The sequence below is a fragment of the Kangiella sediminilitoris genome (assembly GCF_001708405.1).
Lineage (GTDB): Bacteria > Pseudomonadota > Gammaproteobacteria > Enterobacterales > Kangiellaceae > Kangiella > Kangiella sediminilitoris.
The window spans coordinates 1,968,878-2,026,548 of sequence record NZ_CP012418.1 but is presented as its reverse complement, the minus strand read 5'-3'; the positions used below and the strand labels follow the sequence as shown (position 1 = coordinate 2,026,548).

At 44.8% G+C, this 57,671-nt stretch carries 54 protein-coding genes and 2 tRNA genes (2 of these 56 running past the window's edge); 38 read left to right on the top strand and 18 right to left on the bottom strand.

Annotation, left to right across the window (positions count from 1 at the left end):
* Positions 1-423, bottom strand: partial view of a DUF2799 domain-containing protein gene (locus KS2013_RS09395; RefSeq protein WP_068992970.1) — the 5' portion only. 126 nt of this gene lie to the left of the window's left edge; 423 of the gene's 549 nt are visible here — the first part of the coding sequence; it begins with the start codon at positions 421-423; the stop codon falls past the left edge of the window.
* A 156-nt stretch (positions 424-579) separates the two neighbouring features.
* On the opposite strand from KS2013_RS09395, the gene dusA reads away from it, so the two are divergent.
* From dusA to KS2013_RS09360, 7 genes are all read left to right on the top strand, one after another.
* Entirely contained in the window at positions 580-1,551 is a 972-nt protein-coding gene (gene dusA, locus KS2013_RS09390) for a tRNA dihydrouridine(20/20a) synthase DusA (protein WP_156768989.1), read from the top strand.
* A gap of 20 nt (positions 1,552-1,571) precedes the next feature.
* On the top strand, positions 1,572-2,549 hold the full coding sequence (locus tag KS2013_RS09385; protein ID WP_068992964.1) for a hypothetical protein: 978 nt from the start codon (positions 1,572-1,574) through the stop codon (positions 2,547-2,549).
* A 10-nt stretch (positions 2,550-2,559) separates the two neighbouring features.
* The gene (locus tag KS2013_RS09380; protein ID WP_068992960.1) at positions 2,560-3,534 is read left to right on the top strand and encodes a hypothetical protein; all 975 of its coding nucleotides are present in this window, start codon (positions 2,560-2,562) and stop codon (positions 3,532-3,534) included.
* A gap of 1 nt (position 3,535) precedes the next feature.
* Complete coding sequence (locus tag KS2013_RS09375; protein WP_068992956.1) at positions 3,536-4,516, top strand: hypothetical protein; 981 nt, start codon at positions 3,536-3,538, stop codon at positions 4,514-4,516.
* Between the two features lie 77 nt (positions 4,517-4,593).
* A complete protein-coding gene (locus tag KS2013_RS09370; protein ID WP_068992953.1) occupies positions 4,594-5,130 on the top strand; it encodes an SRPBCC family protein in 537 nt (178 codons plus the stop codon).
* 109 nt (positions 5,131-5,239) lie between these two features.
* On the top strand, positions 5,240-6,370 hold the full coding sequence (locus KS2013_RS09365) for a phospholipase A (RefSeq protein ID WP_068992950.1): 1,131 nt from the start codon (positions 5,240-5,242) through the stop codon (positions 6,368-6,370).
* Between the two features lie 94 nt (positions 6,371-6,464).
* Positions 6,465-7,367 carry an MBL fold metallo-hydrolase gene (locus KS2013_RS09360; RefSeq protein WP_068992947.1) on the top strand — a complete coding sequence of 301 codons (903 nt, stop codon included), beginning with the start codon at positions 6,465-6,467 and terminating at the stop codon, positions 7,365-7,367.
* 43 nt (positions 7,368-7,410) lie between these two features.
* On the opposite strand, the gene KS2013_RS09355 is transcribed toward KS2013_RS09360, so the two are convergent.
* Positions 7,411-8,094 carry a fumarylacetoacetate hydrolase family protein gene (locus tag KS2013_RS09355; protein ID WP_068992944.1) on the bottom strand — a complete coding sequence of 228 codons (684 nt, stop codon included), beginning with the start codon at positions 8,092-8,094 and terminating at the stop codon, positions 7,411-7,413.
* 73 nt (positions 8,095-8,167) lie between these two features.
* On the opposite strand from KS2013_RS09355, the gene KS2013_RS09350 reads away from it, so the two are divergent.
* From KS2013_RS09350 to KS2013_RS09335, 4 genes are all read left to right on the top strand, one after another.
* Entirely contained in the window at positions 8,168-8,617 is a 450-nt protein-coding gene (locus tag KS2013_RS09350) for a copper chaperone PCu(A)C (RefSeq protein WP_228703662.1), read from the top strand.
* Between the two features lie 31 nt (positions 8,618-8,648).
* On the top strand, positions 8,649-9,656 hold the full coding sequence (locus tag KS2013_RS09345) for a DUF2333 family protein (protein WP_068992941.1): 1,008 nt from the start codon (positions 8,649-8,651) through the stop codon (positions 9,654-9,656).
* 441 nt (positions 9,657-10,097) lie between these two features.
* Positions 10,098-10,643: an RNA polymerase sigma factor gene (locus KS2013_RS09340; RefSeq protein WP_068992938.1), complete on the top strand. Its 546-nt coding sequence runs from the start codon at positions 10,098-10,100 to the stop codon at positions 10,641-10,643.
* A 3-nt stretch (positions 10,644-10,646) separates the two neighbouring features.
* Positions 10,647-11,156 carry a hypothetical protein gene (locus KS2013_RS09335; protein ID WP_068992935.1) on the top strand — a complete coding sequence of 170 codons (510 nt, stop codon included), beginning with the start codon at positions 10,647-10,649 and terminating at the stop codon, positions 11,154-11,156.
* A 74-nt stretch (positions 11,157-11,230) separates the two neighbouring features.
* Here KS2013_RS09335 and ppa read toward each other — a convergent pair whose 3' ends face one another.
* Positions 11,231-11,761, bottom strand: a complete 531-nt coding sequence (ppa, locus tag KS2013_RS09330) for an inorganic diphosphatase (protein WP_068992932.1) — start codon at positions 11,759-11,761, stop codon at positions 11,231-11,233.
* A 192-nt stretch (positions 11,762-11,953) separates the two neighbouring features.
* Between ppa and KS2013_RS09325 the strand changes: the two genes are divergently transcribed.
* On the top strand, positions 11,954-13,957 hold the full coding sequence (locus KS2013_RS09325; RefSeq protein ID WP_068992929.1) for a sodium-translocating pyrophosphatase: 2,004 nt from the start codon (positions 11,954-11,956) through the stop codon (positions 13,955-13,957).
* Between the two features lie 233 nt (positions 13,958-14,190).
* Positions 14,191-15,543, top strand: a complete 1,353-nt coding sequence (locus tag KS2013_RS09320; RefSeq protein ID WP_228703661.1) for a tetratricopeptide repeat protein — start codon at positions 14,191-14,193, stop codon at positions 15,541-15,543.
* Between the two features lie 22 nt (positions 15,544-15,565).
* Here the strand turns inward: KS2013_RS09320 and KS2013_RS09315 are convergent, their stop codons facing one another.
* On the bottom strand, positions 15,566-17,026 hold the full coding sequence (locus tag KS2013_RS09315) for a rhomboid family protein (protein WP_068992923.1): 1,461 nt from the start codon (positions 17,024-17,026) through the stop codon (positions 15,566-15,568).
* Between the two features lie 145 nt (positions 17,027-17,171).
* Between KS2013_RS09315 and KS2013_RS09310 the strand changes: the two genes are divergently transcribed.
* Positions 17,172-17,789 (top strand): TonB family protein, encoded by a 618-nt coding sequence (locus KS2013_RS09310; RefSeq protein ID WP_068992919.1) that lies wholly within the window; start codon positions 17,172-17,174, stop codon positions 17,787-17,789.
* A 53-nt stretch (positions 17,790-17,842) separates the two neighbouring features.
* Here KS2013_RS09310 and KS2013_RS09305 read toward each other — a convergent pair whose 3' ends face one another.
* Positions 17,843-19,108: a 6-phosphofructokinase gene (locus tag KS2013_RS09305; protein ID WP_068992916.1), complete on the bottom strand. Its 1,266-nt coding sequence runs from the start codon at positions 19,106-19,108 to the stop codon at positions 17,843-17,845.
* Positions 19,109-19,587: 479 nt separating this feature from the next.
* Between KS2013_RS09305 and mpl the strand changes: the two genes are divergently transcribed.
* The 6 genes from mpl (at position 19,588) to KS2013_RS09275 (ending at position 24,529) form a co-directional block, all read left to right on the top strand.
* A complete protein-coding gene (mpl, locus tag KS2013_RS09300; protein WP_068992912.1) occupies positions 19,588-20,937 on the top strand; it encodes a UDP-N-acetylmuramate:L-alanyl-gamma-D-glutamyl-meso-diaminopimelate ligase in 1,350 nt (449 codons plus the stop codon).
* The gene (locus KS2013_RS09295) at positions 20,937-21,560 is read left to right on the top strand and encodes a flavin prenyltransferase UbiX (protein WP_068992909.1); all 624 of its coding nucleotides are present in this window, start codon (positions 20,937-20,939) and stop codon (positions 21,558-21,560) included. The genes mpl and KS2013_RS09295 overlap by 1 nt, the downstream gene beginning before the upstream one ends.
* Before the next feature lie 43 nt (positions 21,561-21,603).
* On the top strand, positions 21,604-22,539 hold the full coding sequence (locus KS2013_RS09290) for an ABC transporter ATP-binding protein (RefSeq protein WP_068992906.1): 936 nt from the start codon (positions 21,604-21,606) through the stop codon (positions 22,537-22,539).
* Positions 22,536-23,297, top strand: coding sequence for an ABC transporter permease (locus KS2013_RS09285; RefSeq protein WP_068992903.1), 762 nt, complete (start codon positions 22,536-22,538; stop codon positions 23,295-23,297). Before KS2013_RS09290 ends, KS2013_RS09285 begins: the two co-directional genes overlap by 4 nt.
* A 1-nt stretch (position 23,298) precedes the next feature.
* Positions 23,299-23,883, top strand: coding sequence for an LON peptidase substrate-binding domain-containing protein (locus KS2013_RS09280; RefSeq protein ID WP_068992901.1), 585 nt, complete (start codon positions 23,299-23,301; stop codon positions 23,881-23,883).
* A gap of 97 nt (positions 23,884-23,980) precedes the next feature.
* Positions 23,981-24,529, top strand: coding sequence for a hypothetical protein (locus KS2013_RS09275; RefSeq protein WP_068994516.1), 549 nt, complete (start codon positions 23,981-23,983; stop codon positions 24,527-24,529).
* A 401-nt stretch (positions 24,530-24,930) separates the two neighbouring features.
* Here the strand turns inward: KS2013_RS09275 and fabV are convergent, their stop codons facing one another.
* Together fabV and cfa are read right to left on the bottom strand one after the other, a co-directional pair.
* The gene (gene fabV / locus KS2013_RS09270) at positions 24,931-26,106 is read right to left on the bottom strand and encodes an enoyl-ACP reductase FabV (RefSeq protein ID WP_068992898.1); all 1,176 of its coding nucleotides are present in this window, start codon (positions 26,104-26,106) and stop codon (positions 24,931-24,933) included.
* A gap of 91 nt (positions 26,107-26,197) precedes the next feature.
* Positions 26,198-27,379: a cyclopropane fatty acyl phospholipid synthase gene (gene cfa / locus KS2013_RS09265; RefSeq protein ID WP_068992895.1), complete on the bottom strand. Its 1,182-nt coding sequence runs from the start codon at positions 27,377-27,379 to the stop codon at positions 26,198-26,200.
* Between the two features lie 140 nt (positions 27,380-27,519).
* Between cfa and KS2013_RS09260 the strand changes: the two genes are divergently transcribed.
* Both KS2013_RS09260 and KS2013_RS09255 read left to right on the top strand, forming a co-directional pair.
* Positions 27,520-29,265 carry a DUF3592 domain-containing protein gene (locus KS2013_RS09260; protein ID WP_068992891.1) on the top strand — a complete coding sequence of 582 codons (1,746 nt, stop codon included), beginning with the start codon at positions 27,520-27,522 and terminating at the stop codon, positions 29,263-29,265.
* Positions 29,266-29,345: 80 nt separating this feature from the next.
* A complete protein-coding gene (locus KS2013_RS09255; protein ID WP_068992887.1) occupies positions 29,346-30,563 on the top strand; it encodes a bifunctional alpha/beta hydrolase/OsmC family protein in 1,218 nt (405 codons plus the stop codon).
* Between the two features lie 35 nt (positions 30,564-30,598).
* On the opposite strand, the gene KS2013_RS09250 is transcribed toward KS2013_RS09255, so the two are convergent.
* Positions 30,599-33,478, bottom strand: coding sequence for a trypsin-like peptidase domain-containing protein (locus tag KS2013_RS09250; RefSeq protein ID WP_068992884.1), 2,880 nt, complete (start codon positions 33,476-33,478; stop codon positions 30,599-30,601).
* A gap of 213 nt (positions 33,479-33,691) precedes the next feature.
* Positions 33,692-34,282: a Tll0287-like domain-containing protein gene (locus tag KS2013_RS09245; RefSeq protein WP_068992880.1), complete on the bottom strand. Its 591-nt coding sequence runs from the start codon at positions 34,280-34,282 to the stop codon at positions 33,692-33,694.
* Between the two features lie 271 nt (positions 34,283-34,553).
* On the opposite strand from KS2013_RS09245, the gene dbpA reads away from it, so the two are divergent.
* The 9 genes from dbpA to KS2013_RS09200 all read left to right on the top strand — a co-directional run bounded on the left by dbpA (position 34,554) and on the right by KS2013_RS09200 (position 43,494).
* On the top strand, positions 34,554-35,936 hold the full coding sequence (gene dbpA / locus KS2013_RS09240; RefSeq protein WP_068992878.1) for an ATP-dependent RNA helicase DbpA: 1,383 nt from the start codon (positions 34,554-34,556) through the stop codon (positions 35,934-35,936).
* A gap of 211 nt (positions 35,937-36,147) precedes the next feature.
* Positions 36,148-36,972 carry a hypothetical protein gene (locus tag KS2013_RS09235; RefSeq protein ID WP_068992875.1) on the top strand — a complete coding sequence of 275 codons (825 nt, stop codon included), beginning with the start codon at positions 36,148-36,150 and terminating at the stop codon, positions 36,970-36,972.
* A gap of 104 nt (positions 36,973-37,076) precedes the next feature.
* On the top strand, positions 37,077-37,745 hold the full coding sequence (locus KS2013_RS09230; RefSeq protein WP_068992872.1) for an SOS response-associated peptidase family protein: 669 nt from the start codon (positions 37,077-37,079) through the stop codon (positions 37,743-37,745).
* A gap of 113 nt (positions 37,746-37,858) precedes the next feature.
* Positions 37,859-38,686 (top strand): MipA/OmpV family protein, encoded by an 828-nt coding sequence (locus tag KS2013_RS09225; protein WP_068992870.1) that lies wholly within the window; start codon positions 37,859-37,861, stop codon positions 38,684-38,686.
* Positions 38,687-39,150: 464 nt separating this feature from the next.
* On the top strand, positions 39,151-39,426 hold the full coding sequence (locus KS2013_RS09220) for a hypothetical protein (RefSeq protein WP_068992867.1): 276 nt from the start codon (positions 39,151-39,153) through the stop codon (positions 39,424-39,426).
* A 79-nt stretch (positions 39,427-39,505) separates the two neighbouring features.
* Positions 39,506-39,742 (top strand): YHYH domain-containing protein, encoded by a 237-nt coding sequence (locus tag KS2013_RS09215; protein WP_211267761.1) that lies wholly within the window; start codon positions 39,506-39,508, stop codon positions 39,740-39,742.
* A 124-nt stretch (positions 39,743-39,866) separates the two neighbouring features.
* Positions 39,867-41,039 carry an SIR2 family NAD-dependent protein deacylase gene (locus tag KS2013_RS09210; RefSeq protein ID WP_068992859.1) on the top strand — a complete coding sequence of 391 codons (1,173 nt, stop codon included), beginning with the start codon at positions 39,867-39,869 and terminating at the stop codon, positions 41,037-41,039.
* A gap of 2 nt (positions 41,040-41,041) precedes the next feature.
* Complete coding sequence (locus KS2013_RS09205; protein WP_068992857.1) at positions 41,042-42,877, top strand: ATP-binding protein; 1,836 nt, start codon at positions 41,042-41,044, stop codon at positions 42,875-42,877.
* Between the two features lie 44 nt (positions 42,878-42,921).
* Positions 42,922-43,494, top strand: a complete 573-nt coding sequence (locus KS2013_RS09200) for a hypothetical protein (protein ID WP_068992854.1) — start codon at positions 42,922-42,924, stop codon at positions 43,492-43,494.
* 134 nt (positions 43,495-43,628) lie between these two features.
* Here KS2013_RS09200 and KS2013_RS09195 read toward each other — a convergent pair.
* The 9 genes from KS2013_RS09195 to KS2013_RS09155 form a co-directional block, all read right to left on the bottom strand.
* A tRNA-Met gene (locus KS2013_RS09195) sits at positions 43,629-43,705 on the bottom strand.
* A gap of 196 nt (positions 43,706-43,901) precedes the next feature.
* Complete coding sequence (ychF, locus tag KS2013_RS09190; protein ID WP_068992851.1) at positions 43,902-44,993, bottom strand: redox-regulated ATPase YchF; 1,092 nt, start codon at positions 44,991-44,993, stop codon at positions 43,902-43,904.
* A gap of 27 nt (positions 44,994-45,020) precedes the next feature.
* Entirely contained in the window at positions 45,021-45,614 is a 594-nt protein-coding gene (pth, locus tag KS2013_RS09185) for an aminoacyl-tRNA hydrolase (RefSeq protein WP_068992848.1), read from the bottom strand.
* A 34-nt stretch (positions 45,615-45,648) separates the two neighbouring features.
* Positions 45,649-46,338 carry a 50S ribosomal protein L25/general stress protein Ctc gene (locus KS2013_RS09180; protein WP_068992845.1) on the bottom strand — a complete coding sequence of 230 codons (690 nt, stop codon included), beginning with the start codon at positions 46,336-46,338 and terminating at the stop codon, positions 45,649-45,651.
* A gap of 271 nt (positions 46,339-46,609) precedes the next feature.
* Positions 46,610-47,557: a ribose-phosphate pyrophosphokinase gene (locus KS2013_RS09175; RefSeq protein WP_068992842.1), complete on the bottom strand. Its 948-nt coding sequence runs from the start codon at positions 47,555-47,557 to the stop codon at positions 46,610-46,612.
* 65 nt (positions 47,558-47,622) lie between these two features.
* Positions 47,623-47,697 (bottom strand) — tRNA-Gln (locus tag KS2013_RS09170).
* Between the two features lie 13 nt (positions 47,698-47,710).
* Positions 47,711-48,583, bottom strand: coding sequence for a 4-(cytidine 5'-diphospho)-2-C-methyl-D-erythritol kinase (gene ispE / locus KS2013_RS09165; RefSeq protein ID WP_068992839.1), 873 nt, complete (start codon positions 48,581-48,583; stop codon positions 47,711-47,713).
* A 3-nt stretch (positions 48,584-48,586) separates the two neighbouring features.
* The gene (lolB, locus tag KS2013_RS09160) at positions 48,587-49,240 is read right to left on the bottom strand and encodes a lipoprotein insertase outer membrane protein LolB (RefSeq protein ID WP_068992836.1); all 654 of its coding nucleotides are present in this window, start codon (positions 49,238-49,240) and stop codon (positions 48,587-48,589) included.
* A 58-nt stretch (positions 49,241-49,298) separates the two neighbouring features.
* A complete protein-coding gene (locus tag KS2013_RS09155; RefSeq protein ID WP_068992834.1) occupies positions 49,299-51,275 on the bottom strand; it encodes a tetratricopeptide repeat protein in 1,977 nt (658 codons plus the stop codon).
* Positions 51,276-51,477: 202 nt separating this feature from the next.
* On the opposite strand from KS2013_RS09155, the gene hemA reads away from it, so the two are divergent.
* From hemA to KS2013_RS09120, 7 genes are all read left to right on the top strand, one after another.
* A complete protein-coding gene (hemA, locus tag KS2013_RS09150) occupies positions 51,478-52,749 on the top strand; it encodes a glutamyl-tRNA reductase (protein WP_068992830.1) in 1,272 nt (423 codons plus the stop codon).
* A gap of 51 nt (positions 52,750-52,800) precedes the next feature.
* Complete coding sequence (gene prfA, locus KS2013_RS09145) at positions 52,801-53,892, top strand: peptide chain release factor 1 (RefSeq protein ID WP_068994515.1); 1,092 nt, start codon at positions 52,801-52,803, stop codon at positions 53,890-53,892.
* A 13-nt stretch (positions 53,893-53,905) separates the two neighbouring features.
* The gene (gene prmC, locus KS2013_RS09140) at positions 53,906-54,745 is read left to right on the top strand and encodes a peptide chain release factor N(5)-glutamine methyltransferase (protein ID WP_068992827.1); all 840 of its coding nucleotides are present in this window, start codon (positions 53,906-53,908) and stop codon (positions 54,743-54,745) included.
* Between the two features lie 240 nt (positions 54,746-54,985).
* A complete protein-coding gene (locus KS2013_RS09135) occupies positions 54,986-56,029 on the top strand; it encodes a rod shape-determining protein (protein WP_068992824.1) in 1,044 nt (347 codons plus the stop codon).
* Between the two features lie 145 nt (positions 56,030-56,174).
* Positions 56,175-57,068: a rod shape-determining protein MreC gene (gene mreC / locus KS2013_RS09130; protein ID WP_071890164.1), complete on the top strand. Its 894-nt coding sequence runs from the start codon at positions 56,175-56,177 to the stop codon at positions 57,066-57,068.
* Positions 57,058-57,546: a rod shape-determining protein MreD gene (mreD, locus tag KS2013_RS09125; RefSeq protein WP_068992820.1), complete on the top strand. Its 489-nt coding sequence runs from the start codon at positions 57,058-57,060 to the stop codon at positions 57,544-57,546. The genes mreC and mreD overlap by 11 nt, the downstream gene beginning before the upstream one ends.
* Positions 57,547-57,548: 2 nt before the next feature.
* On the top strand, positions 57,549-57,671 hold the 5' end (the start) of the coding sequence (locus KS2013_RS09120; RefSeq protein ID WP_068992817.1) for a Maf family protein. Its footprint extends 474 nt past the window's final position; only the first 123 of its 597 coding nucleotides appear in the window; its start codon is at positions 57,549-57,551; its stop codon lies off the right edge, out of view.

Genomic DNA, 57,671 nt, shown 5'->3' with positions numbered 1-57,671 from the left:
TCTGCGTTGAACTTCCGTTAATACTTCGTGCTCTCTTAGAGCTTCATCCAGCTGTATCCTGAGGCTGTCGTTACGTGCTAACAGCCCATCATAGTAGGCATCATGATATCCCGGATATCCTCCGTTACAGCTTGGATTTGGGTACGAGCCTGAACTGCCGCGATTGAAGCCGTTATTAGCCGTGCAATATTGGTCTAGCCCTTGCTGACGGCCAGCTTCATAGGCCTCACGATCGACCTGGACGCCATATTCCATGCAGGCTGACTCATGCTTTAGAACGTAATCAGAGTCGCGACCAAATTTGCCGTCCTGGTAGCCAATCTGCTGCCAGTTACCAGCGACACACTCAGTCTCAGACAGTGTTGCACACCCTGATAGCAACCCCAAAATAATTAAACCACCCGCTAAATACTTTAAATTCATACAAATACTCTTTTAAATTATTCGATTTATCCCTGATGTTTTTACCATAGGTTTCCTAAAGCCTGGCTGAATATTTCAGTACAGGATTAGGGTCTGACGCTAAAGGATCATATAATAGCGTCCCAGAATGAAATTTCCTATGAAAAGTATTTTCCTGTGACTGTGCCTCTCGATAGAAAAATTTGTATTGCTCCGATGCTGGACTGGACCGATCGCCATCAGCGACGGTTTATGCGCTCTATTACCAAGCATGCCGTACTGTATACGGAGATGATAACTACTGGCGCCATTATCCATGGTGGTGAAGAGCGACACTTGCAATACAACCAGGAAGAGCATCCTGTGGCGATACAGCTTGGTGGCAGCGATCCTAAGGATTTAGCCCATTGCGCAAAAGTTTGTGAGGATTATGGCTACGATGAGATTAACCTCAATGTAGGCTGTCCCAGTGACCGGGTTCAGAACGGCCGATTTGGTGCCTGCCTGATGGCCGAGCCGGAGCTCGTTGCCGAGTGTATGGATGCCATGGCTCGGGTGGTCGATATACCGGTTACGGTAAAAACACGCATTGGAATTGATGACATGGACTCTTATGAGCACCTATATCGGTTTGTGGATACCGTGAAGCAGGCAGGAGTCGAAACCTTTATTATTCATGCACGTAAAGCGTGGTTATCAGGCTTAAGCCCGAAAGAAAACCGAGAGGTGCCGCCATTAAGATACGACGTTGCCTACCAGGTGAAAAAAGACTTTCCCGAGCTGGAAGTGATTCTAAATGGAGGTGTCACCACTCTGGATCAGGCCGAAGAACACATGAAGCATCTGGATGGCGCCATGATAGGCCGAGAAGCCTACCATAACCCATACTTTCTGGCGGACGTTGATAATCGTTTTTATGGTCAGAAATATGATGTGCCAAGCCGTATAGCTGTGGCTGAAGATTTCAGCAACTATGTACAGAAACAATTGGATAATGACGTGTATCTAGGGCACATGACACGACATATTCTGGGGCTGTTTTATGCTCAGCCTAAAGGAAAACTGTGGCGTCGACATCTGAGTGAAAATGCTTATAAAAAAGGTGCCGGGCTGGAAGTGATAGAGGAAGCATTAGAACTGTTTAGATAATAATTAAAAATGAGAAAACAATGAAAAAAAATACAGGGATTACGATAACGATCATTATTTTTGCTCTACTTTTTTCGAATTATTTTTATGGAAAGAGCTCAGAGTCTAATGAGAGTACTTTACCAAACACAAACAAGAACAGTACTTCAGAAGTGAATAGCGGCCCTAAAATGGATAAGGGTAAAGTTAGCCGTGAGGGCGGGGAAGATAACACGTTAAGCCTCACCCAGTGTATGAAGTTACAAGAGTCTTACTATAAAGCGTTAGCCCCCATATACTACAAACAATATTCACTCAGCTTGCCTCTGTTAGCTCATTCAGGTGATCATCATTATCAGCAGTTGCCGTTCGAAAGCTTAAAGTCCTATGCAGAGGCTGGAGATTCAGAAGCAATGTATATATATGGGTCTGAGCTAATGTGGAAGGGAGGTTTGGGAGTTCATATGAATTCTCAGTGGCAAACGAGAGAACTCTTAAGCGATGGAACAAGAAAATTAAAAATCAGTGGCCCCGACATAAACCTATTTAAACAGGGAAGAGACTATATTTATAAAGCTGCGGTAAAGGGGCGAGTCATGGGACTGTACGAAATCGCTTCGATGTATAAAAAAAGCCTCAAGAAACTGCGTCAAAAAGGCTACAAAAAATCTTTAATCAAGCAGCATATTGTGAAAGGTTATAGCTATCATTTGATGGCACAGAAAATCATGGAAAAAGATAGAATTCTCGGCGAGGACAAATATATAAATGCAATAACAATTGATGATTACATCAAACTTGGATTACCCGAGAGTGAAATCGAATCGGTTAAAAAGGATTTACTGGCAAAAGCACAAATTAATTACTCCCAACTAAAGTCTGAGTGGGAATCAGATAGAGAGTACATAGGGAAAAAACCTTACCCAAAATTTTTCACAAAAGAAGAAGAGAAAATTTACTTCAAAGAAATGCCTGAGGAATGTGAGCAAAAGCTAACGGAGTTATCTGTAGAAAAATAAGGGACAATCAATGAAGAAAATAATATCGGGTGTTCTATTTATTGTAGCTGCTTTGTTATGGGTTTGGTTTTTATGGCCGGTAAAAGAGTCTCCAATCCAATTAAAGAAAGAGCAACAAAAAGAATTTATCACGACAAATATTAAGAAAAACCCTGTGAAGTTGGAAGGAGACTATCCAATCAAACAGGAGGCTGGGCTGGTCATCGAAAGTGATAAAAATGTGACCCTCAAAAAAGAAGAGCTTTCCTGTTCCCAAAGGTATCGTCAAAAGCCAGAATGGAAAGAGATTGAAGGGGTGATAAGCGCTATCTATATGAGTGGTGAGGAAGCCGCTGGAGAAGGAACCTTTCAACAAATACCGCTAGAAGCTGTAAAGTCTTATGCCGATGCAGGCGATAAAGATGCCATGTTTCACTATGGCTCAGAAGTCATGTGGAAAGCCGCTTTTGGTGTTCATATGAATACCGTCAATCGAGAACCTGTATTGTCATCAAAAGATTTCAAACAGCAGGTGCAGGATCATAAGCCGGATTTGGAGCAGTTTTTAAATGGCACTGATTATGCCTATCAAGCTGCCGTACAAGGCCGGCTGGGAGGGATTTTAGAAATTACCGCCGTGGAAAATGGATTAATCCGCCGAATGGTCAAAGCCGAGTTCCCTGTTTCAACCTTGGAAGATGTGCTTGTTCACCGGCTGAGTTATTTAGGTTTAATGGAAAAAATTCATACTAATGATCCAAGTCTTGTAAGTATTTTTAAAAGCGGGGATGAACTACAGGAAGGGTTAGAGGTTATTTACGGTGAGGAAAATATCCCACCTGAAATAGAACACGAAATCACACAAAAAACTCAAGTGTTTTCGAGCAAGCTAATTGATAAGTGGGAAGCTGACAGGCACCGTTTAGGCTTAGAGCCGTTCCCCGATGTAATAAGTCCAAGGTTAGATCAGTTCCTTGCGGATATGAAACGGGAGTGTGGATCCTGATATGAAGAAAATAATAATACCTTTGGTCACTATAGGTATCCTATTTATTCTATATACTGTATTTTTTCAGCCAAGTCCTAGCTCTAAGACTAAGGAGCAAAGTGCTGTAGCTACTGACTCAATGGATGCTTCAGGGAATGATACTGTTAAAACTGAGCCTATTGATAATAAGAAGCCTCTTAAAGAGGTAATCACTACTCAGGAATCAACTAAAACCAATAAAAAAGGGCTCAGTTGTTATCAGCGATACTCTTCTCGACCTGAATGGGGGGGTATACAAAAAATCCAGGAAGATATCTCTATTGATATCTCTTATCTTTATCCTGAAGGTAATAGTTATACCAATATGCCAGTGGAGAGCTTAAAGTCTTTTGCTGACTCGGGTGATAAAGATGCCATGATTTTTTATGGTGTTGAGCTCATGCAGATGGCTGCTTTGGGACTCTCGTCATTGAAAAGAGCTGAGTTGGAGCGTCAGCACCGAGTGGAGGAGGTCAAAGAACAAAGAATATCCCATGAACCGGATTTGGAACAGTTCAATGAGGGAGTCGAGTATATTCATCGCGCGGCAGAAGAAGGTAAGTTCGCAGCATTTTTAGAAGTTCAGCTGTATCACAGAATACTTGCATACCAAATGAAGGAGCGTTCCTGGGACGAAGAACAGATCAACGGATCCCTGGCAACCAGTCATGCCTATGACTTGCTACAACAAGAAATCATGAAGAGCAATGCGTTATTCGTAAAAATGATGTCTCAGGAAAAAGCTTTAAAGCGGCGGATTTGGAGAATATACCCCAAAAAAGAAAACCATGATGAGTTGTTAAAAGAAATACAGAGAGAAGGACAGCTTAAGTTTGAAAGGCTTAAAGAGGATTGGGTTCGGAATAGGGAGTTGAAAGGGCAGGAGGTTTATCCTGACCTGATAGGAAAAGACTTGGAAAGCTTTACAAAGGCCATGATTAGGGACTGTTACTCTGATTAACCCACATAAAGAGTTCTTGCACACAGACTATTTTTTGGTCTAAAGTGAACTGGTTAACAGAAATCTGAGGGTGGGTTATGAAGATTTTGAAGAATTTATTACTAATTATAGCTGCTATTGCTATTGTCCTTATCGTTGTTGGCTTTTTCTTACCGCAAACTGCACACGTAGAGCGCTCAATTACAATTGATGCTTCCAGAGACACCGTTTTCCAGAAAGTGAATAGTTTTGAAGACTATAATAGCTGGTCGCCCTGGTTTGAGCGTGATCCGAACGCAGCATATCAGTACTCTGGCCCTGATAGCGGGGTAGGAGCTAAAATGTCATGGCAGAGCGATAATCCTCAAGTGGGCAATGGGACTCAGGAAATTATCGAAAGCGACTACCCTGAATATGTTAAAGCGGAAATATATTTTGGTGAGGAGCCGGAACCTAGTTATGCTGAATTTATTATCGAAGAAGTGGGTATCCAGAAAACAAAGCTGACCTGGACCTTCGACATTGATTTTGGCAGCAACCTCATAGGTCGCTACTACGGCATTTTTATGGATGATATGTTGGGACCTGAGTACCAGAAAGGGTTGCGATCATTGAAGCAGCAAATTGAAAGCTAATTTTTGATTAGAGTGAGCCCCGGATGTATCCGGGGCTTTTTTTCGTTTGGTATGTTTATACCGAACGGATTTGCTACAATTTACCCCAAATGATGACCGGACATAAACCATGACGTTTGACGTTAAGCCCAATCGAGCTACCGTTTACACTATACTCCTGCCTTCTTTGCTGATGGCTCCTGTACTATCTCTCGCCAGCGAAGAGGAAGAAGCATCTTCCGCTGCCTACTCTCAAGATTATGATCAATGCTTGCTTCAGCGTATGGATGTGGTTAGTGATGATACTTCTATTAAAGAGATAAAGGAGTATTGTGAAAGAGAGAGTGATAGAGCTTTCTTTCGTCGCAGCAAAGACTTATTTGCGTCCGATCCAGCTGACTCAGAAGATGCTTCAGGGCAAGCTGAAGGTGAGAGTGAAGAGTCGACATTATTAAAAAAACGCCTTCGTCTGGAATACCGAATTCGGGATAACCGCTTCGCAATTATTCCGCATAAACCTAATTATCTCCTACCACTGACCTATAACCGACGACCTAATGAAGACAGTTTGCAGGCTACTGGTGACGAGCGAGAGGTGGATAATACCGAAATTAAATTTCAGGTAAGCTTTAAAACCCCATTCTGGGAAGAGCCTTTTGGTAAGGATAGTGCATTATTCTTTGCTTATACCGGACAGTCTTATTGGCAGGCTTATAACAAAGACGTATCCAGTCCTTTCCGCGAGACTAACCATGAACCTGAAATATTCGCTGCATGGGCAACCGACTGGGCCCTGGGTGAGTGGCAGATACCTTACTTTTCGATGGGCGTCTCCCACCAGTCTAATGGACAGAGTGGACTATACTCTCGCAGCTGGAACCGTGTTTATACGGAGTTTGCTTTTGAGAATGACCGCTGGGTTATTGCATTTAAACCCTGGTGGCGTATCCCAGAAGATGAAAAAGAAGACCCGTTAGACCCTGATGGCGATGATAACCCTGATATTGACGATTACATGGGTTACTTTGAGCTTTATTCCGCCTACCAATGGGATGACCATAACTTCGGTGTGCTATTGAGAAATAATCTGCGTAGCGATAATAAAGGCGCGGTACAGTTTGACTGGACTTTTCCTTTAGATGACGATGGGAAGTTGCGTGGTTATATCCAGTACTTCAATGGGTATGGCGAAAGCCTGATTGATTATAATCGACACGTCAATCGTTTGGGAGTGGGCTTCGTTCTAACCGATTGGTTGTAATTAGAGGTATGCTGTAACTATATGGTATTGACATAAATTTGATGTTGGTGTGCTAATCTAACTCTATTATTTTAGGTAGAAGCAGGAGTCTTTTATGAATAAGTTAGGCATTTCAATGGTAGTTTTTTCGGTATTACCATTTTGTTTTAGCCCTTCAGTTCAGGCCCACAGCGAAGAAAAGCCTGAGGTCACCATTAAAACTGAGAAGTTATCTGATGGAATTTATGTTCTGTTTGGCCAAGGCGGGAACATAGGGGTGTCGGTTGGAGATGATGGCGTTTACATCATTGATGATCAGTACGCTCCTCTTTCTGAAAAAATTAATAAAGCAATTGATGAACTGACCGATAAACCTGTTCGATTTGTTATTAATACACATTGGCACGGTGATCATACTGGCGGCAACGAAAACTTTGGGAAAGCAGGTGCGGTTATTGTTGCTCATGACAATGTTCGTCAACGTATGAGTACAGAGCAGGTCAGTAAGTTCTTTGGCCGCGTCACGCCAGCTTCACCAAAAGCTGCATTACCGGTTGTAACCTTCGACAGCGAAATTAGTTTACATCTGAATGGCGATGATATGCGCGCTTATCATGTTGCCAATGCTCATACAGACGGTGACGCCATTATCTATTTTGAAAAAGATAATGTATTACACATGGGGGACACCTACTTTAATATTGGTTATCCCTATATTGATACGGGAAGTGGCGGTTCGATTGATGGTTACATTGCCGCTGTCGAGCGTGGATTAGAACTGGCAGATGATAATACTAAAATCATTCCCGGCCACGGTCCTATGTCTAACAAAAAAGAGCTGCAGGAGTTTGGCGATATGCTGAAAGATCTGCGTCAAAAAGTTGCGGCGTTGAAAGATAAAGGCATGTCATTAGACGAGGTCATAGCAGCAAATCCTAGCGCTGAATATGACGCCGATAATGGCCAGGCGTTTATAAAGCCAAAGCAAATTGTGACTTTTATTTATAACAGTCTTTAAACTTTAAGTAATTGATGCGGGCTGGGATTCTCCAGCCCGTTTCTTATTCAACGATAAAGTCTAAATCTAGCGCCTCATTTACTTTGGCTACGACTCTATCCCCCCGCTCAACCGAGCCGACTCCTGAAGGAGTACCAGTAAATATCAAATCACCGGGCTTAAGGATAATATGCCTTGAAAGTTCCTGAACGATTTCAGTAGGAGACCAAATCATCTGGTTTAATTCACCTTCCTGCCTGATCTCGTCATTTACCGATAAACTAATAGGTCCCTTCTCAATATCTTTAATATCATCTAGCGGTAGTATCGATGATATTGGAGCTGACTGATCAAAACCCTTGGAGAGATCCCACGGACGTCCTTTAAGTTTAGCTTCGTCCTGAAGATCCCTCTTGGTTAAATCTATACCAAGGGCATAACCATAAATACAGGCTTGAGCTTCGGCTTCATCCGCATCGCTGACTTCCTGATTAATAGCTAAAACCAGCTCAACCTCATGATGTAACTCTTCTGTCATGGTGGGGTAAGGAACTGACTTTGGGTTAACCACCAGAGCATCTGCAGGTTTGTTAAAAAAGAATGGTGTTTCTCGTTCGTTATGCCCCATCTCTTTCGCATGGGCTACATAATTGCGTCCGACACAATAGACCCGTCGCACAGGAAAAGTAAGATCGCTGCCAAGGACGGGAACTTGAGAATGCTCTGGAATCGGAAAGAGTGTTGTCATTGGGATAACATAGAGTTTGTCGGGGAATATAAGTACAATAACACTATTGCAAAATTTGCCAATGGAAAACTACGTGAACTCTCCATTATTTAAAAGCTTAATCAACATTTGTTGGGTGTTGCTGGCTGGGTTAAGCCTGCTCTCATGCTCGGACTCAACGCCTAAAGAAGGGATTGAAGTTAGAGATGGGTGGATTAGAAAAATGCCCTCGGGCGTTACTAATACAGCTGCGTTTTTTACTATACTCAATCATACGGGAGAACCCGTCACTTTGACTGGTGTCAGTATCGAGGGTGCAGATCATGTCATGATGCATGAGACAAAAGTTGTTGATGACATGGCAAAAATGGTGCATCTGGATAAGGTCATTATTGATAATGAAGTGAGATTTGAGCCAGGAGGCAAGCATGTGATGGTTATGGGGCTAAGTGTTACTGAGGCCACCAAAAGCTATAACATGAAGTTACATTTTGCTAACAAGCCGACGCTTGATGTTAAGGCCGAAGTACGTAATTCTAAATAAGTAAACTCTGACGGATTCTGAGGATAGATTGATGAACGTTGATACGCCCCTTGAAAAGACAGGTAAAAGCAGCAAGTGGACTTGGATTTTAACCGGCTTCATATTGCTGCTGATATTAATGTTTGTCTTTATTTTCATCTGGAGCTCGGAACCTGACCCGGTTGATACCCATACTTTAATTAAAGAATACCCCGGCGAGCCACCCGTTGGATATGTTACCGTCGAGACCGTTGCTCAAGTTGCTGAAAAGCTGTTGGATAAAAAAGGGGGGTATTTAAGTAACGACATAACTCCCCCAAGTGTATTCATGGACAATATGCCGTCCTACGAGTTTGGAGCTTTAGTGCAGATAAGGGATATTACACAGGTTCTCCGAAATGACATCAGTCGGTCTCAATCTCAATCTATGGAAGACGAAGCTTTAAAGTTTGCTGAGCCTGCATTTAATATTAACCACAAAAAGTGGTTGTTCCCAAGGGCGGAAAGAGAGTATCGCAAAGGCATTGAGCTTTTGCGGGATTATCGTGATCGTTTAACTGACCCGTCAGACTCCAATACCCAGTTTTATGCGCGTGCGGATAACCTTCGCTCCTGGCTATACCTGGTCAATAAACGTTTGGGTGGTTTATCTCAACGTTTGAGTGCAAGCGTTGGTAAAAGTCGTATAAATACGGATCTGGCCAACGATCCCTCTGCAACACAGTCCACAGGTAAGGGACAGATTGTCACTGTAGAAACACCTTGGATGGAAATTGATGATGTATTCTGGGAAGCTCGAGGCTCAACATGGGCCTTGATCCAGTTTTTGAAAGCTGTCGAGCATGACTTTGACAGCGTGCTGCGTGATAAAAACGCTGTAGCTTCCTTTCAGCAGATCATCATGGAGCTGGAAGCTACACAGGAAACCATCTGGAGCCCAATGATCGTGAATGGCAGTGAGTTCGGGTTTCTGGCAAATCACTCGCTGGTCATGTCTTCCTATATATCAAGAGCAAATGCAGCAATAATTGATCTCATTGAGTTGCTTAAGCGCGGTTAAAACCCTGAGCAGGTTTAGTGATAGCTATTTGCTATCACTGGCATCAAACTTATCAATTTTAACAACCATTCAGCTTTTCTTATAATTACATTTAGGGTGATAAGTTAGCCAAGCGGCTAATAGCTGCATGACAACCCCATCATGTAACTTATTGATTAATAGCCTATTAGTTGAATTAATCACCTTTTACTACTGCATTGACGCTTTCTTCACATTTAATGTTTTAGTCTAAAAGCGTTGGTAATTCTCACACATACTGGTGAAAAGATAGTAGTTAGCAAGGATGCTGCCTGAGTCATATCTTTCCCTAGATACCTTTTTGATATGACTTTTTACCCCGTTCCCCAAGCGGGGTATTTTTTTGCCTAAAATATTATTTTTGCCATTAAACCCTTTTGCTGTAATCATCATCTAATGAGTAAACGGTGAATAATTCTTATTTTGTCGGCAGCAGAAGTAACGAAATTACAAACACAGGCGACCAGGGAGCTGGTAAAACAGGCTCAGGATGGTTCTGTCAGTGCCTTTGAAGGCCTGTATCGAGAGCACTCGAATCAGGTATTTCTGCTGTGTCTGCGTATGTCAGGATGCAAAAGCTACGCCGAAGACTTTATGCAGGAGACTTTCATCAAAGCTTGGCAGTCTCTAAACAGTTTTAAAGGCGACAGTCGGTTTTCTACATGGATTTATCGCATAGCGGTGAATACGGTATTGGCGGATAAACGCAAAAAATCGCTGGACTTAGTTCGGGACCCTGACTGGGAAAGAGAATTTGAACAGAGCCTCAACGATAGCCATAACCGACAGCAGATAGATTTGGAAAAGGCTATTGCCACTTTGCCTTCGCAGGCTAGGCATGTGTTAGTATTACATGACCTGATGGGAATGACCCATCAAGAAATTGGTTCGCAATTAGACATAGCTCCGGGCACCAGTAAAGCACATCTTAGCCGAGCCCGGACTATGCTGAGAGAGACGTTAGAGTAATCTATGAATAACGAACAGGACTTATTAAAGCAGTTGAACAATTTGCCCGACGCGGCGAATGCACCTGATCGCTGGTCTGAAATTCGTCAGCAGATTGAATCTGAGTCAGCAACAAGTAAACAAAAGCCGTGGTGGAGTATGGCTATTGCGGCCAGCCTGCTGGTGGCTGCTATTGTATCTACTCTGTTTTTACCAGAAGGGCAGCAGACAGGAACTGACTCAGTAGTAACAACGGACAAGAAATCAGACGATCATAATCAGGTATTCGCTTTAACTATCCAAAGTTTGCAGCAGGCTAATGCAACTTATTATGCGGTTCTTGGACAGCAAATAAGAGCAGAAGAGATTTGGTTATCAGAAAAAACTAGAGTGTCCTTGGAAAGTTTACGTGACGCCCAACAGCAGTATCGCCAGGTATTAGCTCAAGAGCCTGATAATGGAAAAGCAAAACAGCGTTTATTTTGGCTGTATCAAAAGGAGCGCGAACTGCTCAGACAAATACTGGTAGCTTAAACTGTCCCTTAATATAAAAAGCCCGCTAAAACTATTCTGTTTCAGCAGGCTTTTTTTGTAGCGCTTAAAATAGCTTAGCTATTTTTATAAGTCTCGATGCTGTCTAAAATTTCTTTCTTAGCAGCTTCTGCGCCTTCCCAGCCAGCGATTTTAACCCATTTACCAGGCTCTAGATCTTTATAGTGCTGGAAGAAGTGTTCAATCTGATTACGTAGTAATTCAGGTAGCTCATCTACTTCATGGATACCCTGATACATGCTGCTTAGCTTACCAGTTGGAATGGCAACTACTTTCGCATCTTCGCCAGACTCGTCAGTCATTTTCAAAACACCGATTGGGCGGCAAGGAATTACGCAACCAGGAATTAGCGGAAATGGCGTTGGTACTAATACGTCAACTGGGTCGCCATCGGCTGACAAAGTTTGGTTAACATAACCGTAGTTTGTAGGGTAGTGCATGCAAGTCGCCATGAAGCGATCTACAAATAGGGCGCCTGTTTCCTTATCGACTTCGTATTTAATTGGATCGCTGTGTGCAGGGATCTCAATGATGACATTTATTTCTTCTGGGATATTTTTACCCGCAGGTACGTTGTCCAAACTCATTACTTTACCTTTAATTGCGTGTTAGGGCTCTATAGAGGGCGCGTATTATAACGGTCTTTGTTCACAAAATAAATTGCTGGTTTACTAATCACCTTGTATATAAATTGTACAAATGATGAAACTGCTATAGACTGAAGTTGCGAAAAATAAAATTTGTATAACATTCAATGAGATAAATCTAATGGGGGCTTTATGCAAGAGATGCTTTACCTGCCACCGGCACTAGGGGTGCTGGGCTTAATCATTGCCTTTGTGATTTACGGTGTGGTCAAGAAATACCCGGAAGGAGATAGCGGAGTTAAGAAAATAGCAGACGCTATTCATTCGGGGGCTATGACCTTCATGCACCGTGAATATAAAATGCTCGCTATCTTTGCGGGCATTTTGCTAATTATTCTTTGGTTTTCACCTCTAGGCTATAAAACAGCGCTTGCATTTGCCGTTGGAGCGATATCATCCGCCTTAGCCGGTTATATCGGCATGTATACAGCAACTAAGGCAAATGTAAGAACAACCACTGCTGCTCATACCAAAGGAGCCGCTGAAGCTTTAAGTGTAGCTTTCTTCGGTGGCTCGATTATGGGACTCTGTGTTGCCTCGCTTGGTCTAATCGGGCTTGGGTCTCTTTACTGGTACTTCGGATCTGATCCTTCAACCGCTCATTATATTCATGGCTTCGGCATGGGCGCTTCATCAGTTGCTTTATTCAGCCGTGTTGGTGGTGGGATCTATACCAAGTCTGCGGATGTGGGCGCAGATCTTGTAGGCAAAGTTGAAGCAGGTATTCCTGAAGACGATCCAAGAAACCCCGGTGTTATTGCCGATAATGTAGGTGATAACGTGGGTGACGTAGCAGGTATGGGATCGGATATCTTTGAGTCATATTGCGGCTCGATGATCGCTTCCATTGCCATCGCCGCAACGTTGGTGGGGACTGATCTCGGAACTAAAAACGCATTGATGTCAGCACCACTGGCTTTGGCATCTGTTGGTTTGATTTGCTCAATTCTGGGAATCTTGCTGGTTAAAAGTATGTCGAGCAAAAGCCCTGAAGTCGCATTGCGTGTTGGAACCATTGGCGCAGCTGTACTGTTCGTTATTGCGGCCTTCTTTCTGCTTAGCTGGATGGAGATCTCTACCTATGTCTGGTTAGCCGTTTTATCCGGAGCTGTCGGCGGGATTATTATTGGTTTAGTTACGGAGTATTACACTTCCGCGAAACCCATTCGTAAGATTGCTCAGTCAGGTGAGACTGGTTCCGCAACCGTGATGATTACCGGCCTCTCGGTTGGTATGCAATCAGTTGTCTTACCCATTCTGACCATTGCTGCCATTATCTATATATCAACTGAGCTGGCGGGTCTCTATGGCGTTGGAATCGCTGCCGTGGGTATGCTGGCAACAGTCGGAATTACCATGGCCATCGATGCCTACGGTCCAGTAGCTGATAACGCTGGTGGTATCGCTGAGATGGGTGGCCTGGGCGAAGAAACTCGTAAAATTACAGACTCCTTAGACGAGCTGGGCAATACGACTGCGGCAATCGGTAAAGGTTTTGCGATTGGGGCGGCAGCTTTAGCCGCTCTGGCGATTATTGCAGCATTCGTTGAAACTCTGGATGCGCAAAATGGGGCAGAGCCATTCATCCTGCATATTGGCGACCCAACCGTTCTGATGGGGTTATTCATCGGCTGTGTTATTCCGTTCCTGATAGCCTCGATTACCATGACGGCAGTTGGAGATGCGGCTTTTGCCATGATCCATGAGATCCGCCGTCAGTTTAGGGAGATCAAAGGTTTACTGGAGGGTAATGCCGACCCAGATACAACTAAGTGTATCGAGATTGCGACCACAGCGGCCTTGAAGAAAATGGTTTTACCGGGCGTAATTGCTGTCGCTGCACCCCCACTGGTGGGCTTCCTGTTAGGTCCTGAAGCTCTCGGTGGTATGTTGGGCGGAGCTCTGGTCAGCGCCGTGGCTTTAGCCTTGATGATGGCTAACGCAGGTGGTGCCTGGGATAACGCTAAAAAGTATGTAGAAAAAGGCAATCATGGTGGTAAGGGTTCCGATACTCATGCCGCAACCGTGGTTGGCGACACCGTTGGTGATCCCTTTAAAGATACTTCAGGCCCATCAATGAACATTCTGATTAACGTGATGGCAATTGTATCGCTTGTTATTGCTCCACTACTGTAAACGTTAGAACTAATAAAGCACTGCCTGCGGGTGGTGCTTTTTTTTGCCTGAGATGTTTTAACAATATTGGATCGTGAGAAATTGGAAAAGCTCTGATAAAATCAAATCACAAAAACTAAATAAAATAATGAAAACTACAAGGACAGGGAATGAACTGTAAATATCACACCCAAGCAAAGGCACAGTGGTTCTGCCACGACTGCGATACATCTTTCTGTATTAACTGTTGCGATATGGCTGAACGAGAAATAGCTCCACGTTGCCTACTCTGCCGTAACCACCTTAATTCTCTAGGAGTCAGCGATAAAGTTACTCCTTTCTGGAATAAACTTTCGTATTTTAATAAATATCCCTGGCAGAAAGGTGCGACAGGATTCTTGATGCTGTATATGGCAATAGCTTTTGCTGTTGGGCTGATTAATGATTTTATATCTTTCTGGATCCTAAACCGATTATTAGTATTTGCCGTACTTTCTATTGGCATCGGTTATGTATTTAAAGTTTTAATAACAACTGCCAAAGGGAAGTTTGATGCGCCCAGCTATGATGAGGCCATCATCTTTGATTCTGAGGGAATGATGGGCAAGGTAATTGGTCTGTTTGTTATGTTGACGCTCATTGGCTATTTTGTGATTTTGCCGATGGGAGTGGCAGCCATTCAAATTTATTTAGCGCTAGTCTCATTCAGTATGCCAGCGATTCTCATTATTCTTGCAATGGAAAAGCATGTATTTGCAGCGATAAATCCGGCACGGATTGCAACCTGCATTAAAGCCATTGGCTGGCCTTACTTATTATTGTTTGGATTTTCATACCTGATTGATAATGGGTTGGGTTTCGCTATGAGTGAAATACATTTCTGGCTACCACAGGCGATTGCTTACCCGATGCTGTTTGGTGCCGGTGCGTATTTCTATATAGTAAAGTTTAATATGTTCGGCTATGTAGCATACCAGTATCACAATGAATTGGGCTACGGCATTGATTTTGAAAACCTGCTGAGCAGTGAAGGTGAAGATGCGCCAATAAAAAGGTTGTTTTCCAAGTCTGACGTCTATATTCAGGAAGGACGGTATGAAGATGCAGAAAGTGTCTTGTACGAACTAGCGCAGGATAAACGCCACACAGTCAAAGCTCTCGAACGTTTGGTCCGCCTGAATATCGCAAGGCAAAACCCGGCGGGTGCACTAAAAGCGGCAAAAAATTATTTTGATTATCCCGAGCTTGGAACCATCCCAGCTGAAGCTCTGAGGTTATATGAAGATATGGTTGGCTTCGAACCGCGTTTTAAACCAATGAATGCAAAAGCTCGCGCGATCTTGGTAAAACAAATGAGACATAAACGCTATGCCGATGAAGTAAAAAAACTATGCAGTATTCCTGACAGCATGAAGCAGGATATGAACCTGCCGAGTCTTATGCTAGCTCGCGCAAGGTTTGAATCAGACGTTATGAATAGCGACGACCGGGCATTAAAAATTCTGGATGTGTTGTTGCAGAGGTATCCTAATGGAGCGCACCAGAGAGAAGCTGAACAATTAAGGCAGGTATGCCACTCAATGCGGCATAAACTGCCATCAGTCTAACTTGCCCTGGAAAAGAAAAGCTTTAGGTTTTACCTAAAGCTTTTTTTGCTTCTACACCAACAAAAGACTCTGGGTGCTTTTTGCTCAAATAAGTAAAGATTTTCTCATAGGTAATGTGATCATTATTCTGTTCACAGGCCAGTCCAAATCGGAATAATAATTTCGGTACATCTTCATTAAAGTCGTAATGTTTGACCAGGAAATTAATTATCGGTTTAGCCTGGTGTAGCTTCCCTTTTTTGATCAAACTGCCAGCATAATTAATCAGGCTATCCGCGGGTAATACTTTTAAGCCGTTACCATTATCCGTAAGTTCGCTGATTGCCATATCGGATAGCTTGGTAAAGCGAGTATCATTTAATGACTTCAGTAGAATCAGATTACAGAATTCTTCAAATCGTCTTGAGTTAGGAGTGATTTTTTCAAGAGCAAACAGCTGGCTGTAATAATCCATCCTATTTGGATCCTGTTCGATAAGCTGCGTGAATAGCTGTCGTGCACGCTCGAAATCCAATTGTTGGAATGCAGTGCAGGCCTCATGGTATTTTAGTTCGTATTGAGATTGCCCCTTAGCTTCGTTTTCTTCGGTGTTTTCTGTCGCAGCCTGACTCGGCTTGGATAATAATTTAAAACTGATTGCACAAAGAAAGCCCGCGAGCAAACCACCAAAGTGAGCCATGTAGGCAACATTATCATCCTGAATGGTCGACATGATAAATTCTTTACCTAGCCAAAATAAAAAGACTAAAGCAGCAGGGAGTTTTATGTAATCAAAAATAACGAAAAACCAGTAAAAATATCGAATGTTTTTCAGACCATACCACCCTCCGAAACCACCCATTAAACCAGCGATTGCTCCTGATGCCCCAACCAGAGGGGTATAGGGATCCTTGGTGGTAAAACCAAAAAATAAAACGGCAGCTAAACCAGACAGAATATATAAAGACAGTGTCTTTCCACGTCCTAATATTAACTCGAGGTTAAAACCAAAAAGGAACAGGAACAGCATATTACCCACAAGATGATCAATCCCACCATGCATAAACATATGGGTAAAGGCTGTAAATATACTTGGATCTGAAGGGTAGTAGGCGTATTGATAGAGAGAGGTTTCCTCAAGAATGTTGTTAACCTTTTCTCTCTTTTGGCGCCACTCTAAGGAATAGCTACTCAGGTTCTGGATATGATTTGCGAAGTGTTTGTCCTGTAAGATTATTTGAACCAGATACTCATCAGGTAGCATAGAGTTACCCTGAATTGACTGGTAAACGTCAATTCGGTGCTCTAAGGCATATTCTTCAAAAGCAGTTTTTTCCTGAGTTAATAATTCTGCTTCAGTGTAAGAGTCATAAGCTTCTTCAAATATTTCATTATCTTGGCCCTGCAGGAATATATACGCAAAAATATTAATTAAAATTAGCGTTATTGTCAGATAGGGAGGATTCTTTTTTGAAATTGCATTTTCAGCAGGTATTAACAGCATGACACGCCTCTTATTCCTTCAGTCATTATTATCATAGGTCGATTATTCTAATGTACCTGATTATAAACGGTTCTAAAAATATTTAACCCTTTTTTGATTGAGTGGCGTTTAGATAATTGAAGGTTATATAAAAAGGGGAGCAATAATGAAAATAACATTATCACTATTGATTGCGGCAACTGTAACTGCGGCTCTTTTATTTTTAATGAGCCAGCTGATCCAGGATGAGGAAACTAAAACTGAAGTAGAACCAAATCCAGTTGAACTTTCCAACGTCAAGATTCCGAATAAAAAGCCTGAGCCAAAGAGGAGCCCTTTAAAGCCTCCAAAGCTACCAGTTATCGAGAAAACACCATCGATCGATGGACAGGTTATCGAGTCGATTGATGTGCTGACAGAGGAGTCTTTTTTGACAACAAATCTTGTCGATGAAGTCAGTCTGGATGGTGCGACTACCGGCTTTGGTAGAGTCGATGTGCTACAGGATAGCAGCGCTATGGCAATGTATCGAGCTCAACCCAGCTATCCCATTAAAGCACAGTTGAACGGTATTGAGGGTTGGGTTCTGTTGAAGTATGACGTGGATGCGAGTGGGACTTTATCCAATATTTCTGTGCTGGACTCTCAGCCAAAAAATATTTTCGATAAAGAGGCGGTTAAGGCTTTAAAAGAGTGGAAATTTAGACCGGCAATGACAGAAGGACGCCCCATCGCCAGTTTGGGGCAAACGGTCAAAATTGAGTTTAATATGGATAACCAGTGAAGCCTCTAAGTTGACCCGACATAATAAAAAGGCCCCGTTTGGGGCCTTTTATTTTATATTTCGAACTTAGTTTTGAGCTTTTTCTTAACCAGTTCATTTTTGAGTTCAACGTACTGTGGCAACCCGTTCTTGTAAGGAGGATAGGCTTCTCCCTCGATTAGAGGCTGCAGGTACTGGCGACACTCTTCAGTAATGCCAAAGCCATCACGAGAAATATATTTGCGAGGCATCATTTTCTCAACGTTTGCTACATCTGCCAGCTTTGCTTCGCCTACCGTCCAGCGGTAGCTTTTTGTGTTCTTGCGAACGATGGTTGGCATAACTGCATTCTTACCGGCGTCAGCGAACTCAACCGCGGCCTGTCCCATGGCATAGGCCTGCTCAACATCAGTCGCTGAAGCGATATGTCGTGCTGCACGCTGTAAGTAATCGCTGACAGCCCAGTGATATTTATAACCCAGTTCATCTTTGATCATGCCAGCAACAACCGGTGCAACACCGCCCAGTTGTTTGTGTCCGAAGGCGTCAACGGTTCCTGCGTCAGCAAGGAAAGTACCGTCTTTATATGCCGTGCCTTCCGAAACGACAATGGCGCAGTATCCGTATTTTTTAACGGTACGTTCTACCTTCTTGAGAAACTTTTCTTTATTAAAGGCAATTTCCGGGAACAGAATAATATGCGGAGCATCGCCTTCTTTCTCACAGGCCAGACCGCCCGCAGCCGCAATCCAGCCTGCATGACGTCCCATCACTTCCATAACGAAGACTTTGGTTGAAGTTTCCGCCATGGATTTCACGTCGAAAGCTGCCTCGCGGATAGAAACCGCAACGTACTTGGCGACCGAGCCAAAGCCCGGACAGTTGTCAGTAATAGGGAGGTCATTATCAACGGTTTTAGGAATACCAATACAGGTGATAGGGAAGCCCATGGTTTCACTCAGCTGAGATACTTTATGTGCCGTATCCTGAGAGTCACCGCCACCGTTATAGAAGAAGTAGCGAATATCGTGCGCCTTGAATACTTCGATTAGGCGTTCGTATTCTTCTTTATTTTCTTCAATGCTTCTTAGCTTATGGCGGCAAGAGCCGAAGGCGCCTGAAGGCGTATGCTTCAATGCGGCTATATCTTTCTTGCTCTCTTTGCTGGTATCGATCAGCTCTTCACGCAAGGCACCGATAATGCCGTTTTTACCCGCATAAACTTTATTGATATTAAGAGACTTACGAGCTGTTTCAATAACGCCGCAAGCGGTTGCGTTAATCACTGCCGTTACGCCGCCAGACTGGGCGTAGAAGGCGTTGTATTTCTTTTTAGGCATAAAATTTTACCTTGTAGCTTTTATTACTCATAGGATTAATGACATTTGCGGTGTATCAGGAGAAGTACAATGACCCCTTATATTGAGTTGAGTAGCTCGCAAGCTATAGTAATTTGAATTTGTGACCAACGGAAATACCCTTGGTAGATGATTCAAATAGTGAAATTCAGGCCAGGGAGGGACTGTATTTCACGGTACGTTAAATTGCTTGTGAGTTACGAAAGAAGTTATTCCCTGAATAACCTCAATATCGGGGTGGACTTCTCTTTGGTTACTTTCTCTTAGCCAATTAAGAGAAAGTAACTCGCTGAAGAGCGAAATCCGTTACCACAACAAATGTTGCCCAAATCATTCGGTTTGGGACAATTTTGTGGCGATTTTACCGTATTTTAAGATTTCTTTCCCGAAAAGATGACGAAAAATCATGCTTGGCTTATGATTGTCAGCAAAGTTTCATAACTATAGATTCCAATTAGTCGATGCATATTCATATTCTAGGTATTTGCGGCACCTTTATGGGTGGGATTGCCTTGCTGGCAAAACAGCAGGGTATATCGGTTAGCGGTAGTGATGAAAATGTCTACCCGCCGATGAGTACTCAGCTGGAGGAGCAGGGGATTGAGCTCATTCAGGGCTTTGATCCCAAACACATTCCTCAGCACACTGACTGTGTGATTGTGGGCAATGCCATGTCGCGCGGTAATCCATCGGTAGAGTATGTCCTTGAGCAGGGACTAAATTACCGCTCAGGGCCCCAGTGGTTATCAGAAAATATTTTAAAAGATAAATGGGTCGTGGCTGCGTCCGGTACTCATGGCAAAACCACCACGGCCAGTATGACTGCATGGATACTGGAGTATGCGAATCTGAGTCCCGGTTTCCTGATAGGTGGTATTCCAGAAAACTTTGGCTTGTCCGCCCGACTGACGGATTCACCGTTCTTCGTGGTAGAGGCTGATGAGTACGATACAGCCTTTTTTGATAAGCGTTCTAAGTTTGTTCATTATCGTCCGCGGACTTTAATTATGAATAACCTTGAATTCGATCATGCTGATATCTTCAAGGACATTGATGCCATCAAAACCCAGTTCCATCATTTGATCCGTATCGTTCCCGGCAATGGGCTGGTTATATATCCAGAAAATGAAAAATATCTGCAGGAAGTTATCGACATGGGCTTCTGGTCGAAGAAGGAGCTTATAGGTCCTGACAATGGCTGGCAGTTTAAGCTGTTGCAAGACGATGGCAGTCAGTTTGAGGTATTCTTTGCCGGCGACAAGCAGGGCGAAGTCCACTGGGAGCTAATCGGTATGCATAACGTGGTCAATGGTCTGGCGTCGATTGCGGCTGCGCGGCACACCGGCGTTCCGGCCCATCATTGCTGTGATGCTCTATCTGAGTTTCGTAACGTTAAACGCCGTATGGAGCTGAAAGGGGAAGCCGGTGGCATTGCCGTGTATGATGATTTTGCGCATCATCCGACCGCGGTAAAAACGACGCTCGCCGGATTCCGTAAAAAAGTTGGCGATAAAAAAATTCTCGCAATTTTAGATTTACGTTCTGCAACCATGCGCTCAGGGATTCATAAAGACACATTACTACCTACTCTCAGCGAAGCAGACGAAGTGATCATTCACAAACCCGCTGAGTTTGACTGGCAGTTCCCAGAAGAGCAGCTTGAAAAGCTAAAAAGCGTCCAGATATTAGATACGGTGGATGCTATTCTGCAGGTAGTGCCAAAAATGGTACAATCAGGCGACCAAATTCTAGTAATGAGTAATGGCGGTTTTGGCGGAATTCACGGCAAACTGCTGGAGCAACTGGCTTAATGAGCAATCAAGAAAATAAAGCAATAACATTGGCTGTTACTGGTGCCTCAGGCGCACCTTACGCGCTCAGGTTATTGCAGGAGCTAAGCAATCATTACAGCGTCGTATATCTGATGTTGTCCAGTGCTGCCCGTGTGGTGCTGGCTACTGAATGTGGCGTGCAGGTGAGTAAGGCTCCGAGCAGCATTGAACAAACCCTGGCGCAAAACCTGGATATAGATCCAGGTCGCATCAAGGTTTTCTCCAGTGATAACTGGATGTCGCCGGTTGCCAGCGGTTCCAGTGCCCCAAAACAGATGATTGTCTGTCCCTGCAGTACAGGAACCTTGAGTGCTATCGCAAACGGTGCTTCGGATAACCTGATCGAGCGGGCTGCTGACGTGGTAATGAAAGAGCGTGGTCAGTTGATCCTGGTACCGCGCGAAACGCCCTTCAACACGATTCACCTGGAAAATATGACTCGCCTGTCGCAGATGGGTGTGACCATTATGCCAGCTTCACCGGGTTTCTATAATGAGCCACAATCGATAGATGACCTGGTAGATTTTATGGTGGCCAGAATTCTTGACCATCTTGATATAGACCACAGCCTAGGGCATCGCTGGGGCTACAACGGTAATTAAGATTCATTTCTATAGCAAAAGCTATAACAACGAAGAGTAAATAATGACAAAAGCATTATCAATCAAAGATTTATGTAAAACTTACGATAATGGCACTCAGGCTCTGAAAGGTATTAACCTTGAGGTAGAAGAGGGTGATTTCTTCGCGCTTCTTGGGCCTAATGGTGCTGGTAAATCTACTGCAATCGGTATCATAACCTCACTGGTTAACAAAAGTGCGGGCAAGGTTGAAGTGTTCGGCCATGATATTGATAAGGATCTTGCCAACGCTAAGAAGCAGCTCGGTCTTGTACCGCAGGAATTTAATTTCAACATGTTTGAAGGTGTTGAGCAGATTGTGGTTCAACAGGCAGGGTATTACGGTATTTCGCGTAATGAAGCTAAAAAGCGTGCACAGCCTTTACTAGAACAATTGGGTTTGTGGGATAAGCGTGATGCACAGTCGCGAGAGCTATCAGGTGGTATGAAGCGTCGCCTGATGATTGCTCGCGGTCTTATTCATGACCCTAAGCTTCTTATACTGGATGAGCCGACAGCGGGTGTCGATATTGAACTACGTCGTTCGATGTGGGATTTCATGCAGGAACTTAACCGGGAAAAGAAAACCACTATTGTTCTGACCACGCACTATCTGGAAGAAGCTGAAAGCCTATGCCGTAACATTGCGATTATCAACCATGGTGAGATTGCTGAGAACACCAGCATGAAAGAGCTATTGGCTAAGCTCGATATGGAAACATTTGTTCTTGATACGACAGGCTTACCAGCGCAGATGCCGACAATAGATGGTTACGAAGTTCGCGTTCGCGATGAAACCACGATTGAGGTCGATGTCCATAAAGGAGCTGGAGTGAACGGCGTGTTTGATGAATTGAGTAAACATGACATAACTGTGCTCAGTATGCGTAATAAAGCTAATCGACTTGAGGAGCTATTCGTGAGACTGGTCGAAAACCCACACAAGGAGGCGACATCATGAACTTAGTCGCATTCCAAACAATTGTTATTAAAGAAATTACTCGCTGGCTGCGAATATGGTCTCAAACGTTATTACCGCCGGCGATCACCATGACGCTATATTTTGTAATCTTCGGTAATCTAATCGGCTCGCGTGTCGGTGAAATGGGGGGTTACGACTATATGGAGTATATTGTCCCTGGCTTAATCATGATGTCAGTAATTACAAACTCCTATGGCAATGTTGTTTCCTCTTTCTTCAGCTCTAAATATCAGCGTTCCATCGAGGAAATGATGGTCTCGCCGGTGTCCAACTGGGTAATATTAGGTGGGTATGTCGGCGGTGGTGTTCTACGTGGACTGTTAACTGGCTTGATTGTAACCATCATCGCTTCGTTTTTTGTTGAACTGCAAATCCAGAATATATGGGTTGTTATGAGTGTTGTGTTTTTAACCTCGGTATTGTTTGCTATTGGTGGCCTGATCAATGCCGTCTTTGCTAAAAAGTTCGACGATGTAGCAATTGTACCAACATTCATTCTGACACCACTGACCTACCTTGGCGGCGTGTTTTATTCTATTAGCTTGCTACCGGAGTTCTGGCAGGGTGTATCGAAGCTAAACCCGATAATCTATATGGTGAATGCTTTCCGCTATGGCTTCCTGGGCACTTCGGATATCCAAATCGGTATTGCGTTCGCAATTATTCTGGTCTTCATCGCATTATTGACCACTTTCGCCATGTACCTGCTCAACCGGGGTATTGGACTGCGTTCATAAGATGGCTGATAACCAGGTACTGCCTATATTCCCGCTGCGGCGGGTTGTCTTTCCAGAGAGCGTTCTTCGTTTACAGATATTCGAACAACGCTATCTGGATATGATTTCTAAGCAGTTATCGAATAATAAGGGGTTCGGCGTTTGCCTGATCAAAAAAGGGAATGAAACAGGCATACCGGCGACTCCATTTAATATTGGAACCTATGTTGAAATCGTCGACTTTGATCAAAAGGAAGACGGAATACTGCTGATCACCTGCCTTGGTAGACAGCGCTTTAAGATTAACTCCTCATCCATCCTGCCAGATAATTTAATCAGCGCCAATGTATCGTTCACAGACAACCTTGAGCAAAGCCCCATTAGAGACGAGCAGGGAGAACTGGTGAGTTTGCTGAATGACCTTGCCCAACACCCTCAGGTTGAAATGCTGGACAGTCCTGAGCGCTGGCAACATATGGACTTTATTGTCGAGCGACTGACAGAGTTTTTACCCGTTAACGAGAAGCAGAAGCAGGCAATTCTAGAGGAAGATGATTTGCACACACGGATAGCTATTCTGTACCAAATTCTTGCCTGGCTAAAATAAGAATACCTTTCCCATATTGTTAGAAATTGCATTGCTCAATAATATCTGAGAATATCTCTGTTGGAAAAATTTCAAACCAACAATAATGAGAGAAAAAATGAAAAACTTAAAGTTGTTTATTACTGTTCTTGGGGTATTTTTACTCACCGCCTGTGCTACTCGGTTAACTAAACCGCAGGGCCCAGCGTTACCTCCTAAAGTTCCATTTGACGCTTTCCAAAAAGTGGTTTTATACCCAATTACCATTAATCCAGAGTTTGCTGATTCAAGCCCAAACATAGATGCTCAAACGAAGATGAATGAGTACCTGGTGAGCCTGTTGAGAGTTACCTTCTCAGATAAGGAATATGTCATAGCGGACGAGGACTATGTTGTTTCGGCTTCGGATAAGCGTACTCTGGTACTTTCTCCTAGAATTAAGGAAATTAAGTACATCAATACCGCAGCAAGAATTTTTGCGGGTGCAATGGCTGGTGGAACGGCTGTTTTGATGGATGTTAAGTTCGAAGATGCGACTAATGATGTCGTTTTAAGTCAGCCTGAGTTTTATGCCGATGCCAGCGCATGGTCAGGATGGGGAGCTGATAATAAAGTGTTGAACCGTGTGATCGAAGATATTAATCATTACACCAAGTTGAACCGCTAATACTCACACAAAACCCAGACAAAAAAATGCCCACCAGGTGGTGGGCTAATGGCTTGCGCATTGATAAACCTTTGTCTCTGATTCTGCTAAGCAGTCTCACTGATAGGGAAGACAATGATGCTTTAAAACCTGATATTAGATTAACCCTATTAATTTCACTTTTCTATGAAAATTACGACTAAATGTTAACTGGTCGACGTATAAATCTGTTTGATTTAAAAGGAATTGTAAAAGATTTTGACAGTTAATGCGCTGATGACTTGGGTGAAAAATCATATCTGCATTACATATTCATGGATTAGTTATTTTGATGCGTATAAAAATCGATTGTCTTTAACAATGAGCAATAAAAAAGGCATTCTAGAGAATGCCTTTTTTGTGTTACTTAGCTACATCAGTGGCTAGACGATAGGGTTAGTATCCTTATCGTAGTCTACGCCATCAACTTCAAAGCCAAACAGCTTGAAGAATTCGTGCTGGTAACCTTTATAGTCCGATATCTCATCAATATTTTCAGTAGTCGCTATATCCCAAAGGCGTTCTACTTCTTCTTGAATCTTATCGTCTAATTCTTTCAGGTCGACACGGAAGCGGCGCGTATCATCATAGACCGCTTTATCACCGAACATTTGGTCAACAATTAATTCGCGGATTTGTTCGATCGGACCTTCATGCACACCGTTTTCCTTCATCACTTTATACAGTAGAGAAATGTAAAGTGGCATAACTGGAATTGCTGAGCTCGCCTGAGTAACGACAGCTTTTAGTACTGCAATGTTTGCCGTACCGTTATATTTTTCCTGTAGCATGTCGTGGATGGCGTGAGAGGCGCGGTCCAGATCTTCTTTAGCTTTACCAATCGTGGCATGACCGTAAATAGGCCAGGTCAGTTTTTTACCGATATAAGTATAAGCAGTGGTTTTAACGTTATCCGCCAGTACGCCGGCTTCATCCAGAGCTTTCATCCAAAGCTCCCAGTCTTCACCGCCCATGACTTTAATCGTATTCTGGATATCGTCTTCTGATGCTGGGTCAATAGAGATATCGTGAACCAGACCTTTATCAGTATTTAAGGTTTTCTCAGTAACAGCTTCACCGATAGGCTTTAGCACTGATTTATAAACGTCACCCGTTTCTGGATCCTGACGACGTGGAGAAGCTAACGAATAAACCACAAGGTCGATTTTACCCATCTCTTCTTTAATGATTTTAATCGCGTCTTCTTTTGCCTGGTGCGAGAAAGCATCACCATTAATGCTTTTGTGCCAAAGGCCTTCTTTGTCTGCAGCGATTTCAAAACCACGGTTGTTATACCAGCCAGCAGTACCCGTTTTGTTCTCAGTAGGCTCTTTCTCAAAGAATAAGCCTAGCGTTTTTGCGCCGTAGCCAAATGCTGAAACAATACGCGACGCCAGTCCGTAGCCAGTCGATGAGCCGATAACCAACACGTTCTTAGGACCATCGCCTTTTGGCATATTATTTTTTACATATTCGATCTGCTCGTTTACGTGAGCGATACAACCCTCAGGGTGAGCCGTGGTACAAACAAAACCACGTACTTTCGGCTTAATAATCATAAAAGTAGAACTCCAAATAAAAATATGGCGCTATTGTAACGCGTTTTTAGGTTATAAAGGTACTACCAGCTATTATTTGATTGGTACTGTCTTATCTTACTGAGCGATAAGTCCCATGGCGTCCTTTTTTACTCAGCACCAGCTGCCATAGTTGACCTTGTTTGGAGCGGAAGAAACCTGCGCTACAGTGAATATAATATTTCCACATGCGGTAAAAGCGTTGATCGTATTTTTCAGAAAGCTCTGGCCATGCCTGGTTAAAGTTTTGCCACCAGGCGAGTAATGTGCAGTCATAATCTGGGCCGAAGTTATGCCAGTCTTCGATATTAAAGCGATCGTCCAGCGCCTGAGTCATTTGTAATGCCGAGGGAACTTTACCATTGGGGAAAATGTATTTATTGATCCAGGGATCGACGTGAGGTGTGGTGTTAAATTTGCCTATAGTATGCAGTAAAAATAAACCGTCATCTTTTAGCAGTCGAAGCGCAGTATCGAAATAGGTTGGGTAGTTTTTGGGGCCCACATGTTCGAACATGCCAATCGAGACAATCTTATCGAACGTGCCCTCTAGTTTTCTGTAATCTTGTAGCTCAATGGTGATAGGCAGATCTTTGCAGCGTTCTTCAGCAAGCTTTTTCTGCTCTTTAGAAATGGTTATACCGTGGACGTTAACCGAATAGTGTTCAGCCGCGAAGCGAGCGAAGCCACCCCAGCCACAACCAATATCCAATACAGTCTCGCCTGGTTTAAGTTCCAGCTTGCGACAGATAAGATCGAGTTTATCCAGCTGAGCCTGCTCTAGAGTATCTGCATTAGCCCAATAGGCGCAGGAGTAATTCATGGTGGGATCGAGCATTGCTTCGAAGATATCATTGCCGATATCGTAGTGTCGTTCGCCCACCTCATAAGCTCGTTTTTCACTCTGGCGATTAAACAGATTTTGTCGAATAACTTCGAGCCCAAGCTTAAGTTTTGCAATAAAGCCTAGCTCTTCCTCAATGTCACTTCGCAGAATCCGGGTAAATAATTCGTCCAGCTGATCACATTCCCACAACCCGTCCATGTAGCTCTCACCAAAACCGAGAGAACCATTAGTAAGGATGCGTTTATAAATGCTGTCATCAAGAACCTGAATATCCCAGGGATGAGCGCCGTTAAAACTGATACCCGCTTTGCTGGCAATATCGGTGAGAATGGCGGGGGGTTGGGACACGGACTGGCCTCCCTCAGCCGAAGAGGTTAGAGGGTGTGGTTTGTTGGTTGACTCACGCATGGAAACATCCTTATGTCTAATCGTTAGCCTTGGATTACATTAACGCATTATTGGTGACTGGGGCAAATAAAACCTTATTTTGTAATTGGCGACATTTCTGCTATTTTTAGCACACTATAACAATAGATACTGGAAGATAAATGAAAAAAGGAGTGGGCTGTTTAACGGTGTTCGGCGCCATATTTTTTATTGCGGGCATCGGAATATTTTTATCAGGGGTAAGCGAAAGCTATGACGTCTGGCGCTCTCAGGAGTGGCGCCCGGTAATGGTTGAATTGTCTTCGGTAGAGCAAACCGTATCGACCGATGATGAAGGTAGCACGACTTACGGCGTGGAAGGACGTTTCCAATATGAATATCAGGGTCAGTCCTATACATCGAACCAAATGTCCTTTTACAGCGGTACGGACAATATCGGTGGTTTCCAGAAAAATCTTTATCGCAAGCTGAACAGCGCAAAGAAACAGAATCGCCCAATCAGAGCTTACGTTAATCCTGAAGATCCCTCGGAAGCGGTCATAGACCGCACCATGCGCTGGGGCATGTTAGGTTTCCATAGTATCTTTCTGCTGGTGTTTGGTGGTGTTGGTTTAGGCATCATTATTGCCAGTTTGCGCTCTGGTCGTAAGCTAAATAAGCAGAAGGCTTTGCAGGCAGAGCATGAAGCAGAACCCTGGTTATGGAAAGAAGAGTGGCAGACCAATCATTTTAAAAGCAACACCAGTCGAAGCTTCTGGTTTTTGCTGGTGTTCTCAATCATCTGGAATGTAATAAGCGTGCCCGCAGTTATCGGCGTGATGAATGAGGGCGGTTTGAGGGAGGAACCCGCCAAGCTGCTGGTGTTCCTGTTTCCTCTGGTCGGCATTATTTTATTGTCCTCAGCAGTCACCTTGTATTTACGGCACAAGAAATACGGCAGTTCGGAGTTAATCGTTGAAGAAACGCCGTTTGCTATCGGTGGTACGACTTCGGGTGAACTGCTGATCAACGGCCCTATCGAAGGTAACGGTGAAGTGATGCTGAGCCTGACCTGTCAACGCAAATACCAAACTGGTACCGGTAAAAATCGAACCACCAGAACCACTATTATCTGGCAAAGCGATCGCAGAGCTTATGCTGAAAATCGCTACGATGGCAGCCACCGACTAAAATTTTCTTTTGATATTCCAAAAGGGGTGCCTCAGTCCAATAGCAAAAATCCTTCCGATAAAATTGAGTGGATATTCAGAGCGGAGCGTAAGCAGCCGGGAGTCGATCTCAAACTTGATTATGAGGTTCCTGCATTTAACGTGGCGCACCGAGAGGCTATCGAACCCGCTGAAGAAGACCTGTTCATGAGCTCATCGAAACAATCGTCGAGTGGCTCAGGAAACGGAACTATGGCTGGTGACTGGACGAGGCTCGGTATAGTAGAAAGCGTTAACAACTGGGGCACAAGCTATACTTTCCCTGCGTTTCGTCATAAAGGTGCTGCTTTATCCACCGTCCTATTCGGTCTGATCTTCTCTGCTATTGGAATAGGTTCTTACTTTGGTGATGCATCCATAATTTTCTTAATTATGTTTTGCTTGTTTGGGTTTGTGATTTTTTATTTTGGCCTGAAATTTATGCTTTATAAAAGTGAAGTGACGGTAGGATCTGGAGCTTTGCATGTGGCAAATGGCATGTTAGGAACAGGTAGTAAAACAAAAATTTCGCGTAGTGAAGTAGCGGACATTACTTCCAGCACTAACATGTCAGTGGGAAATAAAAGTTACTACAATGTTCAAGCTGAATTAACGAATGGCAAGAAGGTTGCCATTGCCAAGTATCTGACTCACACAGGCGATGTGGATGCTTTTATTCATAAACTGAAACAAGAGCTGGGAATGCAGGATAAATCATAACCAAAGTGATTCGTAATTAAGCACGAAAACTGTTACTAATATTGTTATGAAACATGGTACACCAATGATTGGAGTCAACGATGCAGAAAAGAGTCACATTTAAAACTCGCCAAGGGTTTGAGTTGTCCGGTGTTTTGCACAAACCCGATCATACTGTCACGGTGGCTTATGCCTTATTTGCCCACTGCTTTACCTGTACTAAGAATATTAACTCGGCGGTGAATATCGCCGATGCCATGGCGAGCGAAGGCATCGCGACCTTGCGCTTTGATTTTACCGGCCTCGGTGCCAGCAAAGGAGAATTTGCTGACACCAGTTTTAGTACCGACGTCAATGACCTGATTGATGCAGCTGAATTCCTGGAAGCTGAATATGAAGCTCCACAAATTCTGGTGGGGCATTCTCTCGGAGGAACAGCAATTCTGGCCGCAGCAAAGGATATTCCTTCGGCCAAAGCAGTCGCGACGATTGCCTCTCCATCATCGCCGGAACATGTGCTGCATCAGCTGGAGCCAGAGATTGAAAAGTTGAAGGAAAAGGGCGAGGTGACCATCGAGTTGGCGGGGCGTCAGTTTACTTTTAAGCAGGATTTTGTGGATGACGTTAAAAGTCATGATATTGATATTCACGGTTTACGCAAAGCCTTGATGGTAATGCACTCGCCAGTGGATGAAGTGGTGCCCATTGACGAGGCCGAAACCATTTATAAAAAAGCGCTCCATCCGAAAAGTTTTATTACGCTGGATAGTGCCGATCATCTACTCAGTGATAAAAAAGACTCGTTGTATGCGGGTCACGTTCTTGCCAGCTGGGCTCGACGTTATATTAATGCAAAAGAATTACCGTCACTCGAATCAAAAAATGAAGAGGTGGTGGTCGCCAGCAGAGCTGCTGAAGGATTTTTGAGTTACGTTAATGCCAATGGGCATGAACTGCTGGCTGACGAACCTGAGAAGGTCGGAGGAACCAACCTGGGCCCTTCGCCTTATGATCTATTATCGGCGGCACTCGGTACCTGTACCGCCATGACCCTGAACATGTACGCGCGACATAAAGAGCTGGACGTATCCAATGTCGTGGTCAATGTCAGTCACGGGAAAGTTCACGCTAAAGACTGTGAGGACTGTGAAGATAAAAAAGTAAAGATCGATAAGTTTACGCGTAGTATTCGAATCGAAGCTGATATCACTGATGACCAACGTCAGCGCCTACTGGAGATTGCCGACCGCTGCCCTGTGCATCAGACCTTGCACAAAGAGGTAGCTATTGAGACAAAACTTGAGGAGCTGGAAGAGTAACTCGGACAAGGGGTCTTCCTTGCCCGAGATTTTGCCTAGATGACTAAGCTGATCAAAAGCAGAACTAACAGGAGGATGATGATTAACCATAACCACCAGCTGTTACTTTCAGAAGAATTGGCTTCTGTAGGCTGAGTGACGGTTACCGTAGGTCTCCCCGGTTGGTTGATGCCGATACCCGGCTGAGCGCCACTGCTGTCATCGTGCAGCACATTGACGCTGTAGCTTCCGTCGAGATTATCTTTTACCGGCTCGACGATGCTGCTTCCCGGTATATCCGTGAGCGTAAATTGATCGGCGTGACCGGGGCCTAGTAAGTTCCCCTGACTGTCCTGAGGCTTAAACGTTATCTTGATTTTTCCTGAGCCCAGCTCAGTAATGATAAAAGTTTTTCCTGTGGCGTCTGGGTCGACTCTGGTCGAAACAAAAACTGACCAGGATGTTTCGCGCATTCCCTTGCAATCATGACCATACTCACCAACGCAGCGGAAAGTGTAATTCCCGGGGCGAGTGAAGAGGTTGTCGAACTTTTTGCCCCAGGGGCCGTTATGTTCGAAATTACCATTTACTTCACGATCCTGACTTAGTTCATACCACTCTTCGTCATAGTGAAAAAGTGGTGAGCCAAGATCGTCCTCCATTTGTAGAAGCGTTGCCTGAATCGGTGGGATAACGTCGCCCTTAATTTCCTTCGGCGCTTTCAGTCCTGCCTTGGTCAATAGAGTTCCGTAGGACTCCCTTGGCTTGGTGACCGATAATTTAACGTGTCCATGATGAACGCTTTTACCGTCGGGATAACTTAGGCGAACCAATGGCGTGAAACTTTCCCCGGTATAGTAATGACGCTTGATGTTAAGCGGCTTGATAACCGGACCGCCAGCCGCGATGACATTCATAAAATAGCGTAAATGAATTGGCGGGGTTGAGAACTCACCACTGCTTTTCGGTCTTCTGAAAGATACCGACCAGGTTCCTTCTCTTTGTCCTGAAATAGGGAGAGGGATTTTGATAAAGGCCCAGGTATGTCCAAAGCTGCTTCCGACGCTTTCAGTCGTCGCGGTAATGACATCCCCGTTAGGTGCCTTCGCAATAATATCAAGATGACCTTCGCGTCTATCCCAGCCAACGACTATGGTAATTAACTCTTCGTCGCAGACCTCAAAGGTCATGGCATCTGTTTCATTAGCATCTCGCGGTAGTTCAAAGGTAGGGTCTGTTAACGTACCCGATTCAAAAATATCCCCGAAGGCTAACGCGAAGAATTTTTTCAATTCCAGACCATCACCGGCTCGGGTATAGGCACCCCCTGTTGATTGAGTCAGATCGGATAACAAACCACCGTTCAAACTCGACTCTGTCCCAAATCCAATCGCATGTACTACCGTGTCGCCGATATCGTTAGTCGCCTGCTCGATCATGGGCGGCGTGTTTTGCAGGCCGTCGGTTAATAGTAGAATGGCCTGTTCATTGGTGCCTCCACTTAATTCGATCTGCGCCTTATCAATACCATCACCGATACTGGTCCAGCCGTCAGGAGTAAGATCGCCAACGGCTCCGCCGGAGTAGGGAGCGGGTCCAATTAGCTGATTTTTCTTACCGGCATTTAAATTACCAATTCCTTCATCAATAGATGCGGCAGTAGAAAATGAAACCAGGCCCATACGATGTCCCACATTAGCTTCCACCAGCTGCACAAACAGCGAGGCGGAATCCTTAGCTTCGTCCATCTTGGATTGTCCCGTACCTGCGTCGCCTGACATGGAGCCGGAGCGATCAATCACTAACATAATGTCCTGATCGGGAGCCGGTGTCGGGGTGGTCGCGATATCATTCAGTACAGAGGCAGACGGAGAGTAATAAAGATTACAGCTAGAACCGGCAGATAAAACGCCCAGATAACGCCCCATCATATCGAATAAACCGGAACCCGAGCTGCCGCCGCTGACGTCGATATCGACGCCAATCCCAGTACTGCTGACGCTGTTTACTGTTTCCATATTTGTATGTTTTGGCGCTAACTTTTTAGTGGCGCCATTGGGGTGGTGGATCCCAAAAATCTGTTCTCCTATGGAAGGCAAACTGTTCCGCATGGGTATTACTGGAATGCCCAGTCCGCCCGGTGGGATATCAATTTTTAAAATAGCGTAATCAAGATTTGAACCATCGGACCATCGATACTTCAAATAGCCTGTAACTTTGTGGAATATGGGATTGTAACTACCCGAGACATTTCCCGCACAATCCGTCTGATAATCAAACGTTACGGAACTGGTCGGCCATTCGTTATCGATATCGGCCAGACAGTGACCAGCGGTAATCACTGTATCGGGGCCAATCAGGGTAACTGAGCAGGTCGATACCTCGTCACCATGAATGGTCACAATCATGCCGCAGCTTCGGGCGACCTGTCGCCTGATGTCAGCCGGCGGCGCACATTCGACATTCTCCCACTCCGGTGGCGTATTACAAAACCAGAAGGGGTCGTAGGTGGGTTCAGAATAGCTCCCGCTGAGAACAAAGGGATCACTGTTGGATTGTCCTGCTGAGTCGCCGGGAAGACTCTCACCACGACCATATTGAGTTAACTCGACGCTACCGCTGAGACTGCCGTCGGCAATGTAGCGGATCGGAATACCGCCCGGGAATTTCGTATGGTTAATGGGACGTGTCCAGAATTCATCACCTGAGTTTTCATCGAAGGTGTCTGTACCATAACCCAGATCCACTTCCAGACGGTTGCCGGCCGGTATGTCCGCCGAGGTAAAGTGCAGCATCAAAAACTTAGTACCGCCCGGTGCCGGGGTGTGTGCAAATTCGTGAAGCCAGGTTGTTCCTGAGTCAGCGGGCTGCCCGGAGCCGGGCCCTACTTCAATGGCTGGTGCGACATTTTGCACCGTTCCTGTGTTATGCGACATGATAAGCTCCTTTTATCAGTGCGAAGGTAACAGCTTGGAAAGAGATAGGATTGAATAAGTGGTGGCGCTGATATCCTTCTGCGGTCCATCAAATTCCTTATCTGTAGATTAGAACGTAGAAAAAACGCTGTCTAGTACGTTTTTTGTACAATGAGACTTGGAGCAATGTTATAAATATCAATAAGTTAATGCATATTTGCATTGTTGGCTGATTTAAATTTGGCTTTCCCCGAAATCCTCTTTAAATTTCATCCAGAACATACCGCGGAAGTCACCATCCTCGAAACCGGTGGCTTCATCCTTCGGGTATTTGGCATCAATCGTAGCCTTAACTGCGGGATTGATATTTTTGCCATGACAGGCGAGACACATCGGCTGCGCATAAATCGGTTCGACATACAGCCAGCTGTCGTCAGGCAGCTGAGTAATTTGAGGACGTCCTTGCTGCTCGTCCTTGGCTAGCTCCAGATAATAATTCAGCGGTCCTTCCAGAAGGGGATCGGGTTTATTTTGTGGGTTACGAACTTTATGGCTGGTACGGCCGACTTCGACGCCTTGTGGGAGGTTTTCGGTTATTCCCGACGCTTCGAGGTTGCAGTAGTTAACGGCTTCGACAACCCCTTTTTGCATCCCTTGCATTAGGGTCGACTTAAAAGACTCTTTGATCGGTTTTAAGGTTTTAGCAGCCAGCTCGGATTTTTCTTCCCATAATTGTTCTTGAGCGTCTTTGTAATATTGCCAGCTGAAATAACCGCCAGCGGCGATCAAAACGATAATGGCCAGTATGGTCATAATTTTTTTCATATACACCCCCCCCGGAACTTTCTGTCATTGTAACGGGAACAACTGAATCCTCAATGACTTTAATCAAACCAACGGGATTTAGGAAGCGACGGATAAAGAGCCAAGATAAGGCTTTTACATCGCTGCCAGCCTGTATATAATTCACCCAGTAACAGAGACTGCTTCTCAGCCTAACCGTTTGACACCCATCCAGTTCTGAAAGAATCATCCAGCTCTTACGCCAGCAAGTACAGACTGTACTGAACAGCCAAACAACCACCAGGATAACATCATGAGTCATGCTCCATTTTCGACGCTCGAACTTCAGCAAGAGCTGATCACCAACCTCGCCGAATTAGGTTTCGAGGGCATGACGCCGATCCAGGCCGATGCACTACCGCAGGTACTGGCAGGGCAGGATGTGATTGCCCAGGCCAAGACCGGCTCGGGTAAAACTGCCGTTTTTGGTTTGGGAATTTTGCAGAAACTCGACCCGAAAGATTTTTCGGTGCAGTCGGTGGTGATGTGTCCTACCCGAGAACTCGCGGAGCAGGTGGCGGAAGAAATTCGACGTCTGGCTCGACCGATCCCAAACGTAAAAATATTAACGCTGTGTGGCGGTACGCCGCTGAGACCACAGGCGGACTCGCTGAAACATGGCGCGCATATCGTCGTCGGAACGCCGGGCCGTATCCTCGACCATCTGGAGAAGCAGACGCTCGATCTGGACTCAGTATCGACGCTGGTTCTGGACGAAGCCGACCGAATGCTGGACATGGGTTTTCAGGACGCCATGGACGACATCGTCGAAGAAATCCCAAGGCAGCGCCAGACCCTATTATTCAGCGCGACCTATCCTAAAGAGATTCAGGCCATCGCCGAACGCGTCATGTATGAGCCAACCCTGATACAGGCCAAAGAGCAGCACACCAGCTCAAGCATCGCACAGGAGTTCTACCGAATTAATGACGAAGGCGAACGCGATGTCGCCGTTCGATTGTTGCTTTTACAATACCGCCCCGACTCAACCGTGATTTTCTGTAACACCAAGCGCCACGTTAAAGATCTGACGCAGTATTTAAAAAGTAACGGCTTTAGCGTCCTCGCGCTCCATGGCGATCTCGATCAGAAAGAACGTGATCAGGCCTTAGTACGTTTTACCAATAACAGTGTCTCGATCATGGTTGCCACCGACGTCGCTGCCCGAGGACTTGATATCGACTCGCTGGACTTGGTGATTAACTACCATATCGCCAGCGACCCGGAAGTGCATGTGCATCGTATCGGCCGTACTGGGCGTGCGGGCAATAAAGGCCACGCCTGCTCGATTGTGATCAATAAAGAAAAGCACAAGCTGAAACGTCTCGCCGAATATATTGGACAGGAAATCGACACTCAAGGTCTGCCAGATACCAAGCTACTCAAAGAGCCGACCTATAAAGCACCGATGTCGACCATTCAGATCGACGGCGGCAAGAAACAGAAATTGCGCCCCGGTGATATTCTCGGCGCGCTGACCGCCGACTACCGCATCGAAGGCAACGACGTCGGTAAGATCCAGATCGCCAACAGCTGGGCCTACGTCGCCGTTAAAACCGATGTCCTTGACACGGCGCTACAGCTTCTTAACAAAGGCAAAATGAAAGGTAAAAAATTCAGAGCGCGTAAAATCTAACGACCGTCTCCATCCTGAACCCCAGAGTCCTAGAACCCTTTGTACGCTGCTGCTCGTTGTAGCGTACAGCCTAAAGGGATAATGCAATTCTAATAAATTTGCTATAAATCAAGAGCTTATCTATACTCATTAACCAGTCACGAAGTTTAATCGATGACTAAAAAAATATAATCCAATAATTATTAATGATAAAAAGATATAGAGGCTTGCTATGTATAAATTTCGCTACGCTGTTGCGTTGCTAATACCCTTTCTATTGGTTGCCTGTGGCGGGAACACACCTGAAAGTTTTGGGGAAACAGTTTTCTCACATTTGAAATCAAACAATGATGAAGAGCTGTTAGATCTAACTGCTAATAAAGATGATTATTTTGCGTTGATTGCTGAACGTAATAAAACATCAGAAGAGCAAGTAAATCCTACTCCGGCAGATGTAGAGCGTTTAACCAGAAAGAACCAAAGAAAAGTTAAAAAAGGCATAAACGATATCATTGCTTATGGAAAAATGAATGGTGGTTGGGATGATGCTTTGCTGGTCGACGTTGAGGTAAAGCAATCAGAAAAAAGCCCATCAGAAGCAGACGTTTATCTTCGTGTGCAAATAAGCGATAAACATTACCGAGTATTATTTGATGACTTAGCCAAGTCTGAGCGTGGCTGGGTAATGACTGATAACCCAAGATGGATCGGTTTGGTTTATGATCCTCAGTACGATACGTTAATCGGCAAAGAACTAACCATCAATGCCAATGGTGGTTTCCTTTCCTGCAAAACAGCGAAAGATCTTGGCTATGCGCAGATCATGGCAAAAGCAGACCCAGAAGCGGTTATGAAAATGATCGATGATAAGCGTTGCATGCTAGTGAAGATGGAATCAGGGATGACGGCGACAATTGAAGAGCTGGGAGACTATCATTCTGATAATGTAAACGACCCGTCTCGATATCCGTTCAGTTACGTTAAGGTTAAATTCGAGCATGACGGACAGCAATACAGTCAATGGATCTTGAGTGACCGAGTGAAAAGCATACAGTAAATAATAAATACCCGAAATTAAAAGCCGTGCTCTGCGCGGCTTTTTTTATGCTTTGGATAATAGCCGAATTTAGCTATTATGAAGCAATAAAGGAGTATTGAATCATGTGCGGATTTATCGAGTTAGTTAAAAAGCCAGCCAAGAAGATTGAGCAGAAGCTCGACCTACAGGTTCCACTGGAACTGGGTAGCTTTAAGTGTTATCACCCGATTCAAATCATTCACAGCGCGGAGCAGGGCACTAAAGGTCTTAATAATCAGGTCACCAAAGCTATGTGGCAGTTCCTGCTCGAGCAGAAGGACGGCGAGTGGAAACCGAGCAAATACACCTCGTTTAATAGCCGCTGGTACGAAGGGAAGGGCTTTAAGAAATCCTTTACCAAAGCCTACCGCGAAACCCGCTGTATTATTCCCGCCAGTGGTTTCGTCGAAGGCATGAACAAGGTCTATCATCTACTAACACCAGCCGACGGCAGCCCCATCTATTTTGGCGGACTTTTTAAAAACTGGGGCGACGAAGACAACCCCGTTTACTCCGCCTCGATGATCACCATTCCAGGCCATAAAAAACTCGCCGATATTCACCAAAAGGCCATGCCGCTGATGCTACCCGAAAAAGATCTCGAGATGTGGCTCGATCCCAGCTTTAAAAACACCGACGCCTTTACCGACTTAATGCAGCCCAAAATAAGACAAGATTTCGAAGCCGTTAAAATTAAAGGTTGGTCTAATTTAGAGGCCGTGGAAGATGGCTTTGAGATTAAAGCTGATTAGGGCAAGACATTAGCACTGGCAGTAGGAATCGAGACTTCTTTTTGCTCAACAAAAATTTCACGCATGAACGTCTATATTAATAACTTAGGCAAGACAGTTTGCAGAGGGTTGTCATGAAAAAGCTTACAGGTTTACTCTCGATAATGCTGGTACAGAGTTTTATGAGTCATACAGCATTAGCGGAAGATGAAAAAACAGCCTTAGTACCTTTACCCTCAGTCGACGACTTTACCAAAGGTCAGGACGGCTGGAGTTTTGGATTAGGCTTTGGTGTTGAATATGAATCTGCCTACGAAGGGTCGGATGAATTTGGATTCGAAGCCCAGCCTGCTGGCGCCGTACAATGGCGTAGCGGTGATGATATTTTCTATTGGGCAGGCGAGGCGCTGGGCTGGCGTGGTGTCCGTTCTGATAAATGGCTATTCGATGTTGCCGTGGCCTTTGATGAGGGGCGTGAAGAAAGTGATTCAGATGACGGTCGTTTGGATGGACTCGGTGATACAGAAGAAGATACCGAGTTAGTTCTTCAATCCCGTTACGCTCTCGATGACGACTGGCGCTATTGGCTGGTTGGCCGAGTCGTGACTGGCGGTACCGGTAATCTAGGACTCTTCGGAGTAGGTTACCGCTTTGGCGATCAGCTGGACGGAACCGGATCTGAAATTAATCTCGTCGGAGTATTTCACGACAGCGAATATGCCAACAAAGGTTTCGGCATAAACGCACAGCAGTCAGCCGCCTCAGGATTGCCCCAAACCAACTTGAGCGGCGGCCTTCGCTCGATAGGAATCGATTACACCTATCGCTATTACCTCAACGATAACTGGCAGATCTTCGGCGAAGCGCTCTATGAGCATTACAGAAGCGACGTTCAGGATAGCCCAATCGCCCGCAGCGATTATGAAGCCGAAGTCAGCGTCGGGTTTATCTACATATTCTAAACAGACGCAATAATGGCCACTAGTCGACTAAAACCTGAGTGGCCATTTTTCCAAACGTTTTCCAGGGAAGTTTTTTTACTACAAACCATAATCTTTCATAACTTCAAACAATAAAAAGATTTGTCCTCTCAAAAAAAATTATATTCGGCAATGCATTTGCGCATTAAATATACAGTTGTAAAAAAATCTGACATCGTATAGATTATGAGCAGGGAAGACAAAGACTAAAATTATTGCTCCCATTAACAATACATAAAAATAAAAAATTATAAGAAACATTAGATTTGGTTGTAGGAAAAAGTTATCCGGGTATTGATAGTAGAAGTACGATGAGATTATGTACTCTTTAGTCCCAAATAATATTAACCTATTTCACAAGCTTAGACTTTAACCTAATATAAAGTAGTTTGGAGCGACTAAACTCTAGTTTTCTTATTTTTAATCAGAAAAGGAAGGGTTATTTTATGTCCGCTCAATACGATCCAACAGTAATACAGGAATTCGCCGACCGACTATATGTTAAGGCGAATAGCATTATCCGCTCATATTCGATTTTAGGCGTAATACTCCTTGGTTTCGCTGGTCTTGCTACAAGGGAACCGATTCTAGGTGCAGTTGGCGCAGTCATTGGCGGAGTTATCGGTTATGCAATGGGGAAAGAGAAAGCATTCGCTCATAAACTCCAAGCCCAAACAGCACTTTGCCAAGTGCAGATAGAAAAAAATTCAAAGTCAGCCTAAATGAATAATTAACCTAACCATTAGGTTAATACATCAACGTTTAACTTGGACTAAAAGGAAAATAATTATGAAAATAAGAATGATATTAGCAGCATGTCTTTGTTTATTCGTATTCGCAGCGGACGGCCATAGCGGTAGATTAGATAAAAATGGCGGTCATAACTGTAGTAAGAAGTCTAAAGAGAAAGGCCTATGTTCTGGTTATCACTATCATAGAGCGGCCAGTATGGCTCATAGTCATGATGGCGAAGTGCATTCGCATATACCCAAAAGTTCTGAAAAGAAAAATATAGTTGGAGAAACTCCATCCATATAAACAAACGTCTTTAAGAGAATAGAATAGCGGGGTTTTGGGGTCAGAGAAATTTACATGTATTCTGACCCCAAAATATCCGAAAGTACCACCAAAAAGGCTAAGGCTAGCGGAAATAGGAAGAAAAATGGAAGAAATAATTGATGAGGAGTTGTTTTCTCAAGTCGAGGAGCACTTAAAGTGTAGTGAGCAGAGTTGGTTAATGGGAGCTGGCATTAGCTACGAAGCTAAAATACCACTGATGTTTCCTTTGACTAATAAAGTCAAGAAAGACATTGAAAGTAAAAACAAGAAACAATTCGACGAAATAATAACTCCTTTGTTTGATGAGCTGACTCCAAATAGCCATATTGAACATGTCCTGAGTCATCTCGGTGATTATGCAGCTCTAGCTGATAGGAATAAGGAAAAGAAAACAATAATTAATGGTAGTGAAGTTGAGTTAGCCAACCTAGAAGAAGCCCATAATATAATTCTAGAGTCGATATCAAATGTAATCCGGTGTGGCTATGTTGAAGACGAGGATGGAAATACAATTGAAGAAGGTTCTTTGTCTAACCCAATTGTTGATATCGAAGCTCATTTAGAATTTGTGGACACACTTTTTAACCATGCGACAGCTGGCGTTCATGAACGCAGAAAAGTTGTTAATATTTTCACAACCAACTATGACACTCTTTTAGAAGATGCCTTGGCTTTAAATAAAGTCCCATATTGGGATGGGTTTGCGGGAGGGGCAGTAGCTCATCGCACCCAAAGGTATGGTGAGTCTGCTCCTTTAAATGGGCAGCGAGCGAATTTAGTTAAGATGCACGGATCCATAGATTGGTTTCTTTGTGAAAGGGGTTATGTATGGAGAGTACGGGACAATGATCGCTATCCTAAAGCAGAGCGTCGGGTTCTGATTTATCCGCAAGCAACCAAATACATTGCGACTCAGCAAGATCCATTTTCTTCTCAGTTTGATTTATTTAGAAAGTCTCTTAATTCTCCGGCAAGCAATACATTAGCGGTTTGCGGCTATAGTTTTGGCGATGATCACATTAATAACGAAATTGAGTTTGCTTTATCTAAAGAAGAAAACAAAACTGTGTTATTGGCATTTTTGGAGTGTAATGAGGGTATTCCAGAGTGTTTAGAAAAGTGGCGAAGCTCGAGCTTTGGTCCCAGAGTGATTATTGCTTCTTCGAGTGGCTTATATGTTGGTGACCAAGGCCCATTTAAAAGAAAAGACGGCGATGATTATTGGTGGACATTTAAAGGAGTAACATCAGTGTTAAAGAATGGATGTGAGGTTTAATAATGTTTAAACCTGAAGAAGATTTGAAAATTGGGCAAGTAGTTGAAGTATCTGGAACTAATATTAAAGTTGAGATCTCCGACAAAATATCTGAGCTTTCTAAAACATTCAATGGTCGTGTTTACCCTATCGGTCAAATAGGTAGCATGGTTAAAATTCACTATGGTCGTAAAATAATTTTTGGCTTGGTGACAATGCTCAGAATGCGATCAGAAGAGTTAATTGAAGCTGGTATGCCTGTAACTGCTGATTATGATCAGCGTGTAATGGAAGTCCAGCTTCTAGCTGAAGGCAGCTGGAATAATACTAAATCAACTTTGGCTTTTAAACGTGGTATTAAAACCTACCCTTTACCTCAGCAAGGTGTATTCCTTCTAACCAATGAAGAAGTTTCTTTTGTCTACCGCTCCGCTGAAGGTACAAGAGATGAGAAAGTAGATCCATTAGTTCCCTTTGCGGTTTACAGTGCTTCTGAATCTACAGCCTGTCGAGCTAATATTAATAAAATGTTTGGTATGCATTGTGCAGTCCTAGGTTCTACAGGATCTGGAAAGTCAGGTACCGTTGCTGCGATTATTCATAGCGTACTATTGCATAAAAATAATGACAAAGAACTGTCTCCGCAGATAGTGGTCATTGATCCTCATGGCGAGTATGGTTCAGCTTTTAAAGAAAGAGCTGTACAGTACCGTGCATATGACATCGCAACTGGTGATGACGGGCAAGAAGAGATAAGGCTTCCGTATTGGTTAATGTCTAGCGACGAGTTTACTAATCTGATTATTGGTAAAACAGAAAGAAGTGCTACTAGCCAGAACAATGCAGTTCAGAAAGCACTTGCTCATGCCAGAATGGTTGCAGCTAAGATAGTTAAGCCTTGCCCGAGAGAGTTCGGAACAGATGTACTAGATCATCTAGATAGTTTTGATGACCCAGATCTTTGTGATGGCAAAGATATGTCGGACATTCTTGAGTTTGACCGTGACAAACCTAGGCCATTCTGTTTGGAAGAGTTCGAAAGTCATATTAAATATATACAGGGAGGAAGAAAAACAAATGCTGGGCATGTAACTATGTCAAATACTGAGCTGACAAAATCACCTGTTCCTTCCATATTGGATAAGCTCAAGGTACTTCGAAGAGATACTCGGCTTTCATTTATGATGAAGTGTTGGAACGATAATGATAATGAAATTCAGCTAGATCAAGTCTTAAATCAATTCATAGGTTCGCCTAATCAGGCTGGAAAAGATATTAGGATTATTGATATTTCAGGCCTGCCAAATGAAGTTGCAGGCCCATTGACTGCATTAATAGCTAGATTGCTTTTCCAGTATAAAGTTTTTCAGAAGCAGGAAGAAAAAGAGAAAGACCCAATTTTACTTGTATGCGAAGAAGCCCATAGGTATGTCCCTGATCATGGGGAGGCTCAATATGCAGCGGCTCAAGGAGCAATAAGGCGTATTGCAAGGGAAGGAAGAAAATACGGAATAGGCTTGATGTTGGTAAGTCAACGCCCCGCAGATGTAGACAGTACGGTAATATCACAGTGTGGTACGTGGGTAGTTTTAAGGCTTACAAATTCTGCTGATCAACAGCATGTCGCGCGCTTTTTACCAGATGGCCTTTCCGGCATGGTAGGAGCGCTACCTATATTATCCCAGCAAGAAGCGATATTTGTTGGTGAAGGGGCAGCCCTGCCTTCAAGAATAAGAGTTAGGGACTTGAAGGAAGAGCAGTTGCCAAAATCGTATACGATTCCATTTGCTCAGGGCTGGGCTAGTGAACGCTTAGAACTGAACGAATTAAAAGAAATAGCCAAGAGAATGTGTAGCTAATCTGGCTTCACAGTCGATACCCAAAAATAGTAATAGGTTAAAATATGTCATTACATCCACACGTTAATGATTTTTATGAAGAGTGGCTCAGGAAGTCTGAAAGTTATAGTGGTGAGCAACTTGCTGATTATTTTAATAAAGCTTTTTCATTGTTTACTCTTTATAACAAACTATACGCTGAAGCGGCTTTTGTATTAGCTCGAAGTAAGGAAATAAAACTAAACGGACGCATCCCCGACCGTAAAGCGGCCACTAAATTCGTACCTATATACATTGGTCACGAAAGGATACTAGAGATAATTACCAGAGATGGACAAAGTAATGAGTCGTTAGAGAGTTTAATATCCAGCATAGAAAATCAAAGGTTTTATATCAAGCTCAGCATGCCATATGGCAGAAGGCAGCCAAATAAAGATAAGAAACTTCTTGCTTCATTAAGGTCAACAGATTCAGAAGAAAAAGTGGAAGCTATCTTAGATCTTATATACACGGTTAGATGTAATATGTTTCATGGACACAAGCAGTTTGAGGAAGTACAAGTTGAGTTGCTTCGACCAGTAACTGTAATCCTAAAAACTATAATTCTTGAGTTATATTCGAAACTTAGCAATACGTAACAAATTACACAAAGGCGAAAACTGATTAGTTAATATCAAAGTAAATTTAAAGTTATCGGTTGGACTTACGATGGACTTACAGAAATTAGAGGCAAAAAAAAGCTTACAGATTGCTCTGTAAGCCTTTTTTAATATGGTAGCTATGGGTGGACTTGAACCACCGACCCCAGCATTATGAATGCTGTGCTCTAACCAGCTGAGCTACATAGCCTTAATTCAGTGGCGCGTATTTTCGTGATTTCGGGCCTTTATGTCAAGCCTAAAACGACAAAACAATCAGATTTTTTTCTTTAATTGGGTTAGCGATGATTATGAGCCGAGATTACCCGGTGAGCGACCAAAGGAAGTGCCTCTGGTGCCGGGTAATGACGTGCTCTTAGAAAATCTCGCAAATGATTGTAATAGCTCTATACGTTAAAGCGGAAGTGCATGACGTCGCCGTCTTTGACGATGTAATCTTTACCTTCCAGACGCCATTTTCCGGCTTCTTTAGCGCCAGATTCGCCGTTATGACCGATGTAGTCGTCGTAGGAGACTACTTCGGCGCGGATAAAGCCTTTTTCGAAGTCTGTGTGAATGACGCCAGCGGCCTGTGGTGCGGTAGCTCCGACTTTAACCTGCCATGCGCGAACTTCTTTCTCGCCAGCAGTAAAGTAGGTCTGTAGGTCGAGCAGCTTGTAACCAGCGCGGATAACGCGGTTCAGGCCCGGCTCTTCTAAGCCCAGGTCATTCAGGAAGTCGACCTTGTCTTCGTCGTCCAGCGCGGCGATTTCCGATTCGATAGAGGCGCAGATAGGCACGACTTCGGCGTGCTCAGAAGCTGCGAACTCACGAACCTTGTCTAAAAGAGGATTATCTTCGAAACCGTCTTCGCTGACGTTAGCGATGTACATGGTCGGCTTAATCGTGATTAGCTGGAACTTACGCATCAGTTTGCGCTCGTCTTTGTCCAAATCCATGCTGCGAAGGGCTTTACCTTCGTCGAGGCATTCTTTGGCTTTCTCCAGCAGCGCAAGCTCTGCTTTGGCGTCTTTATCGCCGCTTTTGGCGACCTTGGCTGTTTTAATAATACGTTTTTCGACCGCTTCCAGATCCGCCAGCGCTAATTCGGTGTTAATCGTTTCGATATCGGCGATTGGGTCGACCTTACCGGCAACGTGTACTACGTCGTCGTTGGCGAAGCAGCGCACGACGTGAGCGATTGCGTGAGTTTCACGAATATTCGCCAGGAACTTGTTGCCCAGACCTTCGCCTTTCGAGGCACCCGCGACCAATCCTGCGATATCCACGAACTCCATGGTTGCGTGTAGGATTTTCTGTGGGTTGGCGATCTTGGCGATTTCGTCGATGCGTGGATCTGGGATCGGTACCACGCCGGTATTCGGTTCAATGGTACAGAAAGGGTAGTTGGCAGCATCAATGCCTGCGTCTGTCAGTGCATTGAACAGGGTCGATTTTCCAACATTGGGCAAGCCCACGATTCCACAATTTAGTGCCATGTTACTTCTCTCTACTATTGATTCGGTTTATTGAGCGCCAGCTTTAACGCTATGCAGTCTGTGTACGGCTTTGTCCCAGTCGCCGCTCAGCAGCGTCGGGGTTTCGCGTACGGCTTCATCAATCGCCAGATTGATCGCATTACGGTCGTCGGGGCTTGGTTTTCCAAGGACGTAGCCAGTGACCTGACTTTTGTGTCCGGGGTGGCCAATGCCGACGCGTAAGCGCATAAATTCTTTGTTGTTACCCAACTTGCTGATGGTGTCACGCAGGCCGTTATGACCACCGTGGCCGCCACCGCGTTTTAGCTTTAGGGTTCCCGGCTCGATATCCAGTTCGTCGTGTGCGACGAGAATTTCTTCGGGAGCAATTTTATAAAAGTTAGCGACGGCCTGAATGGCTTTGCCACTGACGTTCATAAAGGTGGTTGGGATTAATAATTTGATTTCTTCAGAGCCAATTAATCCTTTGGCGAACATGCCATGGAACTTACTTTCGACTTTGAAGGGGATATTATAAGCTCGTGCCAGTTCTTCGACGTACCAGGCACCAGCGTTATGACGGGTATCTTGATATTGTGAGCCTGGATTGGCCAGGCCCACAATTAACTTTATGCTAGACATCGTCTAACTGAAGGCGTTCAGAGTGAACGAAGAATTAATCTTCGTTCTTTTCTTCTGTATCGTCGCCTTCTTCACCTTTCTGTTCGCTAGCTGGAACTTCAGTTTCATCAACTTCGTCAAGGTCTTCTTCGACTTCTTCAACCGTTGGTGGAACCATGTTAGCTACAGTCAGGTCGTTTTCTTCTACGTCACCGTGCATGAAGGCAACTAGCTCAACGCCTTCTGGCAATGTGATTTCGCTTAAGTGGATAGAATCACCGATGTTCATGCCACCTAGGTCAACTTCGATGTACTCAGGTAAGTTACGTGGACGACATGAGATCTCAACCGTAGTTAACTGGTGAGACATAACGCCACCGTCTTTCTTACCAGGTGCCTGGTCTTCGTTGATGAAGTGCAATGGAACGTTAGCTTCCATGTTTTCACCACGTACGATGCGTTTAAAGTCAACGTGCATTAGTTTCAACTTGAATGGGTGACGCTGAAGGTCTTTGATTAGAACTTCTTCAGTTTCGCCATCAATAACCAGGTTGATGATTGACGAGTAAGCCGCTTCGTCATCCAACATGTTGTTGATTTCGTCGTGGTGCAAAGTGATAGACTTTGCTTCTTCGTTACCGCCATATACGATGGCCGGGATTTTGTCCGCAAGACGACGTAGGCGGCGGCTCGCACCTTTCCCTATGTCGCTGCGTAATTCTGCATTAAGAGTAAAATCGCTCATTGTGTTTCTCCACAAGTTGAGTAAGTAAAATGGTCAAGCCTTGCGACCAGGCTCAACCCGAAAAAATCGGACGCGAATTATACCTTGATCCAAACATAATAAGCTAGCCTATTTCCAGTGAAATTCAGGTTTTTTGGGCTATTTCGGCTGTTTTTTTGGATGACTGGCGTCTGAATACAAAAATCCCGCGATAATACGCGGGATTTCTATGTTTTGTCGGCGTTGTAAGGACTTGCTTTTAGCTCAGATGCAACGCCTTATCGAGCAGGATTTAGTCCAGGAACATGGTCGAGATTGACTCTTCCGTGTTCACACGACGAATCGACTCGCCCAATAATGGTGCCAGGTCTAAGGTTTCGATGCGCTCACAACTTTTAGCTTCTTCGCTTAGCGGGATAGTGTTGGTAATAACCAAGGCATCCAGAGCGGAGTTGTTCAGGTTGTCGATTGCTTTACCGGATAGGACCGGGTGCGTCGCGTAAGCTGAGACGCTATTAGCACCGTTATCTTTTAGTGCCTGCGCTGCCTGGCAAAGTGTACCAGCAGTATCAACCATGTCATCGACGATGACACAGTCACGACCACTGACGTCACCGATAATGTTCATCACGCCAACTTCGTTAGCACGTGGACGACGTTTATCGATAATCGACAGGTCAGCATCGTCTAGACGCTTCGCGATAGCGCGAGCTCGAACCACACCGCCTACGTCAGGAGAAACAACCATCAGGTTTTTGCCTGCCTGAGCTCGGATGTGATCCAATAAAACGGGAGTTGCGTAGACGTTGTCTACCGGGATGTTAAAGAAGCCCTGAATCTGATCGGCGTGAAGGTCAACCGTTAATACGCGGTCAAAACCAACGCCACTGATCATGTCAGCAACGACTTTCGCACTGATTGGTACACGCGCTGAACGGACTCGACGGTCCTGACGGGCGTAACCAAAATAAGGAACAACGGCTGTAATACGCTTAGCTGATGCACGCTTTAACGCGTCAGCCATAATGATCAACTCCATGATGTTGTCATTGGTAGGCGCACAGGTTGATTGAATAATAAAAACGTCTTTACCACGAACGTTCTCAAGGATCTCAACACTGCATTCGCCATCACTAAAGCGAGATGTGTTGGTTTTACCCAGAGGAACTTTTAAATAATCGGAAATACGTTTGGCGAGATCAGGAGTGGCGTTACCACTGAAAAGCATTAAGTCTGACATCGGAAAGCCCTGTGTTTTGCCCCAAGTTCACAAGCAGAGAAATTGATGTTTAAAAGTAAAGAAAATGGCAGGGGTAGCTGGATTTGAACCAACGAATGGCGGCATCAAAAGCCGCTGCCTTACCGCTTGGCGATACCCCTGCAATATTGCACCTTAAACGAGCGGTGAGGTGTCGATACCTCGTGCTGTTAAGGTTAGCCAGCGCTGCTTGCACAGTGCCGCTATTTTACGGACTTCTCGCTCATTGTCAAAGGTTAAGAACACACAACTTCCAGTTCCTGTGAGCGTTGCTTTGCCAAAATTGTTAAGAAAGTCAATAGCTTCCCCAACTTCTGGATAAAGCTCTGCCACAAGAGGCTCAAAGGCGTTGTAACCAAGTTCTAAACTTGCCTCTGTGCGAGTGGCGCGTAATTTAATGGGTTTATTGTCTCTTGTCAACGCTTCGTGTGAAAAAATTTTCGAAGTGTTTATTTTTACATCAGGATAGACAATAAGATACCACTTTTCGGGTACTGAGGTTTCGCTCAAAATTTCGCCAATGCCTTCTGCCCAGGCGGTTTTGCCATTCACAAATACCGGCACATCTGCCCCGAGTCTGGCACCGATTTCGCACAGCGTTTCATTATCCAGCTGCAGATCCCATAATTGGTTTAACGCGATCAGGGTTGTCGCAGCATCGGAACTGCCGCCACCCAGACCAGCGCCGGAGGGTAGGTGCTTGTTCAGATGAATATCGGCGCCGTCGGAATCCTTTTTGAAGGGAGCCAGCGATTTGGCCGCCTTGATGATCAGGTTATCGTCACTCGGGACTTCGTCATAGGCGCTATCGAGAGTGACCATGCCACTGTCGTTGGGCTTAATCCAAATCTCATCACCGATATCCAGCAGCTGGAACAGGGTCTGTAGTTCATGGTAGCCGTCGTCGCGTCTACCGAGGATTCGTAATTCCAGATTCAGCTTAGCCGGAGCCGGCCAGTAGCTATAACCATTCTCGTTGGTAAAACCGGTCTTATGTTCGAACGTCATGGCCTAGTCCTGATCGGGCTCGATATCCCAGGAGCGAATAGAAAGTACAATTTTATTCTTGCCCTGAACGATCCTGATCTTGTCAGGCATTCTCATCGGAATGACTTTTCCTTCGAGATCCCATTCGGCATCATCATAACGAACATAGTCGACCGTGTAGTCGAGGTATTTAATTTGCTGCAAGGTGCCATCGGCATTAATCAGCAGGTCGCTTTTATTGATGCCTGTAGGCAGGCCTTTGATCCAGTCCTGCATCAGAGTCACCGGAATATCCCAGCCCGAGACACCATATAGCAGGTTCTGCGCATCAAGACCTTCGAAGTGTTCGTCGTCACCGGTATCCAGAGTGCTGTATTCAGGCTGAACCTTTAAAATCAGGTAGGTTGTTCCAAACGCACCATACATTCTGAAAGTGAAGGTATCCTTCTGACGCTGCTGCCATAGAAAGTTGGATGAAAAGCTGTCGTCCGGATGAGTGATACCTATGCGGCCTTTAAGATGGAATTGCTCGAATTTTTTGAGCAGTTTGTAATGTTTCTGCCATTTGGGATCATCCCAGACTGTGGTTTCCTGTTTGACCGGTGTTGTTTCACAGGCAGTCAGGAAAAGCAGGGACAAGAGTGCGCTTAAAATTATTTTGGATGTTGTTAGTCGCATGGAACTCCAAGCAGGGTGTTGTTCTGTTGTCTGGGATATGCTCCCCGGGGGAACCGTACTATTTGCTATTGACGTTAGCTTCCGGGAAACGTCTTAACGTGCGCAAAATATACTGGTTATTAGGGGATAGACGCAAGGCTTTTTGCCATACTTTGATAGCTCTTTGCTGCTTTTGCATGACCCACAGTACTTCGCCAAGATGAGATGCGATTTCTGGCGAGGCGTCTCGCTCATAGGCCATCTCAAGATATTTGAGGGCTTCTTCATAATTCCCGAGGCGGTAGTTCACCCAGCCCATTGAGTCCTGTATGGCTACATTATCAGGTTCATGATGGTAGGCGCTTTCTATCAGCTCCTTGGCTTCTTCGAGCGATCGGTTCAGATCCGCCAGAGTGTACCCCAGAGAGTTTTTGGCATGGACATGATCCGGATCCAGCTTCAGTATATGACGTAGATCCTTTTCCATTGAGCCGTAGTATTCCAATGGCTCGGCTGCCAGAGCCTTACTATATAGAAGGTCGATATTGTCTGGCTGCTGTTTTGATGCTTCTTCCAGTAACTGATAGGCCATCAAATGGCTATTACGACCTTGAAGGAAGTTGGCTCCGACCAGAGTAATATCCGTTTTGAGCTGCACGTCGCTAACGCTGTTTCTTAAATTAATAATGGACTGTCTGAACTCAGCGACCGACTGCGTCTGGTTGAGAAGCTGGAGCTTGAGATAGAACAGGAAAGGTTTTTCAGGACTCACCTGTAAAGCAGATTCAATGCGTTGCTCAGCTTCTTTAAAATCGCCTGTCTGGGTCAGCAGGTTAATCTCAAACTCAAGAAGCTGCTGTCTGCTGTCCAGTCCAACCTTACGCTGGGCATAACGCAAACTTTTTATGGCTTGCTGTTTTTGGTTGTTTTCAGAGTACAGCTGAGCCAGTTCGGTTCTGGCCGTTTGATAAAAGCGTCCAACAGGAACCATTTCATAGCAGGTATAGGCTTTGATCAGATCATCAGCCCGAGCTGCAGAATCACCACAATAGTAGCTGGTTATTTCCTTCTTATAGTTTTTCCTTGCGAGAAACCAGAATATATCGGCGGCGCGCTGGTAGTGTTCCAGCGCATAGTGGCTACTGGCCACTAAAAACTGAGTCTGTCTATCGTCAGTGCGTTCTTCCAGAACCCGTTCAAAAGCGATCAGCGCATCAGCATAATTTCTCTGGGTATAGAGTAGCTCACCAATCTTGTAAGTCTGGTCTATGTTCAAATCCCTTTTGTCTAAAACTTTTAGCAGGTATTCCTTGCGCTGTTGCTTAGAGTTCAGAGCGAAAGCCTCTCCTTTAAGCTCGATGGCCGAAAGGAACTCGGGCTTCTGTCGTAAGGCATAACTTAAAAGTGCATGAATACGATCGTATTGTTCCTTGGGTCTGTCTGACTTCAGATGGAGGTAGGCTTCTGCTGCTGCAATGTAGGGGGATGAAATCGGTTTATTCACTTCGCGGTAAAAGCTAATGAAATCCGCATCGTCCTGAAAGCTGGCCATCTGGATCAGCTCATAGAGCTTTTCGTCATCGTTACCAGGGAGCAATTGAATCAATTGCATCAGGTATATTTCTGCCTGTTGCTGCTGACCCTGTGCCAGCGAGGCGATTACGGCCAGTTTGTAAGCGTTAGGATCATCGGGAGCAATACCGAGCCACAGATCGATGGCCTGCATGCTGCTGATATAGTCACGTTCAATCAGAGCAAGCATTGCAGCCTTGGCAGACAGTTCCTGACTGCCCGTTTGCTCGGCTGCATAAAGGAAATTACTCTGCGCGACATCGTATAGCTGTTGTTTGCTGGCTATATCGGCCAGTAAAATACTGAAATAGAGTTGACCACGGTCTTCGGCCGAAAACTGGGCCACAGAAGGGTGCTCCGGCTGCTGAACTGCGCTGGATTCTGTGGATGTTTCTGTTGTCTGCGTTTGTGTTGTCGCACAAGAGGTTAGTAAAATGCAGCAAGCAGAAACTAGTAGGGTTTTGGCCGAGGAAAGCTTTTTCATTCGCCTATTGTAATCGATTATTTTCAATATTTTGTGAAATCACTCCACAAGAGTAACAAGAAAATCTTATGAGTACAGCGAAAAGCTAACGTTTTAATACTTTTTTTAAATTAGCGGACAACTCTAAGCGGTGTTATAATTCGCGCCAATTACATGCCTATGATTTACAGTGTCTTTTTTGAGTGACCTTACAGCCTAGCTTATGTCTTTGATTGCTTTAGGAATTAACCATAAAACTGCATCTCTTGCTGTGCGCGAGAAGGTGGCATTTGCGGATCATGAATTAGGTCAGGTTATGGCCGAGGTCAAGGATACTATTAAGGGCGCAGAAGTCGCTCTGTTGTCGACCTGTAATCGCGTCGAGTTCTATATCTCTGACGAGGGACAGTCAGCGGAAGACTTAAAGGCTGCACTGCTGGCTTGGTTGAAATCCAAAAAGGAACTAGACCAGGAGCTGGATGAGGCCGTCTATTGCCATCAAGGTAATGATGCCGTTGATCACCTGATGAAGGTAGCCAGCGGTCTTGACTCCATGGTGCTTGGCGAACCTCAGATTCTGGGTCAGTTAAAGGCGTGTTACCAGAAGGCAAAACGCGCCGGTACGGTTGAGCAGGTCATGGAACGGCTTTTCCAGAAAACCTTTTCCGCCGCCAAAAGAGTGCGTCATGAGACCGATATTGGTTCCAATCCGGTATCCGTAGCCTATGCTGCTGTCAGTCTGGCGCGTCATATTTTTGCAGACTTTTCCAAGTTGACTGTTCTATTCGTTGGAGCAGGTGAAACGATTGAGCTGGCTGCCCGCCATCTACAGCAGAGTGGCGTGAGTAGTATGGTCATGGCAAACCGTACATTGGCCAATGCTCAGCGTCTGGCTAGAGAGTTCGAGGGTAAGGCGGTAGGTCTGGAAGGGATCCCTCACTATCTCGCTCAGGCCGATATCGTGATCAGCTCGACAGGAAGTATGCTACCAATCATTGGTAAAGGCATGGTTGAGGCTGCGGTAAAAGAGCGCCGCCGTAAAAGTATGTTCATGGTCGATCTTGCTGTACCCCGTGATATCGAAAGCTCAGTCGCTAACCTGGATGATGTCTATTTATATACGGTAGACGATCTGGAAGGTGTGATTCAGGAAAATCTACAGGCGAGACAGGAAGCAGCGCAGGAAGCTAAGGTCATTCTGCAGGAGTTTGTCGAGGATTTCGAAAAGTGGCATGCGGGTCGTCGTAAACATGATACAGTGCGTGAATTACACCAAATGCTTAATGAAGTTGCCGAAGCCGAGTTAGAAAGGGTTAAAGCGCAGCTCAAAAATGGTGGCGATGTTGATGAGGCTCTGGAGCATTTTACACATCGCCTGACCAAAAAGTTTTTACACCAACCGATGGTCTGGTTAAGAGAAGACGATGATGAGTGGGATCGTCATCAAATTACTCGCCAGTTGTTTCAATTGGACAAATCATCTGACGATGAGTAGGTTGGGTCGTTAATCAATATCATTAGTCTACAGGAATAAAATAGCAGCATGTTGCAGGATTCTGTCAGTCAAAAATTAGAAGGCTTGGTTGATCGTCATGAAGAGCTTGAAGCTTTGCTTGGTGATCCTGAGATTATTTCCGATCAAAATAAATTCCGCGATCTTTCAAAAGAATATTCACAGCTGGAAGAAGTTGTTAAAGCCTTTCAGCAGTATCAGGAAGCGGTAGAAAATCTGGAAAGCGCTGAGGAAATGTTGAAGGATGATGATCCTGATATGCGTGAAATGGCTCAGGAAGAGCTGAAAAGTGCGAAGGAAACCATCGAACAGCTGGAAGTCGACTTGCAGAAATTATTGCTGCCAAGAGATCCTAACGACGATAAAAATACCTTCCTGGAAATTCGTGCTGGTACGGGTGGTGATGAAGCGGCTATTTTTGCTGGTGATTTATTCCGTATGTACAGTAAGTACGCCGAAAAACATCGCTGGCAGGTTGAAGTCATCAGCGAGAGCCAGGGTGAGCATGGCGGCTATAAAGAAATTATTCTACGTATTATTGGTGACGGTGTTTATTCCCGATTAAAGTTTGAATCGGGCGCACACCGGGTACAGCGCGTTCCTGAAACCGAATCCCAGGGCCGAATTCATACCTCTGCCTGTACTGTGGCAGTGATGCCGGAAGCGGACGCAGTTGATGCGGTTGATATTAATCCTGCGGATTTAAAAGTCGATACGTTCCGTGCCTCGGGTGCAGGTGGTCAGCACGTTAACAAAACTGACTCGGCGATTCGTATTACGCACCTTCCTACAGGTGTCGTCGTCGAGTGTCAGGATGAACGTTCGCAGCATAAGAACCGCGCTAAGGCGATGTCTGTATTGCAGTCACGTTTACAGGCAGCTGAAGAAGCAAAGCAGCAGTCAGAGCAGACAGAGATGCGTCGTAACCTGGTCGGTACCGGAGACCGTTCGGACCGAATTCGCACCTATAACTACCCTCAGGGACGTATGACGGATCACCGTATTAACCTGACTCTGTATAAGCTGGATGAAATTATGGAAGGTGACATTGATCAGATCGTTGAGCCTCTTATTCAGGAGCACCAGGCGGATCAGTTAGCTGCCTTGTCGGGTCAAAGCGAATAAGTGGAATCAGCTTTTGAGTCATACTGTCAGTGATGCCATCGACTGGGCTATTGCGCAATTATCGACAAGCGATAGCCCTAAACTGGATGCCGAACTATTACTGGCTTTTCAATTAGAGAAGAATCGCAGCTGGTTGAAGACCTGGCCGGAAAAGGAATTGTCTCAGGCTGCATTTCAAGAGTTTCAATCACTTGTTAAGAGGCGCGCCAGTGGTGAGCCGGTTGCCTACATTCTGGGGCATCAGGATTTCTGGACGTTCAACTTAGCGGTCACGCCTGATACTTTAATACCACGTCCTGAAACCGAGCACCTTGTGGAGTGCGCCCTCGAGCATTTGCCTGTTGAAAAGGCTGCACGAGTGGTCGATCTGGGAACCGGCACTGGCGCTATTGCTATGGCTATTGCCAGTGAGCGGCCGAATGCAGAAGTCTGGGCTGTAGACGTCAGCGAACAGGCATTAGCTGTTGCGGAAAAAAATCGCCACCGTTATCAGCTGGAGAACGTGACCTGTCTACACAGTCATTGGCTCGACCAATGGCCGAACAAGCCGCTGGATCTGGTCGTTAGCAATCCGCCTTATATTGCTGACAACGATCCGCATCTCAATGATTTGAGCTATGAGCCAATAACGGCACTGGTCGCTGAAGATAGTGGTCTATCTGATATACGAATTATCAGTGAGCAGGCTAAAAGTCATCTCAAGCCGGGGGGCTGGCTGATGTTCGAGCATGGATTCGAGCAGGCCGAGCCAGTGCAGAAGATTTTGCGTGAATTGGGTTACGAATCGATTGAGACCATCAAAGATTATGCCGGACATGCCCGTGTGACCATTGGACGTTTAACTGAACTTTAGTAGAAGTTTCAGGTCTCTTATTAAGGCTGTCATGACTTTCTTGATACAAATTCTACAAACTGTGAAAATAATCTACTGTTAAAGGTTTTTAAGCTTGCCGAGCTTGATGAGTATTGTTAGAGTAACGCGATTGAGAATATTCTCACAAGCCTTGTCGCCATTGGCGTTTAGCCCTTTTTGAATGACAATTATTTTAAGTGAACTTTAGTAACACAAGTTTAATGCGGGAAACTTCCTTAGATGTTTAATAAATTACGTGGCCTTTTTTCAACTGACCTATCGATTGACTTAGGTACAGCCAATACTCTTATTTATGTACGAGACCAAGGGATTGTGCTCGATGAGCCTTCAGTCGTAGCCATTCGTCAAGATCGAACTGGTGGTGCAAAATCAATTGCTGCCGTTGGTGAGGCTGCAAAGAAAATGTTAGGTAGAACGCCTGGAAGCATTGTTGCCATCCGTCCAATGAAAGATGGCGTGATCGCCGACTTTGAAGTGACTGAGAAAATGCTTCAGCACTTTATTCGTAAAGTTCACGATAATACTTTCTTCCGCCCAAGTCCTCGCGTACTGGTTTGTGTCCCATGTGGATCCACTCAGGTAGAACGACGTGCGATTAAAGAATCGGCATTGGGAGCTGGTGCTCGTGATGTTTACCTGATTGAAGAACCGGTTGCTGCAGCGGTTGGTGCTGGATTGCCTGTGAACGAAGCGCGTGGTTCGATGGTTGTGGATATCGGTGGTGGTACAACCGAGATTGCAATTTTATCTTTGAATGGCGTGGTTTACTCTGATTCGGTTCGAATCGGTGGTGACCGTTTTGACGAAGCTATCATAGAGTACATCCGTCGTAATTACGGCACAATTATTGGTGAAGCGACAGCTGAGCGTATCAAGCATGAAATCGGTACTGCTTATCCTGGCACAGAAGTTCGCGAGCTAGACGTTCGTGGTCGTAATCTGGCTGAAGGTATTCCTCGTAGCTTTACTATAAACAGTAATGAAATTTTAGAAGCTCTACAAAACCCACTACACGGTATTGTGCGCGCGGTAAAAACTGTATTAGAACAGTCGCCTCCTGAATTGGCTGCTGATATCTCTGAGCGCGGCATGGTATTGACGGGTGGTGGTGCATTGATTCGTGATGTAGACCGTTTGTTGATGGAAGAGACCGGCTTGCCAGTGATTGTGGCTGAAGATCCATTAACGTGTGTAGCTCGTGGTGGTGGGAAAGTATTAGAAACCATCGATGAGCACGGTGGAGATTTATTCTCAGACGATTAAGACTTGGGGCATTAGCCCAAAAAGTCGATGAAAATCGGGCACTTAGTTTGCCCGTTTTTTGTATCCATAGCCTAATAATTGCTAAACTAAAGTCCGGCCCAGTGGACTAATCGTGTGCGAGATACTTCTTGCTGAGGAGTAAGCCATTAAAAATATATTTACTCAGGGACCGTCGTTGTTGCTACAGCTGCTTTTTAGTTTGCTTTTAGCTTCCTTAATGATGGTGCTTGATTATCGCTATGACTATTTGAGCAGTGCCCGTAAAGGTGTTTCCACTGTGTTTGCACCTATTTATTTTTTAGCGAACCTTCCTAATGAAATTGCTTCCTGGGCCGATAACAATATTGTCAGTCGTAATGATTTGATTGATCAAAATCGTCGTTTAAAAGACGAGTTACTTATTCTTAAAGCACAAAACCAACGCCTCATTGGTCTTGAATCTGAAAACGCCCGTTTGCGATCACTGCTTGGCTCCTCCAGAACATTGCGTGGAAAACGAGTCATTGCTGAGGTTCTTAATATCGATAGTAGCCTGTTCGCTAATGAGCTGATTCTAAACAAAGGCAGCATGGATGATGTTTTTGTGGGGCAGCCGGTGGTGGATGCGGAAGGCATCATGGGGCAAATCGTCGAGGTATCGACTTCAACGTCACGAATGATCCTGATTAATGATCAGAAGCATGCAATTCCTGTCAGGATCGATCGAAACGGTGTTCGAGCCATTGCGCAGGGTAATGGTCGTTTACTGTATTTAAGACATCTGCCGAATACGATTGATGTTAAAGAAGGGGATATTCTGCTAAGTTCGGGCTTAGGACAGCGTTTCCCGGACGGTTATCCTGTGGCTAAAGTGATATCGGTAGTTAGGCAGACTGCTCAGCCATATGCTGAAATTCAGGCAGAGCCAACCGCCAATATTAATCGTGCTAATCATGTCCTGCTATTGTGGCCCTATCACGATCCAAAAGTGAAAGACCCAACCAATCCAGAGGTATCACAATCAGAGTTAGAAGGGGAGACAGGTCCTGATGCAGAATGATAAAAAGCGTGGTAGCTGGGTTATAATTTTAAGCCTTCTTATCGCTTTAATTTTAAGCGTTATTCCGCTACCCGATTCATGGCAGCCCTTCAGGCCAGACTGGCTATTTTTAGTGCTGGGTTACTGGGTGGTGGCACTGCCTCATCGCATTGGCCTTTTTTGGGCATTTATATGGGGGCTGATTTACGATGCATTGATGGGAAGTACGCTCGGCCTGCATAGTTTTACTTTGTGCGTATTGGTTTTTATCTTGCAGCTGAATTTCCAGCGTATTCGAATATATCCAATCTGGAAGCAGGCTCTGACCATGGGCTTTTTAAGTCTTCCTTATCTAGGGCTGGTTCTGTGGCTGTCACGGATTACCGGTAGTCCGGAAAGTAGTTTTACCTATTGGCTTTCGGCTGGGATTAACACGCTGCTATGGCCCTGGTTATTCATTTTACTTCGTGATATCCGCCGTTACTTCAGGGTGATTTAAAGATGGCAGCAGAATACTCAACGATTTATCTGGCGTCTGGTTCGCCACGTCGTCAGGAGATATTGCAACAGCTTGGTGTAACGTTCCAGCAGATAGCAAATCATTTTGATGAAACGCTTCTGCCG

Coding starts and splice junctions, on each gene's coding strand:
- KS2013_RS09305 (WP_068992916.1), bottom strand. CDS start 19,108: ATGCCTAAAAAGAAATACAACGCCTTCTACGCCCAGTCTGGCGGCGTA.
- KS2013_RS09325 (WP_068992929.1), top strand. CDS start 11,954: ATGCAAGAGATGCTTTACCTGCCACCGGCACTAGGGGTGCTGGGCTTA.
- fabV (WP_068992898.1), bottom strand. CDS start 26,106: ATGATTATTAAGCCGAAAGTACGTGGTTTTGTTTGTACCACGGCTCAC.
- KS2013_RS09295 (WP_068992909.1), top strand. CDS start 20,937: ATGAGCAATCAAGAAAATAAAGCAATAACATTGGCTGTTACTGGTGCC.
- KS2013_RS09360 (WP_068992947.1), top strand. CDS start 6,465: ATGAATAAGTTAGGCATTTCAATGGTAGTTTTTTCGGTATTACCATTT.
- KS2013_RS09180 (WP_068992845.1), bottom strand. CDS start 46,338: ATGAGCGATTTTACTCTTAATGCAGAATTACGCAGCGACATAGGGAAA.
- KS2013_RS09230 (WP_068992872.1), top strand. CDS start 37,077: ATGTGCGGATTTATCGAGTTAGTTAAAAAGCCAGCCAAGAAGATTGAG.
- KS2013_RS09225 (WP_068992870.1), top strand. CDS start 37,859: ATGAAAAAGCTTACAGGTTTACTCTCGATAATGCTGGTACAGAGTTTT.
- KS2013_RS09275 (WP_068994516.1), top strand. CDS start 23,981: ATGAAAAACTTAAAGTTGTTTATTACTGTTCTTGGGGTATTTTTACTC.
- KS2013_RS09315 (WP_068992923.1), bottom strand. CDS start 17,026: ATGCTGTTAATACCTGCTGAAAATGCAATTTCAAAAAAGAATCCTCCC.
- KS2013_RS09375 (WP_068992956.1), top strand. CDS start 3,536: ATGAAGAAAATAATAATACCTTTGGTCACTATAGGTATCCTATTTATT.
- KS2013_RS09250 (WP_068992884.1), bottom strand. CDS start 33,478: ATGTCGCATAACACAGGAACGGTGCAAAATGTCGCACCAGCCATTGAA.
- KS2013_RS09260 (WP_068992891.1), top strand. CDS start 27,520: ATGAAAAAAGGAGTGGGCTGTTTAACGGTGTTCGGCGCCATATTTTTT.
- KS2013_RS09345 (WP_068992941.1), top strand. CDS start 8,649: ATGAACGTTGATACGCCCCTTGAAAAGACAGGTAAAAGCAGCAAGTGG.
- KS2013_RS09385 (WP_068992964.1), top strand. CDS start 1,572: ATGAAAAAAAATACAGGGATTACGATAACGATCATTATTTTTGCTCTA.
- KS2013_RS09235 (WP_068992875.1), top strand. CDS start 36,148: ATGTATAAATTTCGCTACGCTGTTGCGTTGCTAATACCCTTTCTATTG.
- KS2013_RS09200 (WP_068992854.1), top strand. CDS start 42,922: ATGTCATTACATCCACACGTTAATGATTTTTATGAAGAGTGGCTCAGG.
- ppa (WP_068992932.1), bottom strand. CDS start 11,761: ATGAGTTTGGACAACGTACCTGCGGGTAAAAATATCCCAGAAGAAATA.
- KS2013_RS09310 (WP_068992919.1), top strand. CDS start 17,172: ATGAAAATAACATTATCACTATTGATTGCGGCAACTGTAACTGCGGCT.
- mreD (WP_068992820.1), top strand. CDS start 57,058: ATGCAGAATGATAAAAAGCGTGGTAGCTGGGTTATAATTTTAAGCCTT.
- KS2013_RS09290 (WP_068992906.1), top strand. CDS start 21,604: ATGACAAAAGCATTATCAATCAAAGATTTATGTAAAACTTACGATAAT.
- pth (WP_068992848.1), bottom strand. CDS start 45,614: ATGTCTAGCATAAAGTTAATTGTGGGCCTGGCCAATCCAGGCTCACAA.
- KS2013_RS09355 (WP_068992944.1), bottom strand. CDS start 8,094: ATGACAACACTCTTTCCGATTCCAGAGCATTCTCAAGTTCCCGTCCTT.
- KS2013_RS09215 (WP_211267761.1), top strand. CDS start 39,506: ATGATATTAGCAGCATGTCTTTGTTTATTCGTATTCGCAGCGGACGGC.
- mpl (WP_068992912.1), top strand. CDS start 19,588: ATGCATATTCATATTCTAGGTATTTGCGGCACCTTTATGGGTGGGATT.
- lolB (WP_068992836.1), bottom strand. CDS start 49,240: ATGCGACTAACAACATCCAAAATAATTTTAAGCGCACTCTTGTCCCTG.
- KS2013_RS09370 (WP_068992953.1), top strand. CDS start 4,594: ATGAAGATTTTGAAGAATTTATTACTAATTATAGCTGCTATTGCTATT.
- KS2013_RS09210 (WP_068992859.1), top strand. CDS start 39,867: ATGGAAGAAATAATTGATGAGGAGTTGTTTTCTCAAGTCGAGGAGCAC.
- KS2013_RS09205 (WP_068992857.1), top strand. CDS start 41,042: ATGTTTAAACCTGAAGAAGATTTGAAAATTGGGCAAGTAGTTGAAGTA.
- cfa (WP_068992895.1), bottom strand. CDS start 27,379: ATGCGTGAGTCAACCAACAAACCACACCCTCTAACCTCTTCGGCTGAG.
- KS2013_RS09220 (WP_068992867.1), top strand. CDS start 39,151: ATGTCCGCTCAATACGATCCAACAGTAATACAGGAATTCGCCGACCGA.
- KS2013_RS09280 (WP_068992901.1), top strand. CDS start 23,299: ATGGCTGATAACCAGGTACTGCCTATATTCCCGCTGCGGCGGGTTGTC.
- ispE (WP_068992839.1), bottom strand. CDS start 48,583: ATGACGTTCGAACATAAGACCGGTTTTACCAACGAGAATGGTTATAGC.
- KS2013_RS09320 (WP_228703661.1), top strand. CDS start 14,191: ATGGCTGAACGAGAAATAGCTCCACGTTGCCTACTCTGCCGTAACCAC.
- KS2013_RS09285 (WP_068992903.1), top strand. CDS start 22,536: ATGAACTTAGTCGCATTCCAAACAATTGTTATTAAAGAAATTACTCGC.
- KS2013_RS09380 (WP_068992960.1), top strand. CDS start 2,560: ATGAAGAAAATAATATCGGGTGTTCTATTTATTGTAGCTGCTTTGTTA.
- ychF (WP_068992851.1), bottom strand. CDS start 44,993: ATGGCACTAAATTGTGGAATCGTGGGCTTGCCCAATGTTGGAAAATCG.
- KS2013_RS09135 (WP_068992824.1), top strand. CDS start 54,986: ATGTTTAATAAATTACGTGGCCTTTTTTCAACTGACCTATCGATTGAC.
- KS2013_RS09155 (WP_068992834.1), bottom strand. CDS start 51,275: ATGAAAAAGCTTTCCTCGGCCAAAACCCTACTAGTTTCTGCTTGCTGC.
- hemA (WP_068992830.1), top strand. CDS start 51,478: ATGTCTTTGATTGCTTTAGGAATTAACCATAAAACTGCATCTCTTGCT.
- KS2013_RS09245 (WP_068992880.1), bottom strand. CDS start 34,282: ATGAAAAAAATTATGACCATACTGGCCATTATCGTTTTGATCGCCGCT.
- KS2013_RS09175 (WP_068992842.1), bottom strand. CDS start 47,557: ATGTCAGACTTAATGCTTTTCAGTGGTAACGCCACTCCTGATCTCGCC.
- dbpA (WP_068992878.1), top strand. CDS start 34,554: ATGAGTCATGCTCCATTTTCGACGCTCGAACTTCAGCAAGAGCTGATC.
- KS2013_RS09335 (WP_068992935.1), top strand. CDS start 10,647: ATGAATAACGAACAGGACTTATTAAAGCAGTTGAACAATTTGCCCGAC.
- KS2013_RS09255 (WP_068992887.1), top strand. CDS start 29,346: ATGCAGAAAAGAGTCACATTTAAAACTCGCCAAGGGTTTGAGTTGTCC.
- KS2013_RS09365 (WP_068992950.1), top strand. CDS start 5,240: ATGACGTTTGACGTTAAGCCCAATCGAGCTACCGTTTACACTATACTC.